Origin of the sequence: Marinobacter sp. 1_MG-2023, assembly GCF_030549045.1 — a bacterium.
In the GTDB taxonomy this organism is placed as follows: Bacteria; Pseudomonadota; Gammaproteobacteria; order Pseudomonadales; family Oleiphilaceae; genus Marinobacter.
Window position 1 is genome coordinate 461,374 of sequence record NZ_JAUOST010000002.1, and the last position, 57,671, is coordinate 519,044.

A 57,671-nucleotide genomic window follows, 5' to 3' on the forward strand; every position below is an offset into this window, starting at 1 on the left:
AATCCCCATGGTCACACGCCATAACTCATCGCGACCGTCGTACTGATCAAGCAGAACCGTGTTCCAGCTGTCCGCATCGACATAGAAACGACGCTTTTTGTAAATGTGCCGTGCATCTTTTTTCAGGTTAGCTTCAACCACATGCACCCGGTGCAGTTCCCAGCGTGTGAGATCCGGGTTTAGGTGCGCAATGCCAAGTATTTCGGAATAAGGTGTGCCTTTTTCGCCGATGCGATAGTTGTTGTAGGGGATGTAAACTTCCCGCAAGCCTTTATAAGACCAGTTATAACGATCCAAAGCACCATTAAAAATGTCCGTATCGTCCGCGGTCCGGAGATTGTCTGCTGCGGCAATCGGCGAATCGTAACCCAGATTCGGAGCACGCCGCACGCGGCGCTGCCCGGCGTTATAGCCCCAGCCATTTCTCGGGTTGATAATCTGGTTCAGGGTCTCGTGGACAAGAATGGCGCCACCTGCAAGGCGGGGCGGAGATTGAGTGAACGAGAGGTAGTAGAAAATGATGTTATCCAGCTCATCCTCACTGCCTTCGGGGTTATAAAAGTTAAAGAAGACTTCCTGCTGAGAGGTAACCAGCGAATAGTCTCCATCGCTCTGAACAGCAACTTCACTTGAGCGGCGAGTGCCCGAGACACCGCGCCAACGAGTCAGGTGGTTCCAGATCACTTGCCAGGCTTTCTGTTCGTTGTTTCCGTGAAGGATCGGGAAAGGATAGCCACCAAAAGCACCCTCCAAACCTTCGCCCTTGCCAACGATCTCCGCCTCTACGGCGTTCTTCCGGGTATTTTCAGCAACCCAGTCCGGTACAGCATGGGTTCTGCGGGATTGGTAGACAGGCACACGGAAACTGGTCGGATAAGTTTCGAGCATGGCAAGCACACCATCGCTCAGGTGCTCGGCGAACTGATCTTTATTGGAAGCATTGATGGTAAACAGAGCTTCATCCGTCGGAAACGGATCGATATGGTGCTGTCCTGCACCCTGGAAGCCAGCGGGTCCTTCGGTGAGGCCGCCGGTCCACGCAGGGATAGTACCTGCATCGTTTCCGGCCTTGACCGAACCAAACGGTGTCAGATCCTGGCCGAGCCGTGACGCTTCAGCTGAGGAAACCGCTGCCCAGGAGGAAGCTGACGCTATCGAGAGGACGAGCAAGCCCCCGAGTATCGCACTCTTTTTATAGTTCATTGTATAGCCCTGAATTCGACTGGAAGCCTCTGAAAAGGCTTTTTATTGTTGCCTGAACGAAAAGTCAGGCTTTCCGACAGGTTAACGGATCCGTCAAGCTTGTCTATCGACCGAAAGTGCGATTTTGTATCCGGCTGTAATCAAGGGCTTATAACTACAGCCGGACCTTCATTGTATACACTCAGGCTTCGAGGCTTTTATGCACCACCTCATACAGATCAGCAGACAACCCGGACTTGTCCCGGATCCGTTCCAGAGCCGAGCGCATCAGCGAGCTATATGCAGGAGCAAACTTTTGCCAGCGGGTCAGCGGAGTCACCAGGCGTGCCGCAATCTGCGGGTTGCTGTCATCCAGGCGACACACCTGATCAGCCAGAAATGAATAGCCCGACCCGTCCGGGTTATGAAAGGCTGCCAGGTTCTGGCCGGCAAATACACCAACAACGGAACGGATCTTGTTAGGATTCTTCCAGTCGAAAGCAGGATGCTTCAGCAATGCCTGAATTTGTGGCAGTTGCCCGGCACGGTCACTCGATGACTGTACTGAGAACCACTGTTCAACAACCTGAGGATCGTCCTGGAAGCGCTCATAGAAGTCAGTCAGCGCCTGGCTTCGCTCCGCAGCGTAATCAGAGTTAACCAGTGCGCGCAACGCGCCCATGCGGTCCGTCATATTATCGGCTTCCGAGAACTGCTGAACCGCCAGGTCCCTGCCCGTGTCGTCATTGATCATCAATAACCACGCCAACGCCGTATTTCTCAAGCTTCGGCGAGCAATAGACTCTGGTGTAACCTCGTAGGCGCCTGCGCCGGCATTCCGATGGAAACACGCGAGCAACTCATCACGCAAAGACGTAGCAAGGTGTCCCAACACCTTTTCACGGGCACGGTGAATAGCTGCAACGTCCGGGTTATCAGCAAGCTCGATCAGGTAAGCTTCCGATGGCAGCTGTAGCATTTTTGCCACCAATGCCTGGTCAAGCGCCGAATCTTCAAGCAACGCGCGGTAAGCACCCACCAGGCGCGGATCAATTTCCGAATCAGCGGACCCCACAAGAGACTGGATTACGTCAACAGCCAGGCGTTGGCCGGCATCCCACCGGTTGAAACCATCCGGATCGTTGCTCATCAAGAACACCAGCTGTTCACGAGTCCAGGGATAGACCACGCGCACAGGTGCCGAAAAGTGGCGAAGTAGCGAGGGCACAGGCTTCTGCGCCAACCCATGAAACTCAAAGGTATGGCTCGCTTCCGTCAATTCAAGAACGCGCTCGATTGGCGCGTTTGCTGCACCCGCGGCGCTTTCAAGACTGAGCGGTAAAGCCTCACCATCAGCACCCAACAGACCCAGGGCAAACGGAATATGCTGAGGCTTCTTGTCGGTCTGGCCCGGGGTATCCGGAACAGTTTGTTGAATCGTCAGGCGATAGATACCTTGCTTTGCGTCATATGCATCAGTTACCGCCAAAACCGGAGTGCCCGCCTGCTCATACCACAACCGGAACTGTGTCAGGTCACGGCCGGACGCGTCTTCCATCGCTTTGACAAAATCATCGGTGGTTACTGCCTGGCCATCATGGCGCTCGAAATACAGATCACTGCCCTTCCGGAACAGGTCTGGTCCGAGCAGTGTGTGAATCATACGAACGACCTCTGCACCTTTCTCATAGATGGTCAGCGTGTAGAAATTGCTAATCTCCATATAAGAAGCCGGGCGCACCGGGTGAGCCATTGGGCCGGCATCTTCAGCAAATTGCGCTGTACGAAGCAATGTTACGTCTTCAATGCGTTTCACCGTCGGCGAGCCTACGTCGGCCGAGAAGGTGGAATCCCGAAACACTGTAAACCCTTCCTTGAGGCTCAGCTGAAACCAGTCCCTACAAGTTACCCGGTTGCCCGACCAATTGTGAAAATACTCATGGGCAACAATCGCTTCAATACGCTGGAACGCGAGATCTGTCGCTGTCTCCTGGCTGGCCAGCACACAGGAAGAGTTGAAAATATTCAGGCCTTTGTTTTCCATAGCCCCCATATTGAAATCGTCCACCGCAACGATCATGAATATGTCGAGATCGTATTCGCGACCGTAGGCTTCCTCGTCCCAGCGCATGGAGCGCTTGAGAGAATCCATGGCGTGCTCGCACTTGGCGGCGTTCCGGGGTTCAACATAAATGCGTAAATCGATGTCCCGACCGGAGCAGGTTCTAAAGGTATCCTGTTTCTCCACAAGATCGCCGGCCACCAATGCAAAAAGGTAACTGGGCTTGGGAAACGGATCCTCCCAGGTAACAAAGTGTCGGCCATTCTCCAAATCGCCTCTCTCCACATCGTTGCCATTGGAGAGCAACACTGGGCAACTTCTCTTGTCTGCCTCAATTCGGGTGCGGTAACGGGCCATCACATCGGGCCGGTCCGGGAAGTAGGTAATACAACGGAAGCCTTCAGCCTCACACTGAGTACAGAACATACCAGACGATTTATACAGCCCTTCCAGGCGAGTGTTGTTTTGCGGCTCTATCCAGGTAACAACAGTCAGCTCAAATTCAGCCGGTACCTTTGCAATCACCAGTTGATCACCGGTGTCTTCATAAGCGCTCGCCGTAAGCTCTTCACCATTGAGTGCAACCCGCTCCAACTTGAGGCTGTCTCCGTCCAGGGTCAGAGGTGCTGAACCATCTGTTGATTCTGGGTTCCTGCGAACAGAAAGTGTGCTGTGTACTCTTGCCCCATCCTCAAAAAGTTCGAAACGGAGGTCGACAGAATCCACGAGGTACGAGGGTACTTTGTATTCACTCAGGTGGATGGTTTTAGGCTGATTGGTGCGCATTGATTTCTCCAGAATTCCTGGCCTTCAACCCGGCTAAAGCAGGTTGAACAGGCAGCATACGATCAGACGGGAATGGATGAATTAGTCAACCATTACCCGGAAACGGACTTCGTAACCGGTGAATTTACGGATATTGATCACTCCGGTGTCGAGGATCAGGTACTGGCCTTTAATACCCTCAAGAACCCCTTCCACTTCCGGTGTTTTATCCAGGTTGTGGGTTTTTATCTTCTCCGGCCAGATTTGCACGGGATAACTGAGATCAAGCCCCTGCTCATCTACTTCACGGATGGCATCCTGGCCATGCTCTTCCCGCAGTGCGGCAACATCATCTGCAATCAGTGCCAGTATTCTCTGTCGCTCCTCCACAAGGTCCAGCTCAGGAACATCACCTTTGAGCATGGCACGCCAGTTCGTGCGATCAGCGACATGACTTTTACAGGCTACTTCAACCAGCCCCGAAAGGTAGCGGGTTGCCACTCTCAACATAGGAATGGCATCGACCGCGCCCTGATCTATCCAGCGTGTTGGTACCTGTGAGCCACGAGTAATACCCACCTTCAGGCCGGACGAGTTGGCCAGATAGACCACATGCTCAACCATGCAATGGGTCTCTCCCCATTCCGGCTCACGACATGTGCCAAGGTGATAATGACATTTTTCCGGGCTCATAATGCAAGTATCGCAGGCAGCCAGCTTTCGAAAGCAGGGATAGCAAAAACCCTGACTGAAGCTCTTCTTGGTTTTGCGATCGCAATGGATACAGCGGATCACGCCCTCAAAATCAAAACGCACAGGTTTACCTATGAGCTCATTCATTGGCACACGAGCGTCACCCACAGCCAGATCATAAGCAACAGGGTTTCCGATGCTTACAGGCATCTTCCTGAGCCTTCCGGTTACATCAACAGGGTCGTTCAAGACTTGACCTCAACAAACTGATCGGGGTCCACGTCGTTATTACCTGCCTGATTGCGACGCACGGACGGGTCACATTCGGTGCCGGCCTTGCTGCCACGATCGAGATAACCAACCCGATCCTGCTCCGGAATATTGTGCAGATTCTCATAATAGATAACTGCTTCCAGGCTGATCGCGCGCTGCTGCGGGGTGATTTTGCGCCCATCAGGCCATTTGCCGAGTTCAATAGACTGCCGCAGGTTCTGGTAAACGTTAGGATCGAGTCGCTCGATTAGCTCTTCGTATGTCATCCGGCTCTCCTGAAAAAACCTTCACAAATAAAATGGAGGAATCGTTTGACAGGTACAAACGATAATGATTATCATTACTTCACCAAATGACAACGGTCGTTCATTTGGTCTCTCTCATCAGGAGCTGTAAAGCTTCTTTTATACCCCACCTCTGGTGGGGTTTTTTTATGCCCGCCGCTTTCTGCTGACAGGTAAAAAGGCCGCCAGCGCCAAGCCACCGACAAACCCACCCAGGTGGGCCTCGTTTGCCATACTTCCCAACCCCAGCAGCTCAGGCAAGGGTGTAAATCCGATCACCATCCAGACCACCGCAAAGGTTACCAGTGCGGGCGGAAACTGAAACCTTGGGACAGTCCGCTGGCTCAGCCAGCAATATCCGAGGATGCCATAAACAACCCCGGAGAGACCGCCGAATAAAGGCCCGGTAACAAGATATTGAAGCCCGTTCGATACCAGGCTGGTGATAATAAAAATCACAACAAGCCGACCACGGCCATCAAACCACTCAACCTGACTGCCCAAAAACCAAAGCATCACGGCATTGAAAATAATATGAGTCCAGCTGAAATGCAGAAAATCCGGTGTAAACAAACGCCATATCTGGCCGCTTGCGAGCGTGGCAGAGAGTGCGCTCAGGCGCTCGGACATGCTACCCCAATCGTAAGCCCGTGGATCAATGATCATCAGGCTGGTGGTGAGCTGATTACTCCCAAGACCGGTAACCCATGCCATCAAAACACCCAGCACAATAATGCCAATCACAAGTGGCGCGTGGCCCGGGGATGGCTGCCAGCGCCCTGCGACAAAGACTGGCGAACGATTGTGCTGCTCGACCGCCTGCCGCACTTCCGGCTCGGCAAGAAACCGATCCAGCGCCTCCAGAACAGGCTCTGCATGATCCGGGTTTTCCAGCCATAACACCTGAAAAGCTCCCTCCACACTGATCCTGTGAGGAACACCCTGGCCTTTTAACCACTGGCTGAACCCACCAAGATCTACGCTGGTATCCAACTGCTTTACTCGGTACACAATCTACCTTGCCCTGTAGGATTAATCCGGCTATTGGCCGCAAATTGCACTAGCGCGCAACACTGTCTTCGCTGATGGGATAGTCCGGAGAGTCGCGATGATCCCGAGCCACATTCACCCAAACAAACTTGTCGCGGGAAAGTACCCGCTCACCGTCCATCCGGTAACCAACCAGCCTGCCGTATTTCACTGCACTGAAATCAATGCAGGCAACGTTCGATCTCAGCGGCGCCGGTTCACTGTCCATCCAATAGTGTCCAACGAATACCGGAGGCGCATCCAGCGGATAGCTGATAAGTTGCTTGCGCTCATGATCGGTCAAAACCCTACTGGCAACTTCAGCTGGCAAAGGGTCAGGCTGAAACACGACATCTGCATATGTGTGCGGGTTATCCGCCCAGAATTTGGTACGGAAAAACTCACGAACGTAGCCATCACGCCCGGTGATTTTCATACCCTCAGGCAAGCGTAAATCTGTGCCCCGCAACAGCGTGTCCATAACCTGCCCTGCGAAAGAATCAATGGCTGCTGAGGCATGGAGAAAATCTTCGTCAATGCAGGAGCCGCCCCCCTGCACCTCTTTGAATCTCTCTATAAGCTCGCCATCCCAGCACGCATGGACAGCGCGGAAGTCATCTTCCTCAATGAACAGTGGAATCGTATAAAACCACTCCAGAAAATCATTCCATTCATGAGGGTAGGCTTCAAACTGATCAAGGGTTTCCCGAATCAGCCGGTCGTGACGGGGGTTATGTTCACGCAGCCATGTTTTACCGCTACCCGCCCGCGCCCGTGTGCAATAACCCAGGGCATTGTACTCGTGATTACCCATTACAATCCGGGCAGAGCCCCTCTCAACCATATTCCTTACGAGATGGAGCGCTTCCCGGATTCTCGGGCCGCGATCGATAATATCCCCGATAAAAACAGCCTGCCGGCGGGGGTGTTGGTACACCCCGTTAACCTTGCTGTAACCCATCTGTTCAAGCAGACGCGCAAGCGTGTTCGCGCAGCCATGTATATCGCCGATGATGTCGTACCCACGACTTGCAGTATGATTACTTTCGGCCATGATCAACTCGCTGATATTTCGCTGGCCCAGCCAAGCTTGTCGCGGCAGGTGGCGTAGAAATTATGATCTGTCGGGTGAATCAGCCGGATCTTGAATGGCTTTTTAGCGATGCGAATAATATCGCCCGGAGCGCATGCTATGTTCATCTGGCCATCAAAACTGATCTGTGGGTAAGTTTCATTCGTTTCCCCGATAACCAGCTTTATTTCGCTCTTGCCATCCACAACGATCGGACGGCTGCTAAGCATGTGAGGAAACATAGGGACCAGAACGATAGCATCAAGTTTCGGATGCATAATCGGCCCACCTGCGGAGAGCGAGTATGCGGTCGATCCGGTAGGCGTGGAAACAATCAGGCCATCTGAACGCTGGCTGTAGACAAAGTGGCCATCTATATAGAGGTCAAAGCCAATCATGCGCGTAGATTTACCCGGATGCAGAACCACATCGTTCAGGGCGGTTCCAAATCCCAAGGGCTGGCCATTGCGCTCGACGTTGCCATCAAGCAGAAACCGGGTTTCCTCAATGTACTCGCCATCAAGAACTTTACCCAAGCGATCTTCCAGATCCGTTGGCGAGATATCCGTAAGAAATCCCAGCCGCCCGCGGTTTACGCCAAGCAAAGGAATTTTGGACTTCGCCAATTCTCGGGCAGCGCCCAGCAAGCTGCCATCACCACCAACCACAATAACCAGGTCACAGATCTCCCCAAGGAGCTTCTTGCTGGCAACCTGCAGACCATGACCAGGTAACATGCTGGCCGTGTCTTCCTCGAGGATAACGTGATAATGGTTAGCGACCAGATACTGCTTAAGCTGGCGCAGTGATTCAACCACTTTTACGCTGCCCATCCGGCCGATAACGCCTATGTTCCTGAAATGATCCATGAAGCTTCCTGTGATGTCGGAATGCGACAAGAACGGACAACCCCGTTCAGGCCGATATCAATCTGACCTACAGTTTAACGAAAGTCACCCCGATACTGAAAAAAGTTATTTGGAGTCGATCAGGAGTGTCATTGTTCGGAAGGGCGGTGATTCTCGCAGCGGTCATGAATACCAGACTGGAAATCTGCGGGCTGGCTTACCCGCATCAGAGGCTCGCCACAAAGCTCTCCACCCTGGACAGTATGCTGACACACCGGATTCTCGTAGTGCTCAAGCCATTGTAGGTACGAAGGCTCGTTCATGCCGCAACGCTCTGATGCATAAGCGATGGGGTTTTGGAAGTAGGTTTCAATATCCTGGTATGGCAATGTCAGGTGCCCGACACCCGGGTGGTAGGCCACAAGGAAAACAGACTGCCCCTTGAGGTGCCCCATAATCGAATTTTCAAGCGGCTCGCGGTGCCGGAGCTCATAAACCTCCTGCTCAAGGGCAATGAATTTCTCGTCCCTGTGTTCCAGCTCGCGCCGCTTGCGCTCAAGCTGCTCCCTGAGCAATACCAGCTCAGCGTTCGCATTGGCATCATCACGGTCTTTTCCAGCACCGTCGATAGCCATCTCCTCCTGCATGGTCAGATACTGCTGATTTCTCTCAGCCAGACGACTCTTCAACTGTTCATTACTGAGACGCTGACGTTCCAACTTCTGGAGGGTTTCGGCCGTCTCGTTATGCAGGGTTTTGATTTCAAGCCGGTGTTCGCGTTGCACTTCAGCAAGCATATCCCGGTGGACGCTTTGCAGTGTTTTGATACGCAGGCGCTGCTCGCGGATCAGCTGAGCCACACGGGAGCGATCTGCTTCGGTACGGGACTCCTCGGTCGAAGCGGAATCATTCTCTCCGGCACGGAGCACAGGGATGTTTTCTTCTTCCGGTTCAATACGGCGGAATTTGAGATTGTTTGCGTTGACGGCTTTGCGGATAACCTGAAAGTGGTTATTGCCCGGCGTCATATCCGGATCCCATAACTCGGCAGCATACTGCGGGTCGGGGCACTGGCTGCGGCATACAAGGCGGATAGCTCCGCCTCCCATGTTCGGGCCTTTAGCTCCGCGAGTGGCGAGCTCTTCAATGGGCATGTTCCAGCTGCTGTCGGCCCGTCCTTCCTCATCAAACCAGATGCGGAAAAACACAAGGGCGCGCACCAGAAGGTCGCCACTCAGATCAACCAGTACTGCTCTTACATCAGTTTCAGCAAGATCCGACAACCCGACATAGCCATCAAGGAAAGCCCCGAACTCGCTGGCGCGCATCTGGCGTGCCACCTCGTTGCCTTCAATAAAGAAGACAGCCGAATAATTGTCCGTTGCCTCGCCGGCAGAAACCATTGCAGACTCCCTAAAATCAAAAAACTCTCTGGCAGACCCAAAGGTTATAGTCTAGCCAGAGAGTTTCCGGTGCAAAGAGAAAAACTGCAACGTTTTGTGATCAGATTTCAGCAGCCAACCGACTACCCTGATTAATAGCGCGCTTGGCGTCCAGTTCTGCTGCCACATCCGACCCACCAATCAGGTGCACAGGCAACCCGGCCGCTTCAAGCCCGCTTTGCAGTTCACGCAAGGGCTCCTGACCAGCACAGAGAATGATGGTATCTACCGGCAGCACCCGGTCTTCACCCTGCTCCGCCCCCTTGGGCGTTACGGTGATATGGAGACCCTCGTCATCAATTTTTCGGTATGTCACACCCGGCATCATCTGAACCTTACGATTCTTGAGTGACGTCCGATGAATCCAACCGGTGGTTTTGCCCAGGTTTTTGCCGACTTTTGAGGACTTCCGTTGCAACAGGTAAACCTCTCGTGCAGGTTCCGGAACTTCCGGCGTTACACCCTGAATACCACCACGGTGCTCGACTGTCAGGTCCACGCCCCATTCACGCATGAAGTGATTGGTGTCCAGCGCGGCAGAGGTGCCCTTATGCACGATGAATTCAGACACATCAAAACCGATACCGCCAGCACCGACTACTGCAACCTTCTGACCCACAGGTTTCCGCTCCAGCAGAGCATCGAGATAACCAATCACTTTCGGGTGATCAATACCTTCGATGTCCGGTGTGCGAGGCTCTACGCCAGTAGCCAATACAACTTCATCGAAGTTGCCGGCTTTCAGGTCGTCCACACTCACACGGGTTTCCAGCCGAACGTCAACGCCAAGCTTGTCCAGCATCACACGGTAGTAACGCAGAGTTTCGTAAAACTCCTCTTTACCCGGAATCAGCTTGGCAACATTGAACTGGCCACCAATCTCTTTGCCGGCATCAAACAAGGTCACTTTATGGCCTCGTTCAGCCGCAACCGAAGCAAATGCCATCCCGGCGGGCCCGGCACCCACTACAGCAATAGATTTGGGCGCTGCGGTTTTCACATAAGTAAGCTCAGTCTCATGACAAGCGCGCGGGTTGACCAGGCACGAAGTCAGCTTGCCGCCAAAGGTATGATCCAGGCACGCCTGGTTGCAGCCAATACAAGTGTTAATCTCTTCGGCACGATCTTCCACAGCCTTCTGCACCAGATCCGCATCTGCCAGGAACGGGCGGGCCATGGAGACCATGTCTGCATCGCCTTCCGCCAGAATTTTTTCGGCGACGTCCGGCATGTTGATCCGGTTCGTGGTGACCAGAGGGATGCTCACTTCACCTTTGAGGCGGGAAGTTACCTTGGTAAAGGCGCCACGGGGAACAGACGTAGCGATGGTGGGCACGCGAGCTTCATGCCAGCCGATACCGGTATTGATGATGGTAGCTCCGGCTTTTTCGATTTCCTTAGCCAAGTGCACCACCTCTTCCCAGGTGCTGCCATCCTCAATCAGGTCTAGCATGGAAAGGCGGTAAATCAGAATGAAGTTTTCGCCGACACGCTCGCGAACACGGCGCACAATTTCGATAGGCAAGCGGATTCGGTTCTCATAACTACCGCCCCACTGGTCCGTGCGGTGGTTTGTGTGAGACACAATAAACTGGTTAATGAAGTAACCCTCAGAACCCATGATCTCAACACCGTCGTAACCGGCCTTTTGAGCCAGTTGCGCGCACACGGCATAGTCTTCAATCTGCTTTTCAATGCCGGCTTCATCGAGTTCTTTCGGCTTGAACGGGTTGATAGGTGCCTGAATAGCAGAAGGTGCAACCAACGCCGGGGAATAGGCGTAACGACCAGCATGGAGAATCTGCATACAGATCTTGCCGTCGGCTTTGTGCACGGCATTGGTGATAACCTTGTGCTTTTCCACCTCTTCATCGTTGGTCATTTTGGCCGCGCCCTGAAAAACGCCGCCTTCCGGATTGGGACCAATACCACCTGTAACGATGAGAGCCACGCCGCCACGGGCGCGCTCAGCGTAAAACTCGGCCAAGCGTTCAAAGCCGTTCTTCGCCTCTTCCAGTCCGGTATGCATAGACCCCATCAGCGTGCGGTTGCGCAGTTTGGTGAACCCAAGGTCAAGTGGCTCAAGCAAATTCGGGTATTTGGCGACGCCTGGCATAGTATTGGCGGTCATAAATGGTCTCCTCAGACAATTATTGGCGGCAGCTCTGATGCCCCGCTTCTTTTAATGATGCCTAAATTACCGATGCTGGTTGCCTTCAACAATATCCCTGAATAACATTCTGTTATCCTCAGACAACAGACGCCAGGTTAACCACCATGGATCCATACGATCGCCGACCTCCCTCAAACCAGGACCCTCTTGGTGACATCAGTGTTCTCTATGTGAGCGTGCTTCTGCGGGCAGCTGAAGCGGAGGGCGTTAACTTAGAGGATCTGACACGTCGCTTTCAACTCAACGAGCAGACCCTCACATCGCCTGCTGCGCGAATCAGCATTCCCAGATTCATGAGGCTGGGGCACGCTGCCATTCAGGCCTGCGGTAATGCCGCGCTGGGATTACGTATGGGAGCTCTCTCGCGGCCTGTCGACGCTGGTATAGCAGGCCTTGCCGGTGAATCATCCAGCACTGCCGGCGCTGCCGCGCAAACAATAATTCGCTATTCCCTGCTAACGAGTCGTAACAGCCGGGGAACACCTAAAGCCGAGCCGGAAAACCGGAGGCTGCAGTTCTACTCCATTCGCCCTTATAACGCTTTTAATTATTTTGTTGTGGACTCGGTACTGAGCGCCTGGACGCAATTTTTACGCTCCGTTACGGGGCAATGGGATGTGCTGGAGCGGGTAACCATAGAATACCCCTCCAGAGGCCTGGACGAGATGTTCGAGGGTTGGTTTCATTGCCCGGTTCAGTTTGGTGCAGCCATGAACAGCGTAACCGTGAGACAGGAGGTGTGGAATCAGGGAACAGTGCAGGCACAACCGGCCATGCACGAGAAACTGATACAGATTTGTGATGCAGAGATACAGGAGATTCAACGGGGCTGGACAACGGGGGACAGGGTAAGGCGCCTGCTTACCCCCCTTTTCCGCGGAGAAACTCCGAGCCTTGAAACCATCGCGTCCAGACTGGGCGTTACGCCATGGACATTACAACGACAACTATCCAGCGAGAACACCGGGTTCCGGGAATTGGTAGACAGCACCCGGAAACAACTTGCGAGGGATTATATCCGTGAAACTGAAACCTCTTTATCCGAAATAGCCTGGCTGCTGGGCTTTTCAAATCCTGCCGCGCTACACAAAGCATACCGGCGCTGGTTTGGGCTCAGCCCGGGAGAGCACCGGAAGCAGTTCCGCACCAACGCCAAGTGAACGAATCCGAAACCAAAGCGTCAGCGAGCCAGATGCCCGGCATGGAAACGCAGGTGCCGCTCAATGAAGCTGGCTATAAAGTAATAGCTGTGATCAAACCCTTCGTGCCGGTTCAGTTCCAATGGATAGCCGCTGCGCTTGGCCGCAGCTTCCAGCAGTTCCGGCTTGAGCTGTTCTTCCAGGAAATCGTCAGCCTCGCCCTGATCAACCAGTGCCGGCACAAACGCGGTGGCCTCACGCATCAGAATGCTGGCGTCGTATTCGGCCCAACTGGCGGTATCCTTACCCAGGTAGGCCCCAAAAGCCTTCTTGCCCCATGGGCAGTTAACCGGATTACTGATCGGGCTGAAAGCCGACACAGAGCGATACCGCTCCGAATTACGCAACGCCAAGACCAAAGCTCCGTGCCCACCCATTGAATGACCGGAAATTGAGCGCTGGTCACTGACCGGGAACATGGATTCCGCAAGCTCTGGCAGTTCGTTCAGCACATAATCGTACATACGATAATGCCGGCTCCAAGGTGCCTGTGTTGCGTTCACGTAGAAACCTGCACCTTTGCCCAGGTCATAGTCTTCATCGTCTGCCACGTCATCACCGCGAGGGCTGGTGTCTGGCGCAATAATGGCAATGCCCAGCTCGGCTGCGATGCGATGAGCGCCCGCTTTCTGCATGAAGTTTTCATCTGTGCAGGTCAGGCCGGATAGCCAGTACAGCGCGGGCACCTTGTCGCCGCTTGATGCCTGCGGCGGCAGATAAATTGCAAAACGCATAGTGCAATTCAGCACTTCCGAATAATGGCTGTATTGTTTGTGCCAGCCACCAAAGCTCTTGTTACAGCCCAAATTCTCAACATTCATTGGAATGTCCCTCGGAATAACGGCCGACCGCGCAAGGCACGGGCGACCGATGCAATTACTTGTCGAAGTGGATAACGGAACGAATGCTCTTGCCTTCGTGCATCAGATCAAACGCTTCGTTGATCCCTTCCAGCCCCATCGTATGAGTAATGAAATCATCAAGCTTGAACTCACCCTGCATGTAACGGTCGACGATTCCTGGCAGCTCGGAACGCCCTTTGACGCCACCAAAAGCTGAGCCTCTCCAGACCCGACCGGTTACCAGCTGGAATGGACGAGTAGAGATTTCCTGGCCGGCTCCGGCGACACCAATGACTACCGATTCACCCCAGCCCTTGTGGCAGCACTCCAGAGCGGAACGCATCACGTTTACGTTGCCAATACATTCGAAGGAATAGTCCACGCCGCCATCGGTCAGCTCGACAATGACCTCCTGAATAGGCTTGTCATAATCATTCGGGTTGATGCAATCGGTAGCACCCAGCTTGCGTGCCAGCTCGAACTTGCTCTCGTTAATGTCGATGGCGATGATGCGGCTGGCCTTGGCCATGGTGGCACCGATAACGGCCGACAACCCTATGCCACCCATGCCGAAGATGGCCACTGTAGCGCCCTCTTCTACCTTGGCCGTGTTCATTACAGCCCCCATACCTGTGGTAACGCCGCAACCGAGCAGACAGACTTCTTCCAACGGCGCTTCTTTATTGACTTTGGCCAGCGCAATTTCCGGAAGTACCGTGTACTCGGAGAAGGTGGAGCATCCCATGTAATGGAAAATAGGCTGCCCGTCTTTGGAAAATCGGCTGGTGCCATCCGGCATCAGACCCTTACCCTGAGTTTCGCGGATTTTCTGGCACAGGTTGGTTTTGCCAGATGTGCAGAATTTGCACTCGCCGCATTCGGGTGTGTAAAGCGGGATTACATGATCGCCTACCTCGACGCTGGTCACGCCTTCGCCGATTGACTCCACAATACCGCCACCTTCGTGGCCAAGGATTGCCGGAAAGATGCCCTCCGGGTCGTCACCGGACAGAGTAAAGGCATCGGTGTGGCACACGCCGCTGGCAACAACGCGTATACGCACTTCGCCTGCCTGAGGTGGCATAACGTCAACCTCCTCGATAGACAGGGGCTGGCTCGGACCCCAGGCGATAGCGGCTTTGGACTTGATGGTTTGGGTCATACGGCTCTCCAGTCGTTCTAGTGCTCAGGCAGAGTGTTCCGCCATGGTGATGGAGACATTATATTCATTTCGAATTAGGCAATAATCCCATAAAATATCAATTCACCTTTACCACCAAGCAACAATGGTGAAGATGCTTTCCAGCGTAGCGCGTTTTCCCTGCGCATATTGAAGCTGCAAACAAGGGGGCAGAAAATGTTGATGTGGGAAGGGGTAAGTGAATTCGTTGCGGTGGCAGAGGCAGAGAGCTTTACCGCCGCCGCAAAAAGTCTGGGTATCTCGACAGCGCAGGTCAGCCGCCAGGTCAGCGCATTGGAGGCCCGACTATCAACCAAATTGTTTTATCGAACAACCCGCAAAGTGTCGGTGACTGAAACCGGGCAAATCTATTACCAACAATGCCGGCAAGTGCTTGATGGACTTGAAGAGGCAGAGCGCTCGATTACCAATCTTCAGCTCGCCCCCAAGGGTCAGTTGCGGCTGACTGCGCCAGTCACCTTCGGAGAAAAAACCATCGCTCCTCTGGTCAACGATTTTGTAAGGCGCTATCCGGAACTTGACGTGCAAATGAACCTGACCAATCAAAAGCTGGATCTGGTAGCAGGAAGCTATGATCTGGCGGTGCGAATGGGCAAGCTGGAGGATTCCAGCATGATGGCAAGGCGATTGTCGTCAAGAACGCAGTATGTCTGCGCTTCACCAGATTATCTATCGACCTACGGGATTCCTCACTCACTGTCGGAACTCGGGCAACACAACTGCCTGCAAGGTAACCTGGACTATTGGCGTTTTCAGGAGCAAGGCAAGCCCCGAAACATCCGGATCACTGGCAATATCCGGTGCAACAGTGGCTGGGGCCTGCTGGATGCAGCTTTGAAAGGCATCGGCATTGTCCAGTTGCCGGATTACTACGTGCAACCTTCACTGGAGTCAGGTCAGCTGATTCCACTGCTGACACATTACCAGGAGGCCGATGACGGCATCTGGGCTATCTACCCCCATAACCGCCATTTATCGCCGAAGGTGCGCATGTTGCTGGACTACCTGAGCGAGTCCCTCCAGGCGAGCAGCCAGCACGCAGTATAAGACTGGCGGCCCAATTTACCGGGATTTGAAACGAAAAAAGCCGTTAGCTATGAATAGCTAACGGCTTTTTGGAATAGTGGCGGAGCGGACGGGACTCGAACCCGCGACCCCCGGCGTGACAGGCCGGTATTCTAACCAACTGAACTACCGCTCCACAATGTCATAACCGATTGCTTTTAAAGGCTTTGCAATCGTTCATTGATTGCTCGGTGACAACGAGAGCGCATTATAAAGAGGTGCCTGATTATGTCAACGCATTTTCTGAAAAATTTCAGAAAAGCACCGTATTACATGGCATCAACCATTGCATCCTTGCCCTGCGCAGTTTTACGGTACTCGATGGGAGTCATCTCAGACCAGCGTTTAAACGCTCGGTAAAATGTGCTGGGCTCGGAAAAACCAGTCAGGTAGACAATCTCGTCGATAGACTCATCCGTTGTCGCCAGCAATTGCCGGGCGAGTCGATAGCGAAAGTCGGCGAGCACCTGGTTAAAACTGCTTTCCGCTTCAGTCAGCCGCGTACGTAATGTGCGGGGTTTGATGCCCAGCCGCGTCGCCACAGCATCCAGAGTCACTTCACCGCTATCCAGTAACTCGGCAATAATTCGTTCTACCTGGCCGACAATATCCCTCTTTTCCAGGCGAGCCACCTGTTCGCTGGCAAAGCGCTCATGCAAGTCCAGAAGTTCCGGTTCTGCGTGAGGCGAAGCATGAGAGAGCAAGCTGGCCGAAAAGTACAACCGACTTTCTTTTGCTCCGAATACCACATCACACCCCAGCACATCTCTGACATGCTCTTGCCCCTCGTTACGCTGATGCTCAAACTCGATTCGCGAGGGATGAAACCCGCCATTAGTGATAGAACGAAAAAACGTAATCAGCCCCTGCACAAAACACTCATTGAAATGCCTGAGGCGCCGAACGTCGTCGGAAGCAGCATCCAGTACCATGCAGGCATCATCGCCTTCTATGAAATAATCGGTGTTCGCAGCATCGCTGAGCAGGCGCTGGTAGTTCTTCGCGCGACGTAATCCTTCACCAAACGTCGGACTGCTCAGGAAGAGATATTCCAGAACCTGACCCTTGTAGACGGGAAGGAGCTGGCCAAGGTGTAAACCGATATCCGGGTCACCGGATACATCTTCAACGGCCTGCCAAAAGAATGTCTGCGCGCTATGAGGAGTTCGGAGCTGCTCTGTGTATACGTAATCCGCATTGATACCCAACCGGCTGAAAATGAGATCGGTATCAATACCTTTTGCTTTCATCGCCTCATAAATGAGGCGCAACATTACGCCTGCGTCACGTAGTTCTTGCATGTCGCTCCCGCATAAAATTCTGCTTTATATTTATTGGATACCACTTTGGCCCGGCAGACTCTCACCGGAACACCCCAGGCCAATGCCACGCCTGAGAAGGCCTGCCAGACTGCCAAGAGGCTGGCTACCCGGCACTGCGAGCTTTGGTTTGACGAAGTTTGCTTAAAAACTGACTTATACTATCGTCTTACATTAGAGCATATCAGGCCACAGACTCACAGTTGTACCAGAATCCGGACAGAACAGCTTCAAGAGAGGACCATCATGGCAGACACGCTCGTTTATAAAGACACTCCACCAGCGCTGCTACCGCTCTATGGCAGGGCTCTTCTGTCGAAAAAAAGCACGCCCGATGCAAACATTACACTTCCCCGACTCGCCGCCACGCTGCTTTGTGCTCACACGGCCAGTGAAGACCTGCGCCACTATAGGCGGACATGCGAATTCAGACCGAGCAGTCACGTACCTATTACCTGGCCCCATATTCTTGCGTTCCCGCTGCATCTCAAATTGCTGACCGAGAAAGCATTTCCATTACCTCTCCTGGGACTGGTACACCTGCGCAATTCCATAACCCAGCACAGACCCATCGGCGTGGGTGAGGCACTGAAACTGGATGTCTGCGTGAGTCACCAGGAACGCACCAGCCGCGGCATAGAATTCAGCATGATCACCAATGCCAGCTCTGCAGGCACAGTGGTTTGGGAAGAAACCAGCACAATGCTCTTTCGCCAACCTGAAAAACACACTGAGCAAACGACGAAAGCGACGCCTCCGACTCTGGAGCGCTACCCGAATACGAAAGAGTTTGAAGCCCCGGAGTCCATCGGACGTCAGTATGCAAAGATTTCCGGCGACCGAAATCCGATTCACATGCATGCTTTGAGCGCCAGGGCTTTTGGTTTTCCAAGGGCAATCGCACACGGTATGTGGAGCAAAGCAAAGGCACTTGCCATTCTGGAGCAGCAGAATGGATGGCAATCAGGTCCGGTAAGTGTGAGCTGCCAATTCAAGAAGCCGCTATTCTTGCCGGGCACCGCACAGTTGAACTGGCAAACAGAAAAAAACAGATGGGATTATCAGCTACTGAACGCGAGAGGCGACGCGCCACACCTCAGCGGGCGCATCGAATGGCGCTAATCGGCGCCTGACGGGCACGATGAGGTTCCTGGTGCACCCGCTACAGGTAGCGTAAAGAAGAAAAGGGCGCCTCCATCTTCGGGGCGCTCGAAACCTATATCACCCCCTTGAGCCTGAATAAGTGAGCGGCAGGTCGGCAGACCGATACCCATGCCTTCATCCTTTGTGGTGTAGAAAGGCAGAAAAAGCTTTTCCTCTGCATCTTCCGCCAGGCCCACACCCCGGTCACGGACCTCAACCCTCACGCAACCTTCACTCATCACTCTCGCGCTCACTTCCACTGGCAATGCCGACTCTGCACTGCGCGTAGCCTCAAGCGCGTTCCGTATCAGGTTCAGGGCAACCTGTTGCACCTGGATCGGATCAGCCAGGATATCCGGTAAATCGTCTGGCACAACAAGATTGATAGCCCCATCGTTATTGCGCATATCTACTTCTGCAAACTGGCGTGTATCTTCCAGCAGTGCGGATACAGACAAAACTTCCTTACCGGTCGCCGGTTTTTTCATAAATCGGCGGATTCTGCGGATGATTTCGCTGGCGCGATGGGACTGAGCCTCAATCTTATCGAGGGTTTCCTGGAGCAAACTCAGGTTCGGGGTTTCTTTGGCCATAACCCGTTTGGCCACGCGGGCGTAGTTCGCAATAGCCGTCAGCGGCTGGTTAACTTCATGCGCCACACCTGCAGCCATCTCACCCATGGTTGTCAGACGAGACGTATGTGCCAGCTGGTCACGTTGTTCCTGAACCAGCTCTCGTGCCTCATCAAGCTCTCGCTCGCTCTCAAGTTCAGCAGTAATATCACGAAAAACAACAACCGCTCCGTGCAGTTCGTTACCTTCGTGCTTGGGTGTGGAACGATATTCAGCCGGAAAGGCCGTGTTGTCCGTGCGCAGCATTCGGATATCGCGTTGATTCTCTGCAACACCCTGGCTACAGGTAGCATGCACCGGAAGACTGGTCGGGCATTCGGCTGCGGTTGAAAAGTGCACTTCGAAAAAATTACGACCAATCAGATCTTCTACCGGGCAGCGCATTATGAGGCCGGCTGCGGGATTGGCAAACTCAATTGTACCTTGCTCATCGAGGCCGTAAATCCCTTCACTAATGGAGTTCAGGATGCGGGTCTGATCGCCTTGAAGCTCTCGGTTGCGAGCCTGCAACTCGCGCTCGAGCCGGATAACACGGGCGTGGGTTTTAACCCGGGCAATGACTTCCTGAGACTGGAACGGCTTGGCAATGTAGTCTGCGCCGCCAAGAGAAAAACCTTTTACTTTCGCACTCAGGTCGTCCAGAGCTGAGAGAAACACCACCGCACAATCGGCTGTTTCAGGATCGGCTTTAAGGCGCTGGCACACCTCATAACCATCCATTTCAGGCATCATGATATCAAGCAGAATGACTTCGGGCTGATGGCGCTGAGCAAGATCCAGTGCTTTTTCGCCTTCATTGGCAATCAGAAGCCGGTAGCCTTTATCTTTCAGTGTCTCATAGAGTACTTTCAGGTTCTGTGGATTGTCATCCACGAGCAGAACCGTAACCTCTGAGTTTTCGCTGACAACTTCAGTCATATAGTAAAAGGCCGGTCAATAAGATAACCGCATAATGCCGGCGGTATTACCGCGCGTCGATAAGGTTCTTTACGGACAACACCATCCGAACCAGGTGTGCCAGCGAATGAGTGCCCATCTTGTGCATGACTCGGGAGCGATGTATTTCCACTGTGCGCTGACTGATCTCCAGCTCGATCGCGATAACCTTGTTGGCCTGGCCTTCTATCATTCGATCCATGATTTCATGTTCGCGAGGGGTCAGACTCTTGATACGGCGGATAATCTCCTGCTTCTCGCCAAGTGTTTTCCGTTGCTCCAGATCCTGCTGCAGCGCGGCTTCGATTTTTTCCAGCAGCGCTTCTTCACGGTAAGGCTTCTGGATGAAATCAACGGCGCCCTCTTTCATGGCATCAACAGCCATGGGCACATCGCCGTGCCCGGTAACAAAAATGATCGGCAGAATGGAGTGCTTATCGTTGAGCTTCTTCTGCAACTCCATACCGTCCATTCCCGGCATGCGGATATCCAGTACAATGCATCCGGCCATCTTCTCGGAGTAATCCTTCAAGAACATCGCCGCATTCTCATAGGTTTTGACCGGCTTATCATCAGATCTAAGTAACAGCTCAAGCGAGTCACGAACTGCTTCGTCATCCTCTACCACGTACACAGTTTGCTGAATATCAGTCATGGGGGAGTTCTCTCCTGTCTGTTTTATTGTGACGCCGGTTAATGGATTGACGGATCTTTCTGATCATCCCGGGCGTGCTCCTGGCGTTCGTGCTCGCGCATTTTCTCAAGCCGCTGCTGGATAATGCCAAAAACGCTCTGTTTCGGATAGTTTCCTTTGCTATCAGGTTTGCCTGCGGGCTTACCCAAAAGCAGCGCAATGGCGTCCTCAACATGCGATGCTGCGTAAACTGAAAAATGCCCTTCGCGAACCGCCTTGACCACTTCGCTGTCCAGCATAAGATTCTGTACGTTGTTTTCCGGTACTATGACGCCCTGAGTGCCCGTTAACCCGCCCTTAAGCTGACAGGTAGCAAAGAAACCTTCAACTTTCTCATTGACGCCACCGATAGGCTGAACCTCACCAAACTGGTTTACAGAGCCAGTAATCGCCAAGTCCTGTCGCACCGGAATTCCCGAAAGTGAAGAAATCAGCGCACAGAGCTCCGCCAGCGACGCACTATCCCCATCTACTTCGCCATAATTCTGTTCAAACGTAATGCTTGCAGAAAGGTGCATCGGATCAGTCACAGCAAAACGGGAGGAAAGCAATGAGCTAAGAATCATGACGCCTTTAGAGTGAATATTGCCACCCAGCTTTACATCACGCTCAATATCCATAATTTCACCACTTCCATAATAGCAGGTAGCAGTGACACGATTAGACAGGCCAAATTCAAACCCGCCTGAAGATAGAACAGACAGCGCATTCACCTGCCCGACAACCGAACCCTGAGTTGAGACGAGAGTAGAGCCGTCGCGAATTGAATCGTAGAACTGGTCACGAATCCGGCTACTTCGGTATTTGGCACTCTCCAGGGCCCGCTCTACATGAACGTCCTGAATCAGTTTTGCATTCGCTTGCCTGGCCCAGAAATCCGACTCCCGAAGCAGATTGGCAATATTGGCTGCGTGCAGAGACAACCTGTCCTGGTGCTCGGCAATACGAGCGCTGTATTCGATGACCCTCGCCACTGCCTTGTTCGTGCAATGCAGGAGATTCTTTTCCTTTACCACACTGGCAATAAACTTCGCATACATCACCTGACTGTCTTCCGAACGGTACATCTCATTTTCAAAGTCTGCGGTTACCCGGAAAAGCTCCGAAAATTCGGGATCATAATCCTGTAACAGCATCCAGGTTTCACGGTCACCGAAAAGCACCAGTTTTACATCGAGCGGTACCCCTTGGGGTTCAATCGAGATGGTGCCCGAAAGGGTGAGTTCACGCTCGAGGGAATTGATCTGAAGGGATTTGGCTCGAAGAGCCCTTTTCAATCCATCCCAGACAAAAGGCTGCTCCAGCATCTTGATGGCATCCATCAACAGATACCCGCCATTGGCCCGATGCAAGCTGCCAGCACGAATCAGTGAAAAATCCGTGAATACGGTGCCCTTGTAGGTCACATTCTCAACATACCCGAACAGATTGTGATACGTCGGGTTGTCCTCCACCACCATAGGCACTTCATTGGTTTTCTGGTGAACCAGCACGTTAACCAGATAACGACGCGGCATCTTTTTATCCAGAGACGCATAGGCAATGGCAGCCTGCTCCTCGTTGTCGTCGAGGAAAATATCCAGGTTCTCTACCAGGTCTGCCCGCACAGCTTCAAGGTAGGCGACTACATCCGGGAGGCTTTTGTAGCTCTCAATCAACTCATCAATCTGATGGCCGGATATACCTTCCAGGGTTTCCTTGTTAAGCGCTTGCTGTTTGTCAGCGTATTCCTGCTCCCAGTCCGCCAGCTTGCGAAGCGCCTGACGAAGTTTTTTCTCAAGCTTGTTGATGGAATCCTCAAACTTGTCGCGCTGCACATCCGTCAACGCCTTGAACGTCTCTGCGGTGTGCGGTTTATCACCTTGCATCGCCACCAGGCGATATCCGCCCGGCGTTGTAATCGTGAGGCTGACTTTTTTTCGGCGTGCCTGGGCCGCTACTTTCTCAAGCTCATCTTCCTGCTTCTTGCCATACTCATCCTTGAGCTGCTCTGAGCGCTCCAGAAAGCTGTCGCTGTCAAAGGTCTGCGGAATAACCTTGACCAGCCGGCTCATGAGCTTTTCCATATCCTGTTTCAGCCGCGCGCCCTTTCCTGCGGGAAGCTGAAGCAGCCGGGGAACCCTAGGCTCTTCAAAATCTGCGACGTAACACCAGTCGTGGGATTGTTGCTCGGTATCCAGATGATGTTCAAGGTAACGCAGCATCATCGTGCGCTTACCCAGACCATTGCGACCAACGGCATATACGTTATAACCGCTGTGCGGCATTGCCAGAGCAAAGCGCACCGCTTCCTGGGCCCGATTCTGGCCTACAATTTCAGCCAGGGGCACCAGTTGTCTGGTGGACTTGAACGGTAGATCTTTCAGAACGCAGGCTTTGTATAGCTGATGCAGAGACAGTGACTTCAAGGTTGGGTCCTGTAACAGTTGACTCATTGGCCGACCATTGTAGGTTTTGCAGACCGGTCTGTCGCGCTCAGAGGAAAAGAATTGTCGTTAACGCTTCGCCAGCCCAAAGCCTTCAGAAAAGCCCGGCATCCAGGCTAGCCGCAACATACATCCCCAGCTCACGACACTGACCTTCAAACTCACCACGATATTCGCCACGGCAAATCAGTGGTTCCTGAACGAGTTTCCATCGCAGACCGGTGGTAATGCTTTCGATAGCACGTTGCGTTCCGGTGCCATCATGGCCGGCACGAATGTAGTAAGCGAACGGCAGGCCCTGGGTTTTCTCCAGGCAAGGGTAGTAGCTGCGATCAAAGAAATCCTTGAGCGCGCCACTCATATAACCGAGGTTTTCAGTGGTGCCGAGGATAATGGCATCACAGGCAAGGATATCGTCCGGGCCGGCATCCAGTGGCGCCAACACGGTTACTTCTACATTTTCAATATCTTCATCGCCTGCACCCTGCGCAACTGCATTGCGCAGGGTGAGGGTATTCGGAGAAGGTGCATGGGCAACAACAAGTAATTTCTTTTTGCTATCCACAATACACCTCCGGGACTCTCTTAGAGCAGTTCACCATCCGCTTCTGCAGGCGCTTCAGCGTCCGCATCTTTTTTGGAAACCGGCTTCGGCATCAACCTGTCGCGCACCTTGGCCTCAATTTCCCTGGCCACGTCCATATTCTCTTCCAGGAACTTGCAGGCGTTGGCTTTACCCTGGCCAATTTTATCACCGTTATAGGCATACCAGGCGCCGGACTTATCCACAAAGCCTTCTTTAACGCCCATATCGAGCACTTCCGCCATGTGATAAATACCTTTGCCGTAAAGAATCTGGAACTCGGCCTGGCGGAAAGGTGGTGACACCTTGTTCTTGACGACTTTAACCCGGGTTTCGTTACCTACAACCTCATCGCCATCTTTCACGGCGCCAATGCGGCGGATATCAAGGCGAACAGAAGAGTAAAACTTCAGTGCGTTACCACCGGTGGTGGTTTCGGGGCTGCCGAACATTACACCGATTTTCATACGAATCTGGTTAATGAACACCATCAAGCAGTTTGCGTGTTTCACATTACCTGTGAGCTTACGCAGGGCCTGGGACATAAGACGGGCCTGAAGGCCAACGTGGCTGTCGCCCATCTCGCCTTCAATTTCTGCTTTCGGGGTCAATGCCGCAACCGAGTCAACAATGATGACGTCTACAGCGTTGGAGCGCACCAACATGTCGGCAATTTCCAGCGCCTGCTCCCCAGTGTCCGGCTGGGAAACCAGAAGCTCGTCCACATTAACGCCCAGTTTTTCTGCGTAGATCGGGTCCAGGGCGTGCTCAGCATCAATAAACGCGCAGGTTTTACCGGCTTTCTGGGCTTCGCCGATAACCTGAAGGGTCAGAGTTGTTTTACCGGAGCTTTCAGGGCCGTAAATCTCAACAATGCGCCCGAAAGGCAAACCACCTATCCCCAAAGCAACATCCAATCCCAGGGAACCAGTAGAGACCGCAGGAATGGCTTCGCGGGGCTGGTCGCCCATCTTCATTACTGCACCCTTACCAAACTGGCGCTCAATCTGACCCAGAGCTGCGCTCAGTGCTTTTTTGCGGTTGTCTTCCATCAGTGCAAACCCTCTGTTGCCGTGGCCGCCAGCAGAACCTGGCAAGCCGGTGGAGGTGTGGTTAAACGGGAACCTGTACAACGTTAACAGTGAATTCCCTGTATATTTGAACAGTATTAAAACATACCGCGAGAGCGAGACCAACCCCTGTTATTGTGAAAGTCTTCACGCTCGCATCAAAAGCCCGCTAACACCCTGCAGCGCAACAAGAACGGCCTGGCGTCGCACCTGATCACGATCGCCGCTGAAATGCCGGACTACAGCCTCTGTATTTTCAGCGCCGGTACCCCAGGCGAACCAGACAGTTCCAACAGGCTTCTCTTCGCTGCCACCTCCAGGGCCGGCTATGCCACTGACAGCTACCGCAACATTCGCTCCGGTTGTTGCCAATGCACCGGCAACCATCTCCCGGACCACCGGTTCACTGACGGCACCGTGATTAGCTAAAGAAACATCGGTAACCCCGAGCAGTTTCTGTTTGGCGTCGTTGCTGTAGGTAACCAGGCCGCCGACGACATAGGCGGAAGAGCCTGCCTTGTCGGTTAAAACCTTTGCAACCCAGCCACCTGTGCAACTTTCAGCCGTTACCAGGTTAAGGCCGGCGGCCAACAACTGATCGGCCAGTTGGCTCCCTGCTTGTTCGAGTTCGTGGTCACTGGCAGGCATAATGCTCTCCTTCGTTTCATCGCGGGCTTTATTTTCTTACAATCCGTGGCTTCACCCAAAGCAAGATTAGCCGGACTCGTCCATGTCAGCAGCTCAGAACGATTTACCCAAGCACACACCCATGATGCAGCAGTACTTGAAAATCAAGGGCCAGCACCCGGATGAACTGGTGTTCTATCGCATGGGTGATTTTTATGAACTCTTCTATGACGACGCCAAAAAAGCTGCGGAGCTGATGGACATAACCCTTACGGCCAGGGGGCAGTCCGGGGGCAACCCGATCCCCATGGCGGGTATCCCGTTTCACGCATCCGAAGGATACATTGCACGGCTGGTCAGAGCGGGTCAATCCATCGCCATTTGTGAGCAAATTGGTGACCCGGCAACCAGCAAGGGGCCTGTTGATCGCCAGGTAGTCAGAATCGTGACTCCTGGCACCCTCAGCGATGATGCCTACCTGGAAGATCGCCGCGACAACCTGCTGGCCGCCATATTTCATCATCGCGAGCAGTTCGGTTTTGCGTCACTGGACATTTCCAGTGGTCGCTTTGTGGTTTCAGAGCTGGAAAACCTGGAAGCCCTGCAAGGAGAGCTCCAGCGTTTACGGCCGGCAGAGATACTGATCAGCGAGGACTTTCCGTTTGAGGAAATACTTACCGGGCTTACTGGCGTTCGTCGCCAGGGCCCTTGGCTGTTCGAATCCGATACCGCTCGCCGAGTGATTACCCAGCAATTGCAGGTTCGTGATCTAACGGGCTTTGGCTGCGAAGACCTAAGCCTGGCTATCTGTGCAGCCGGCTGCCTCCTGCAGTATGCAAAAGAGACCCAGCGGACCGCCCTGCCCCACATTCGCAAACTGACCCGTGAGCGCCGCGACGAAGCCGTTATTCTCGACGCCACCAGCCGCCGCAATCTGGAAATCGATATCAACCTCATGGGAGGCCACCTGCACACCCTCGCCTGGGTGATGGACAGAACCGCAACCTCCATGGGAGGCCGCGAGCTCAGGCGCTGGCTAAATCGTCCGCTTCGGGACGTGGATGCAGTACAACAGCGTCAACACGCGGTATCCGCTCTGCTTGATGGTTTCCACTACGAACCCGTGCACAACCTGCTGAAGGCCGTGGGCGATATTGAGCGAGTGCTGGCCCGTGTGGCGCTGCGATCGGCCAGGCCCAGAGATCTCGCTCGCCTGCGGGATGCCTTTCTGGCGCTGCCAGACCTGCAGGAAGCGCTTAAGCCGGTCAACTCTCACCAGATCGTGAAGCTGGCCACTGTGATTGGTGAATATCCCGAGTTGGCCGATATTCTGGAGCGGGCCGTTATCGACAACCCTCCGGTTGTCATTCGGGAAGGCGGCGTGATCCGTGAGGGCTTCGACGCGGAGCTGGATGAGCTACGCAACATCAGTGAGAACGCCGGCCAATATCTACTGGACGTGGAAACCCGGGAAAAAGAGCGCACCGGTATAAGCACATTGAAGGTGGGCTACAACCGTGTGCACGGCTACTACATTGAAATCAGCCGGGCCCAGTCTGCTCAGGCACCGGTGGATTACATTCGTCGCCAGACCCTGAAGAACGCAGAACGCTTTATTACACCGGAATTAAAAGAGTTCGAAGACAAAGCCCTGAGTGCCAAAAGCCGGGCGTTGGCCAGAGAGAAAGCGCTTTACGATGAGGTGCTGGAAACTGTGGCAGAACAACTCGCGCCGTTACAGGATGCCGCACAGGCGTTGGCAGAGCTGGACGTCATCAGTAATTTTGCCGAGCGAGCCACCACGCTGCGTTTTGCCGCGCCAGAGTTCCGCGACTCTCCCGGGCTTGAAATTGAAGAGGGCCGACATCCAGTTGTCGAACAGCTTCTTGATGAACCTTTCGTACCCAACAACCTGTTAATGGATTCCCAGCGCCGAATGCTGGTTATCACCGGCCCGAACATGGGTGGTAAGTCCACCTACATGCGCCAGGCGGCTCTGATTACACTGCTGGCCTACACGGGAAGTTTTGTGCCGGCCAACCGCGCCGTGCTGGGCCCAGTGGACCGGATTTTCACTCGCATGGGTTCGTCAGATGACATCGCCGGCGGGCGCTCTACTTTCATGGTAGAAATGACAGAAACCGCCAACATTCTGCACAACGCCACGGATTTCAGCCTGGTTCTGATGGACGAAGTCGGCCGAGGTACCAGCACATTCGATGGTTTATCTCTGGCCTGGGCCACAGCAGAACATCTGGCAAAAGAAATTCGCTGCTATACCCTGTTCGCCACGCATTACTTTGAACTCACGCAACTGGCGGATGATCTTGAGCTTGCGGTCAACGTGCATCTGACGGCAACGGAGCACGATGACAGCATTGTGTTTCTACACAATGTGCACGAAGGCCCGGCCAGCCAAAGCTACGGCCTGCAGGTAGCGAAACTGGCCGGCGTGCCACAGAGCGTTATTGGCAACGCGAAGGCTCAGCTAAAGCTGCTGGAAGGCAGTGCAGCCCCCGCGGCTACTAAAACACCTGCCCCCATACATGAGACCGGCCCCGAGCATTCTCCGGCGACCAGCCAGAGCTCAGCCTACCAGGGTGATATGTTTGCCATAGCGGAGCCCAGTGCTGTGGAGGAAGCTCTGCAGAGTCTTGATCTGGACGGCTTATCGCCCCGAGATGCGATAAACCGGCTTTACGAATTGAAAGAATTGCTGAAAAACTGACAGGGAGTTGATCTGAGTAATAAGGTTATCGCTGCCAAACGCTTGCGGCTGTGCGGGCTGCTCCCTACAATATCGCCCATTAAAATATAACCACGGAGCCGTAACCAGACTCCGGATGAGATTGACCACTGGACCAGGGATCAAATTATGGCGTTTATCGTTACCGATAACTGCATCAAGTGCAAATACACAGACTGCGTGGAAGTATGCCCCGTAGACTGTTTTTACGAAGGGCCAAACTTTCTGGTCATCGATCCGGACGAGTGTATCGACTGCGCTCTGTGTGAGCCGGAATGCCCTGCCGAAGCGATTTTCTCCGAAGACGAGCTACCAGCAGATCAGGTTCAGTTTGTTGAGCTCAACGCCGACCTGGCGGGTAAGTGGCCCAACATCACCGAAAAGAAAGACCCGCTGCCGGACGCCGAAGAGTGGGATGGCAAGACAGACAAACTTCAATACCTGGAAAAGTAATTCCAGCAAGTTTGAAGCAGTCGCCTGAATAAAAAAGGGAAGCCCGAACCGGCTTCCCTTTTTGTTTACACGTACACTAAATCTCCGGTCAGTTCACCGCAAGCCTGGCCCCCATTGCGACAAAAAACCCTCCTGTCAGCCCGTTAAGCAGGCGTTTAACGCCTACTCCGACACCCATACCCCGGAAACGCACAACCATCCAGGCCAGCCCACACTGCCACAACATCGCCAGCAAAAAGTGCACCCCCGCCAGCATGAGCGACTGTTGAAACGCACTTCCTGAAGCATCTACGAACTGGGGTAGCAGAGCCATATAAAACAGGGCGGTTTTCGGATTAAGCACATTGGAGAGCAGGCCTTCACGGAACGACACTGCCAGAGAGACACGGCGGCGCATAACCATAGGCAACTCCTCGCTGGTATCGCCCTCACGCTTCATGGCCTGCCTCAACGACCCCAGCCCCAGCCAGACCAGATAACAGGCTCCGGCCCATTTCAGCACCGAGAATGCCCAAGCGGTTTCCAGAAGAAGAAGAGAGATACCCAGTGCCGAGAGAGTGGCGTGGAAAAACAGCCCACTGCAAATACCAACGCTCGTGACGCAGCCATCCCGGAAGCCCCCGCGCCCCGCGTTGCGCATAACCAGAAGCGTATCCACGCCAGGCGTCACCGTCAGCAAACTTATGGCAATCAGATAAGCCCAGAACAACTCAGAAAACACTCAGACCTCCACACCTTTCAACGCAGAAGACCATGAATACTAAGACTTCTGCTCAAAAATATTCCGTGCCGCTGCGGAGTTGTAGAAAGCTGACAACCGCCTACGCACAAGCGCCTCAACATAACCCTCTTCCCGAAGCACGTCTACAACCGGAATGGCCCAGGCATCTACCTCTGCCATAACCACCTCACGAGTAACCCCGACGTCGCCAAGCAGGTCTGTAAGCGGACGATCACCATATTTTGCAAAAAGATGTGCAACCACAGCCCGGGTACAACCTTCAAAGTAAGCCGTTTTCCGGAATTGCAACCAGAACTCATAGCCCAGCACGACAAACTCCTGAAGCTGAACATCGCCCAACCCCTCTTGTAAGTCAGCCATTGTTCGGTCCTCCATGGCAGCCCAGGCCGCCATAACCGTATCCCGCACTTCCTCATCACTGAGTGCCCGTTGCAGGAACTGCTCACTGCGACTGATCAGCCCCGGCAAACTGTCAGAAAGCCATGCCTTTAGCCGACGTTCAAAGGTTTCGTCCAGCCCGGGTACCGCCTTGTTGGCCATACGTTTTCCGAACTTCATCATGGACCCGACACCGGGCACCGACTTGGTAATCAGATTGTCTTCATAGAGGTAATTGACCACCCCTTGATACACGACGTTCGAAACCAGCTCCTGATAAACCGGGTGTGCCATTATTTCGCTGATCATCCGCTCACGTTGCTGCCTGAGCTCAAGCATTTCTTCCACGAAACCTGTGGCCTGTTCCCGGGTAACAATATCTCCCAGAGCCGTACTGGCCTGAACCGGCGCATTCAACACCTCGGTCGCCATTTCACCTGCCAACTCCGGAATGCCCGCGTCCAGCTCCATATTCACAACCACACGCTGAATGGTCTCCATGACCTGGTTTTCCGAGGCGAGACGACTCAGCGTGACACCGCTCGCAAGATCAAGAACCTCACCGACCTCCTGCTTGAGAAACTTGCGGAGTTTCGCTCCCTTCAGGGATGCAACCTCATGCTTGATATGCAGCTCAAGCATTTGGCTGGCTGGATCGGTTTTATCCTTGGTCATGGTATTGATGGCCCTGCCGAGATTAAAAATAAGGTTTGTTTCAATTGGAGGCTACTAGGTTGCAGCATCCAGCTCACGGAGATTTTTTTCTAACAGTGCCCTGTTGTCATACTGCCATGGATGAAAATCCTTTCGGAAATACGCCAGAAACTCAGGCAAACACTGGCGCAAAATGCCAGGCTTTCCCCAAAGGAAATTGAGCCCGCCCATCCAGGTACGAAGGCTCCAGAGCTTGCCGTCAGTTTTCAGTAGGCTACAAGTATTCAGAAAGGTGTACTTGAAGAAATTCCAGGTTACAAACAGAAAGATAATCCGGCGCAACCGCTCGCTCCCTACGCATTCCCGGTAGACATCGAACGCTACTGATTTGTGCTCGGTTTCTTCTATCGCATGCCAGCGCCAGAGGCGGGCCATTGCGGGCGTTGCGCCACCCAGCCATTCGGGGTCGCTTAGAATAGCATTTGCCAGTACTGCCGTGTAATGCTCTGCGCCGCAGGTGCCTGCCAATTGCCGGCTGGGCGACAGATTTCCAACCATTCCCATATGCTTGCGAAAACGGCCATCCAGCCCATCAATGTCATAACCCCGGGCTTTCAATGCCTCGTTGTAGTCCTTGTGCTCACGACTGTGCAAGGCTTCCTGGCCAATAAAACCACGAATCTCGGCCTTCAGCTTCGGGTCATCAATTCTGTCCCGGTATAACCGCACCGCATTGATAAACTGTTGCTCACCATCCGGAAACTGAAGCGATAGTGCGTTGAAGAAGGCCGTCCGGAAAGCATCATCTCCATGCCAAAAGGTTTTTAGATCTTCACTGACATCGAATCGGACATGGCGAGGCTGAACAGCTACGCCCTCGGGGGTTGAGCTGATTGTCATGACGAGCTCCTGTGTTCTTTGTACTTTTATTATGGTTATCGAACGGCGGACAAAAATTCACCAACGGAATCAGTTTAGTCCTGAAAACAAGCTGGAAGGAAGAGAAATCCCGGCGAAACAGACATGTTGTCACAAAATGACATACCGTCAACGGGCATTCACAAACAAAAAAGGGGAGGCTTTTAGCCTCCCCAAAGACACACAGGGTTTGAACTGCTCCCGGCCTGGACCGGAAGCAACCAATTCAGGGGTTGTCGTCTGATACGGAACCAGGGGCTTCAGGGTCTGAGGTAAAGCCAAGCAGCTTGGTCCGTTCAATCAACAGATAAAGAACCACACCGGTGCCAAGACCCCAGCCTGCTCCATACACCGCCAGCACGACGCCCATGGTGCCGGCAATGCCGCGCTCGGTATTGTTTTCCAGCTGTTCGAGGCCAACCATCAGGCAAATATAGCCGGTCAACAGAAGCGTCAGGGACAAGGCAATGGGTAGTACCGGCTGGAAGAAGCTCACCAGCGGCAGGATAAACAGGGCAATAAAGCCGGTAATCCAGAAGGTGCCACCACCGCTATAAATAGAGTCCATAGCGTTGCGGCCGTACTTGTACCGCTCCGCCATGGTTGCCGTAACGGCAGTCCAGATTGGGCCAGCAAGACCGGGGTAAGGAGCAAAAAACGCATGCCCGCCGTTCCGGATAGCTGTCACCAGGTGCACGCGGTCGATACTGTTATCGATATCTTCGTCCTTGCGAAGATGGTCCACACGATTCATCAGGGATTGACCCACTACGATATCCCCAAAGGCAATAATATAAGCGATAACCGCCGTTGGAATGGCGTAAAGGAACACCTCCGGGTTGGGGAAGCCAACTGTAAACGGCAGATAGTTCCACAGCTCATCAAAGGCCGGCTTTGTAATGCCCCACTCAACCGTTGGCACCTCATATTCACCAGTTGCAAACCCCACCAGGATGGCGACAACCATGCCAGGCACCATGCCGTAGTTGGCCACTTTCCGGGCAATGGAATTGCTCTCTACGAAACCTTTAAACGACACGGAGAACATCAGGTACAGGCACACCAGGCCACCAACAATCAGCGATATGGGCGTATTGGCGAGGCGTCCACCCGCCTCAATCTCACCCATTAGCGCAGCGATACCGGCACCAATAATAATGCCACCCTTCATGGAACGGGGTATCAGGTCTACCAGCTTGCTCCCCAAACGGGTAACACCGAGGAAAAGGAAAATAATAAACACCAGGAACTGCAGAGCAAACATTGCCTGAATGGCCTCGGGGCCGGGTTCAAAGTCGCTCAGAAAAAGCAGAACCACCGGAATACCCGGCGTTATCCAGCCAGGAACAAGAGGAACGCCCAACAACGCAGGCAGCATAAACCCAATGCCACAAATGACCGCATACGCAAGCGCTACGTCATAGGGAACGCCCAGGTATTTTTGCAATAAAGGAATCATAGCCAGGCTGACCACGAACATGATCAGGGCTTGCACCATCTCCGCAAATTCCCAGCGGTAATGAACAAAAGGAAGGCGGATTTTAAAAGGACCAGCAGGCCAAAACGGCTGCTCTTCGCCATTCTTACGGTGAAACATTTGCATAACAGGGTCTCCGGGCATACGCATAGCGCGTGCCTGATTATGTTGTTTTTGTAGCGGTATCCGGCAGCACCAGGCTGGTGCTGCCGTTCAGAGCGTCAATCCAGTTGTTTGGCCTCGTCTCTGAGCACAAACTTCTGGATTTTACCCGTGGAGGTTTTAGGCAACTCCGAGAACACAATAGTCTTGGGCACTTTGAAGCGGGCAAGGTGCTCACGACAGAAGTTGATAATGTCTTCTTCGCTTACATCTCCGGCTTCAGGCTTCAAGGTTACAAACGCACAGGGCGTTTCCCCCCACTTCTCATCCGGCCTCGCCACAACGGCAGCTTCCAATATGGAAGGGTGTCGATACAGCGTGTCCTCCACTTCGATGGTCGAAATGTTCTCGCCACCAGAGATAATGATGTCCTTCAGACGATCCTTGATCTCCATATAGCCGTCTTCGTGCCACACAGCCAGGTCTCCGGTATGGAACCATCCGCCGCGGAAAGCCTCATCAGTCGCCTTCGGGTTTTTCAGGTAACCCTTCATCACAGTGTTGCCGCGAAGGAAGATCTCACCAATGGTTTTGCCATCTTTGGGCACAGCTTCCATGGTATTCGGATCCCCGACCATTGTGCCGGCCAGAGTATGGTAGCGAACACCCTGACGGGCTTTAATCTGAGCTCGCTCACCCAGGGGCAATTCTTCCCACTTGGACTTCCAGGCGCAGACAGTAACCGGGCCATAAACTTCGGTCAGGCCATACACGTGAGTTATCTTGATGCCTATTTCTTCTACAGCACCAATTACCTGAGCCGGCGGAGCAGCCCCTGCGATCATGGAGCGCACTTCGTGAGTAATGCCTGCCTTGGATTCAGGTGGCACATTCAACAATGCGTTCAGCACTATAGGTGCGCCGCACATGTGCGTGACCTTGTGTTCCTTGATCAAACTCAGAATCTTTTCCGGATCTACGCGACGCAAGCAAACGTGAGTGCCCGCCATTGCCGTAACAGTCCAGGGGAAGCACCAGCCATTGCAATGGAACATTGGCAGCGTCCACAGGTACACCGGGTGCATACCCATCGACCAAACCGTCTGATTACCCAGCGAGTTGATATAGGCACCACGGTGGTGATAAACCACACCTTTGGGGTTGCCGGTGGTTCCTGAGGTATAGTTCAGTGAAATAGCATCCCATTCATTTTCCGGAAAGCTCCACTGAAACTGCGGGTCGCCCTCTTTCAGAAAGGCTTCGTAGTCCAGGTCACTTACCTGAACACCCTCACCGTATTCCGGATCGTCAACATCGATGACCAGCGGCTTGTCTTCCATACGGCTGACTGCATCACGTACCACCTCGCCAAATTCACGGTCTGCAATCACAACCTTGGCTTCGCCGTGTTCAAGCATAAAAGCAATGGCTTCAGCATCGAGACGCACATTCAGCGTATTCAGTACTGCACCGATCATGGGTACACCGAAATGGCACTCCACCATCGCCGGAATATTGGGCAGCATGGCAGCAACTGTATCGCCTCGGCCAATTCCACGACCTTTCAGGGCTGACGCCAACCGCAGGGAACGCTCATACGTCTCCGACCAGTTGTAACGGATAGCACCATGAATAATGGACGGATAATCGGGATAAACACTGGCAGTGCGTTCAATAAAATCAATGGGAGATTGAACTGCGTAGTTGGCACCGACGGGCGCAAGGTCCTGATCAAAAATCGAGGTCATTGTGTGGTCCTCTGTGTGTAAGACTATTGTTCTTGTGTTGGGTTTAGCAAAATCGCGGGAGTCGCTATACTTTCACGGGCGACAATAGTATTTAATAGATCAATTTCTAGGAATTACACTAACGTATTATAGTAATAACACCATACTCCATCCTAATTGAGCGATTCCTTTCCTACTATGGGTTTTAGTTTGTCAGATGCAGACCCGCAACCCGGCCTGATATTAAGCGCCGATGCCACTCTTTTGCACAGCAATCGGGCTGCAGAGGCTTTGCAGGTTGCAAACCGTTTGTCGTCTCCCGTGGACCTGCTCCCTACAAACACACAAGCGCTGGTAAAAGCCACAATGGCGCAGGTCCGGGCAATTGAGAATGTGGAAGCACGGATCAACAACACCATACTCATGTGGACATTTATCCCCTCCCCCGATTCGGGGGAAGTACTCGCCCGCGGCAGGGATGCCACAGACGATGTCCGGACTCACGATGAAGCCATCCGATCAAACCGCCTTTACCGGCTGATTACCGAAAACACCACCGACCTCATTTCGCGTCATGCTCCAGACGGGCGATTTATCGATGCAACTCCGGCTTCATGGCGCCTGCTCGGTTATTCACCTGAGGAACTCAGAGGCAAGCCGCTGGAGGATATTTTTCACAGCGACAACACCGCTCGCCAACTGATGGAAAGCCATGTATCCCTGAGGGACGATGGCTACGCCACCATGACTCTGGACATAACCCATGTTGATGGCAGCAAACGTTGGTTCGAGATTGCAAGCCGCGCAATACGAGAAACCTATACTGGCGCAGTTGTTGAGGTGGTTAGCGTATCGAGAGACATAACCGCAAGAGTAGAGTCGGAAGAAAGCCGCCGCAAACTTGCAGATGAGCTTGCGCGTACAGCACGGTTAGCCGCTCTTGGTGAACTCGCCTCGAGTATCGCCCATGAAATGAACCAGCCCCTGGCGACCATCGTCAATTTTGCCAGCGCCAGCCAGCGTTACCTAAAAAGCGCTGAGACGAACCCTGAACACTTCGAACGAGTCAGCGATGGCCTGAAAAAAACCATCCATCATGCCAATCGGGCGTCAGAGGTAATCAAGCGGCTGCGCGCTTTTCTTCGCAAGGGCCAGAAGCGCACTGCAACGGTTGCACTGAACCAGACCCTCGCCAATGTCGCCCGGCTTTGTCAGTGGGAAGCTGACAAAAACTATGTGGACATTGTCTGTGCTCCCGACGCTTGTGGGCCATCTATCATTGCAGATCCAGTATTGCTGGAGCAGGTACTGATTAACCTGATCCGTAACGGCATCGAAGCAAACGAGGAGGCCCGCGGCAGACTTATGAGCAACTCAGGCTCTTCCCTGGTGCTTTCAACCTCGGTGAACGAAGCTGGTGAAACGTTGATTGAAGTTACAGATGAAGGCCCGGGCCTTGATGATCAGGGTATCCGCCAGATGTTCCAACCCTTTTATACCAGCAAACCCCATGGCCTGGGGTTGGGGTTATCCATGAGCCGCTCCATCGTCGAAGGCTTTGGCGGGTTTCTGGATGCGAAACCAGCCTCAACCGGCGGCCTCACCCTGACCTGCCGATTCCCACCAACATCCGTAAAACTGAGCACAATAAACTCGGAGACCTCAACCGATGAGTGAAAAAACCGCCCCGGATACACCCACCGTTTACGTTGTCGACGATGACGCCGGCATGCTGGAATCAACCCAGTGGCTTCTGGAATCGGTCGGTCTGCATGTTCAGGCATACGGCGATGGCCGCAAGTTTCTGGATGCCCTGGAAGAACACCAGGGGGGGTGCGTGGTGCTCGATGTAAGAATGCCGGGGCTGGGTGGACTTAACGTGCAGGAAGAACTGCAAAAACGGGGAATCAAGCTTCCGATCATTTTTGTTTCCGGCCATGCGGACGTACCTATTGTAGTGCGCGCATTCAAATCCGGTGCCTTTGATTTCATTGAGAAACCATTCAACGAGCAACTGCTTCTCGACAGCGTCCAGCAGGCACTGGAAGCCCACCAGCAATCCAGTCATCTGCAACTAGGTGACGAGCAGACGGGCGAGCTGATTACCGCACTTACCCGTCGGGAACGGGATGTTTTTCTGCCGATGGCACAAGGTTACACCAGCCGGGAAATTGCCAGCCAGCTGGGTGTCAGCGTAAAGACTATCGACCTGTACAGGGCTCGTGTGATGAAACGCCTGGGGGGGGAGCGGTTGCCCGACGTTACGGGTATTGCAATCACCGCCGGGCTACTTGATCCGTTGCACCTTCGCGCTGAACCCTGAAGAACTTAAGGCACTTCTCTTCAGCAGCTCAGCGACTGCTCCTCATGAGCCAGAGCACCAAGCCGGGCGATGGCCTGGTCAATACACTCGCTCCAGGGATTAGCTCCATTCAGCCTGATGCAGGACTCGAATTTGCCTGAGATCGAAAACATCAGGCCAGGTGCCACATTGATATTTTCCTCCCGGGCACGTTGATAGACCCGTGTTCCCGACACACCCGCAGGCAATTGCACCCAGAGCGCAAAGCCGCCCTTGGGCCGGCTCACCGCGGTACCGACAGGAAACGACCTCGCCACGGCAGCCCTCATGCGCTCCGTGGCCTCCCGGTAATTCTGCCGGGCAGAACGCAGATATCGATCATAACCACCCTGCTCCAGAAAGCGCGCCACGGCCAGTTGCGGAATGGAAGACGTAGCCAGATTGGAAAAGTACTTTTGCTGTCTGGCACTGGCCATATAACGCCCTGGCAGCATCCAGCCAAGCCTCAAGCCCGGGGAAACGGTTTTCGAAAAGGAGTTGCAATAGATAACGTTACCCGTGCGATCAAAGGCCTTCGCAGGCCTCGGCCTTTCACCCGTGTGGTAAAGATCGCCATAAATATCATCCTCAATCAACGGCACTCCGGCGGCGTCCAGCATCGACACCAGCTGTTTCTTGCGCTCATCCGGCATTCGGGCGCCCATAGGGTTGCTGTGATTGGTTACTACGACACATGCCCTTAATGGCCACTGCTCCAGAGCCAACTGCAGGCCTTCGAGGCTGAAACCTTCCGATGGATGAGTCGGTATTTCCATCGCACGCAACCCAACCACCTCCAACGCCTGCAAGATACCCGGGAAGGATGGCGACTCTATCGCAACTATATCCCCAGGTTGAGTAACCGCGCGCAGCCCAAGAATAATCGCTTCCTGCGCGCCGTTGGTAACAAGCACATCATCCGGCGGAACCGCGACCCCCACAGACGCCATGCGTTGCGCAATCTGCCTACGAAACGACTCTTTGCCGGGAAAGGCATAATCAAGTGTTTCAAGGCCACGGCGCGCCGCCCATAGGGTGCATTGCTGAATCTGTCGTAACGGCAGGTAATCAGGATGGGGAATAGCAGTAGCCAGCGGCACCATACGCTTTTGTTCGTCAGCACATAACTCCAGTGTCATCTCCCTGGCCGAGACGGGAACCGGGCGATTTCTGTGCTTGTGCATCACCGGCTCGGGAGCATCAACTGTCGGTAAACGTACAAAATAACCACTGCGCGCCCGGGCCTGGAGATAGCCTCGGCCCTCGAGTGTCTGGTGTGCCTGCAGAACCGTCGAAATGCTCACGCCGAACTGTTTGCTCAGCACTCGCACTCCCGGCAACCTGTCCCCGTCTCTATATACGCCATCGAGAATCAGAGCCTGAAGCCTGTCTGCTACCTGGTGGTATAAGACACCCATGCCGCGCGCTCTCCTGTCACCAAAAATTCACATCAGACCGGAACCACACAGATACCGGAAAAACCCAAAGTACAGTTGATGAATTTATCACACTGTACCGGTTCAAAGTCGGTCAATCTGAATCTGTTATGATCGCTTACACCGGTTGATAATAGCTCCACCCTAAGCATAAGAAACCCGGAGGACAGCGCATGAGTTACCCCATCTATCAGGTAGACGCATTTACCAGCGAAATATTCAAAGGCAATCCGGCCGCCGTCATGCCTCTGGAAGCATGGCTTCCAGACGAAACCTTACAGGCACTCGCCGCCGAGAATAACTTGTCGGAGACGGCATTCTTTGTGCGTAAAAACGGGGCTAACGACGCAGACTTTCACATCCGCTGGTTTACACCAGGTGTTGAGGTGCCTCTCTGCGGCCACGCCACACTCGCCAGCGCCTGGGTTATTTTCAACAAACTTGGCTGGCCCGAAAAAAAGATTCGATTCCACTCAAAAAGTGGACCTCTGGGCGTCCATCGGAGCGCAGACGGCTGGCTAACGCTGGACTTCCCCAACCTTCAGATTGAGGAACAAAAAATACCAACAACCATCAGCGAGGCCTTTGAGAGTGCACCAGAAACAGCCTTCTACGTGCCGAACGACGCCAACTACATGGTTGTTCTGGAAAATGAGGCTGCAGTGAAAGCCGCACAGCCGGACATGCGAAAACTCAAACAACTCGGCAATCAAGGGGTGATTATCACCGCACCCGGTGAGACCGCCGACTTTGTAAGCCGGTACTTTGCACCCGGCTCGGGCATTGATGAGGACCCGGTTACCGGCTCTATCCACAGTGTTCTGGTGCCCTACTGGGCCGAAAAACTCGGCAAAACCAGGCTGGAAGCGCGGCAACTATCTGCCCGTGGCGGCGTATTACGCTGCGAATTAAAAGGCGATCGTGTCGCTATTGCGGGGCAGGCTGCATTCTACATGGAGGGAGCTGTCCATCTGGAATGAACCATACTGCTGCCTCTAGGCTGGTATACTGCGCGCAACATTAACCAACCGGCGGACAGCAACTAGCAATGACGGCAAGTTCCAGTAACCAGTACGATGTGATTATTATCGGCGCCGGCGCCGCTGGCCTTATGTGTGCGGCAACGGCCGGATACCGTGGGCGCAAAGTACTGGTAATTGATCACGCCAACAAGCCGGGCAAGAAAATCCTCATGTCCGGTGGCGGGCGCTGCAACTTTACCAACCTGAATAGCACGCCTGCCAATTTTCTATCAGACAATCCGCGCTTCTGTATCTCCGCCCTCAAACGCTATACCCCACAGAATTTTCTCGACCTTGTTGAACGACACGGCATTGAACACGAAGAAAAAGCCGCCGGCCAGCTGTTCTGCAAAGACAGTGCAAAAGACATAGTTAACATGCTGCTAACGGAATGCGACTGGGCGGGCGCAGAAGTCAGAATGAAGGCAGCTGTCGATAGCATTTCCGAAACCGACGCGGGATACCGTTTGCGCGTCGGCTCCGGCGACCTCACCTGCGGATCTCTGGTAATAGCCACCGGCGGTTTGTCGATCCCCACCATGGGTGCCACCGCGTTTGGTTACCGGACTGCTGAACAGTTCGGCCTGAATACGCTGCCCACCCGTGCAGGCCTGGTGCCCTTTACCCTGCAGCCGGAGCTGAAAGAACAGCTCGCACCTCTTTCAGGCATCAGTTGCCCGGTTGATGTGCAATGTCACAACCAGCATTTCCGGGAACCCATGTTGGTCACTCATCGCGGACTCAGCGGCCCGGCCATGCTCCAGATCTCCAGCTTCTGGGCACCAGGTGACCGACTGGCCATCAACCTGCTGCCAGCTTGCCGTGTTAAGGAAGACCTGCTGAACCTGCGGAAAGCCCGTCCACAGTCCACCATTGCAAACTACCTGATCCAGCACCTGCCAAAACGGTTCGCCCAGGCGTTCAATGAATTGCAGGGTTGGACAGGCCCACTGCAGAGTTACAAGAACAACGATATTGAGCAGGTAGCCGGTGTTCTGGGCCAGTGGTCAATCAAACCCGCTGGCACCGAGGGCTATCGAACGGCGGAAGTAACACTCGGTGGCGTCGACACCCGCCAGCTATCCTCCAAAACTATGTCGGCACTGGAGCGACCTAACCTGTATTTTATTGGCGAAGTAGTCGATGTGACCGGTCACCTTGGCGGCCATAACTTCCAGTGGGCATGGGCCTCAGGTGTGGCGGCAGGAATGGACGTTTGACACTGGGCACTCTGTGCCCACCGAACACGTCTACTTTTGATCAAGCCAGATAATCAATCAGCCCCCTTGTCTCTAACGGCTTACTAAAATAGTAGCCCTGTATAACATCGCATCCATTTTGTTGCAGAAATTCCAGCTGAATTTTCTCTTCCACACCTTCTGCAACCACCCTCTGATTAAGACTGTGGGCAAGAGTAATGATCGCCTGCACGATAGAGCGATCGTCATCCTCAGTCGAAATGCCTAACAAAAACGATCGATCAATCTTGAGCTCACTGATTGGAAAACGTTTGAGGTAGCTAAGAGAAGAGTACCCCGTACCGAAGTCATCAACTGAAAAAGAGACCCCCAATTCAATAACCTCTTCCATCAGATCTACGATCCGGTCAACGTCACCCATCAAAGTGCTTTCGGTAATTTCGAGAATCAGGCTTTCGGGGTTAAGCCCGCTTTGATCCAGTGCCGATACGATCGAAGCTTTGAATCCTTCGTCTTCGAATTGCAAGGCGGCAACATTGACCGAAACCGTCAGGTCGTCATAGCCGAGTCCGTGCAGATGGCTCATTTGGGAACAGGCCTCCTTCAAAACCCAGTTCCCAATCGAAACGATCAAGCCCGTGCTTTCAGCTACTGATATAAATTCAAATGGAGCTACCCTGCCTCTTTGCGGGTGGTTCCAACGAATCAGGCTCTCGACTCCAACGGTTCTTCCCGTCGAACCATCGACTTTGGGTTGATATACGAGTTCGAATTCATTGTTCTTGAGCGCATTCTTGAGTTCAGCCTCCATATTGATGACCGTCAGTGCTTGGGCATTCATTTCTCCAGAATAAAAGAGATATTTTCCGGCGCCCTGCACTTTGGCATGCTCTCTCGCCGCACTGGCGTACTTAACCAGGGACTCGACGTCCTCGCCGTCGTCCGGGTAGACTGACATCCCAACCCCTGCACTCAAGTAATATTCTCGACCTTTGAATTCGAGCGGCTTCTCAACTTCTTCAATAATCCGCTTACAAATCATCGAAGTCCTATCCAGCTGCGACACACCAGACAGGACAACGGAGAATTCCTCGCCCGAAATCCTCGCCACATTTTCCTGGCTTCCTCGCCCCTGACCATGACTTATGAGGTCACTGGTACGGATTACCTTTTGCAGCCGCAGAGCCACATCTTGCAACATAGAGTCGCCAGCAGACATGCCCAGTGTCTCGTAGATCTTCCTGAAGCGGTCTAAACCTATATCCAGCAAAACCAATTGGGTGCCCGTTCGTTTGGCGTTTTCCATCGACCAGAACAAACGGTCAAGGAACAGATTGCGGTTTGGCAAGCCAGTAAGGCTGTCATAATAAGCAAGCTGATCCCGATAGGCTTTTGCAGATAAGGTATTGCGCACCCTCAGCCCCAGTTCGCTGGGATCAACAGGCTTGGAAAGAAAGTCAGTTGCGCCGAGCTCAAGAGCCTTGAGCTTGCTTGCTGCGTCTTCTGCACTGGTAAGAATAATGACCGGCAGGTGAGAGAACTTTTTGTGGTTTCGTACCTGCTCAAGAACCTGAAACCCATCTAACTCCGGCATATCGAGATCCAGCAGCATGATATCCGGGTTCGATGCCTCCATTTTCGACATCGCATCGGTGGAATTTTCAACCGCCACGAAGTGTTGGTATCCGGACTCTTCCAGGAGCGCCTGCACGATATCTAGCATGACGGGTTCGTCGTCTACCAACATGATCGTAGATTCCATTACCTCACCCAATCTCTGTTTTGCAAAGTTAAACTTCTCATCTGCCATGAAGCTCAAATCGAATTATTCTTTGTCGATGTCAATGCGGGAACTCAAGGTTTTAATGACCCCGATCGTATACCTAATGTCGTCTAATTCCTCTTCCTGGCAATGATTGGCCAGATCTTTCGCAGGTTCAGTGAATGCATCGAACCCTACTGACCCACCCGAGGCTTTAAGCCATTGCGCGAACTTATGGATGTGCTCACAGTCTTCTCTTTCCAACTCGGCATCGATTTGACCAAGCCAGTCGTCAAGTTGCTCAAGAAATCGCTCAATGATCGGACGAAGACGCGGACTGGTCACCGGTAGTCGACACAATACCTTATCCGGAATGGCATAGTCTTTCTGTATGCTCTGTACTTTCGCTGATTGCCTTTGCCTGGTTTCGGTCCCGGGAGCCACCTCCATCTGACCTACAAACGCACCAATCTGTTCAATGGTTGACTCAAGCTTTTCATCATTGCGATCGATCGCGTACTGCTCCAAGTCGCTTCCTGCCCGCATCAGTTGTTGAAACCCTACCGAGCCCGATGAGCCTTTCAACCAATGCCCGAGCTTCTTCAGGCGATCATAATCCCTGTCTCGCCATGCACTACCTATCACCTCAACCTGTCCATGCATGCGCTCAATGAACTTTTCGACAATACGACGGAACTGCTCTTTATGAACCGGCAGCGAAGAGTGAATCTTTTCTTCTTGTGCAGCATCTGCTACCCAGCCCACATTGTCCTGCAGCTTGTCGTCAATCATTTGCCCAGCATCTACCCGGCTACCAGTCAGGTAGTTGCCAAGCCGCTCCATTAACAGATCTATATCGACAGGCTTACTCAGATAGTCACTGTATCCGGCGGACAGGCACTGCTGCTGGACCCCACTCATGGCATCAGCCGTCAATGCAATCACAGGAAGGTGAGGATAACGTTCTCTCATAATCCCGGCCGCCGTTAAACCATCCATGACAGGCATCTGCACATCCATCAAGACCACGTCGACGGTTTGCTGCGCCAGAAAGTCCAGGGCCTGCTGACCATTCTCCGCGGTAAAGACTTGAACGCCCGCATCCGACATAACGACCTTGAGAAGATCACGGTTCTCTTCGCCATCATCAACGACCAGCGCAGTCGCTTCTGTAAACTTCCAACGCACAGCCGCGTCAGTTTGTTCGGCCCAATCCATCGACATAATCTCTTCCACCGACAGCAGTCCAACACTGCCGATGTTCCCGGCAGGAACCGTGACCTGGAAATCCGAGCCTTCTCCCTCTTTACTGACGACCCGTATATCACCCCCCATTGCTTCAGCGAAACTCTTACTGATGGTTAGCCCCAGGCCTGTTCCGCCAAACCTGCGCGTGATAGAGCTGTCTGCCTGAGTGAAAGGATTGAACACCGCGAGGGCCTGCTGTTCGGTCATGCCGATCCCTGAATCACGAACCGAAATGTGCACCATGGGACCAGTTACTGCAGACTCAAATCGCGAAGTAACAACAATACCGCCGCGATCTGTGAATTTAATAGCGTTGCCGACCAGGTTGGTGATGATCTGACGAAGTTTGGCGGCATCGGTTTCGATAGTTGCCGGTAACGGGCCATCTGCCTGGTATTCAAGAGAAATCTGTTTCTCATCCGCCTTAACCCGCATAATCTGGATCACTTCCTGAATGATCGTATGTACAGGCGTATGAACTTTTTCGATTTCAATGCGACCGGCTTCGACCTTGGAAAGGTCCAGGATATCGTTGATCAGTCCCAACAGGTGGTTTCCACTGGAGGATATGGTGTTCAGGTAACGAATACTGTCCTTGCTGTTACGATCGTACCCTCGTTTCAGAACCTCAGCGAAGCCGAGTATGGCGTTCATGGGCGTGCGGATCTCATGGCTCATGTTCGCCAAAAACTCACTCTTGAATCGATTCGCCTGTTCAGCTTCATCCCGGGATAGCCGCAGCTCGATTTCCTTTTTCTCAAGCTCGGTAATGTCATCAAAACTGATCAGCGCACCTGCCGGTTTGCCGCTACCAGTCAGCACGGGTGAGCAGTTCAACATAAATGTTCGTGTCTCGTTTTCTCCAATGGCCAGCCGGACGACCTCTGCCGTCCGAACGACGGCATCGTCCAGTGTCCTGGTCCAGGGCGCTTGCTCTTTATCAAGCTTTTCATTTTCCTGATTCAGCCAACCGAACCGCGAAACCTGTAAGCCGATGAGTTTATCCGGGTTGACCGATGGAATGTTGGAGAACGCTTGGTTGGCGAGCACAATATTCTGCTTGGCATCAATCACCAGCAAACCTTCCGCCATAGTGTCCAGTGCAGATCGCACCCGGTCAGGGATGGCCTGTGACGGGTCCAGTTGCTTGAGCATTTTGCCCATGTAGAGATAGTACAGAATAAACCCTGCAATAGAGAGAAACGCCATCAGCATCACGACCGGATGATAGATCCATCCGTACCACTGGTTTGGTAACAGTGGTTCAAATGAAAGCTCGACCTGCCCCCACTGTTGCTGCCCTTCGTATATGGGCACGACAATCTGTCCGTCCCGCGAGGTATTTTCGCCGCTGTCTTGCCACAGACGTTGATGCTCGCCAATCACAGTCATAAGGCGTCCATCGGCATGCCGAACGGCTGCTGAAAGCAGATCCTCGTTCCGGTCAACGAGCACCTGAAGTATCGTGTCCATGCGCCGGATATCCGAGGTGGTTATAAAAATAGAACTATTAACCGCGACAGATTCCGCAAACAGAGCGCGGCCATCGCGGATAGCGGCATTCCGGTCAGGAACCAACCCCAACAATGCTGCGAATAAAACAAGGCTCACCAGCATGCTGGAAAGCCCCAGTGAGATCCGGAAGCGGGTGCTGACTTTTTTAAATATGTTTAGAGCCATAATGCTTGGTTTAACCAACTTTAGGGTCGCAGCGCGAGCTAACCGGGTTCATTCTGGTCCGAACCCGAGCTTTTGCTCTGGTTCGCTTCCGTTACCATAGACTCAAGGGACTCTCGATCTTCTTCAGCCGCTGGTGCACTGAGAGTTGCCAATACCGGTAAGGGGTCGATAAGACGCCAGGCGGGCAAAGAGGACAGAACACTGCTCATAATAATGCCGCTCCTAGCCAGCCAAATCACATAACCCACGGATAAACCGGCAGACACCGAAACGCTCGCGCCAATAAGTTTTTCGACTTGGCTTTGTTCTTCCACCAGCTCTTGACGCATGTCGTCCAATTGCCGGATAAAATTATCCCGATCGAGCAACTCGAACGGCTCATTCAACTGGGTGATCTGACTTCGGAGAAACTGAACCACTTTTTCACTTTCGCTGACAGATGCTGCCGATTGCTCGTTGTTTGACGCGACGTTGGCCATCGATACTTCGAATGCCCCCTGCGTCTGATCCAGTTCATCAAATGGCGAGACGAATTCGCTGGTTTCGTCACGACTGGCTTCCAGTGGTCCAAACGAGCCGCCGCCAGTGACTACCGTGCCTTCACTTGACTCCGCAGATTGCTCTTCTGGTGATTCCTCTGGTGTCTCTTCCTGAATCTCCTCCTGTGATTCAGAAACCGGATCACCGGCATCTTCTCCAGGAGAATCATTTATGTCCCCAATAAGGTCATCAGATACCTCAGGTGGCACATCAACAAATACCTTCAGTGTCCCTAACAGCGGACCACTGCCATCTTCGTTCCCGTCGTCGATGTTAATAGCAACTGTCGAATCCAGGTCATTATCGGGCCGCGGAATGAAGGTGAGGTTAGCCAGTGCAGTATTCACATCTGCGACGGTGCCAGTGATCGACCAGACACCCGTGGTTTGGTTATAGACAGCACCGTTATTGTCACTCAGCTGACCCACATCAGGGTTCAGCAGCGTCAAGGTGGCTGTGACGGTCTCTGCCCCGTCAACATCAGAAATGACAATGTCGTTGAGAGGTACCATGCCTGAACCACCACTGTAAGAAGTGCTCTCCTGCAGGCCAGATACCGTTGGTGCATCGTTGGTGCCGGTGATGGTGATGGTAACCGTCTCATTAGCCGTTGCGCCCTGGCTGTCCTCAGCACGCAGGGTGTACGTCAATTCCAAGGTCTCACCGGCAGCCAGGTAGTCAAAGGCTTCTGACGCCGAATCGAAGCTCCAGCTCAGCGTCGCGCTGTTGCTGGCACCGCCCACTGTTGCGGTCGGACTCACCGTCAGCATCGCTTCCAGGTCCGCGTCACTTGGGGCCGCCGGATCCGTCCGGTCAGAGGTGCCACCCACAACCAGACCGTTGACGCTGGCCGTTACTGAGTCGCTGGTATCTAGGTCAGAAACCGTGAAATCACCATTGCTAGCCAGGCCCGAATCGGTTTCATTCAGGGCCACACTGTCCGGACCGCCAATGATCACAGGTGCGTCATTGCTGCCAGTGATGGTGATCGTCAGCGAAGCTGTATCGGTATTACCGTCCTGATCGCTCATCGTGTAGCTGAAAGTGTCCGTCAGTGTCTCACCAGCGGCCAGCGCCTGAACGGCCACCGAGGTGTTATCCAGGTTATAGGTGTAGCCACCATCCGGATCAATCGTCACCGAGCCGTAGCTACCCGCTACCGTCGTGCCCACATCGCCGACGTTGCCGTCCACTTCGGAAACCACCAGCTGGCTGACCGGACCGTCTGGATCGCTGTCAACACCATCGCCATCGTCATCCGTAATAACATTGCCACTGGCGTTTGCGGGGCCATCTTCGGTCACCGAACCGGCGTTGTCCGTTGCAGTCAGGACCGGGGTCGTCACCTTCCACAGGAAGGTATCTGTCCGCGTAGCATTGCCTGCACCACTGCCATCGTCCGCGGTGATCGTTACATTAAAAGGGCCGCTCTGCGACGCCGAACCGTCGATCGTGCCACTGATCACACCGGTATTGCTATCGATCGACAGGCCCGTCGGCAGGTTGCTGGCGCTGAAGGTCAGCGCGTCACTGGTATCAACATCGGAGAAATTACCCGACATGTCCAGTGGCGTGATTGTCTCGCCATCTTCACTCGTTTGATCCGGCTGCGCGGTGCCCAGCACCGGCTGGTCGTTGGTGCCACTGATGGTGATGGTTAGCGTGGCCGTGTCGGTGCCACCCTGACCGTCACTCACTGTGTAGCTGAAAGTGTCCGTCAGCGCCTCGCCAGCGGCCAGCGCCTGAACGGCCGCAGCGGTGTTATCCAGGTTGTAGGTATAGTTGCCGTCCGAGCCAATCGTCACCGTGCCATAGCTACCCGCTACCGCGGTGCCCACATCGCCGGCGCTACCGTCCACTTCGGAAACCACCAGCTGGCTGACCGGGTCGTCAGGATCGCTGTCAATACCATCGCCATCGTCATCCGTAATAACATTGCCACTGGCGCTTGAGGGGCCGTCCTCGGTCACCGAACCGGTGTTGTCCGTCGCCGTCGGGCCCGGGTTGGTCACGGTCCACAGGAAGGTGTCCGTCCGCGTGGCGCTGCCATCGTCCGCGGTGATCGTCACATTAAAAGGGCCGCTCTGCGACGCCGAACCGTCGATCGTGCCACTGATCACACCGGTATTGGTATCGATCGACAGGCCCGTCGGCAGGTTGCTGGCGCTGAAGGTCAGCACGTCGCTGGTATCAACATCGGAGAAATTAACCGACACATCCAGTGGCGTGATTGTCTCGCCATCCGTACTCGTTTGATCCGGCTGTGCGGTGCCAAGGACCGGCTGGTCATTGCTGCCATTGATGGTAATTGTCAGTGTGGCGGTATCAGTCCCACCCTGGCCGTCGCTGACGGTGTAAGTGTAGACCTCGGTCAGGCTCTGGCCCACACCGAGTGCCTGCACGGCCGGATTGCTGTTGTCGATAGCGTAGGTGTAGGAGCCATCTGCATCATTCAGGGTCAGGGTGCCGTACTGGTCAGCGCCGCTGGTGTCGATAGCGCTGACGCTCAGGGTGTCACCATCGATATCGCTGTCCACACCTGCACCGTCATCGTCAGTCAGCATATTGCCGCTGACACTCACCGCATCTTCGGTAATCTGGTTGCCGTTCGCGGTCGCAACAGGCACATCGTTGGTGCCGGTGATAGTGATCGTCAGCGTGGCCGTGTCACTGCCACCGAGACCGTCACTGGCGGTGTAGGTGTAGACCTCGGTCAGGCTCTGGCCCACACCGAGTGCCTGCACGGCCGGATTGCTGTTGTCGATAGCGTAGGTGTAGGAGCCATCTGCGTCATTCAGGGTCAGGGTGCCGTATTGATCAGCACCGGTGGCATCGATGGCGCTGACGCTCAGGGTGTCGTCATCGATATCAGTGTCCACACCTGCGCCGTCATCGTCAGCCAGCATGTTACCGCTGACACTGGCCTCACCCTCGGCAATCGCGTTGCTGTTCGCGGTCGCGACCGGCACACTATTGGTCCCTCGGATGGTGATCGTCAGCGTGGCCGTGTCGCTCCCGCCCTGACCGTCACTGACGGTGTATTCGTAGGTCTCCGTCAAGGTTTGACCAAAGCCCAGTGCCTGCAAAAGAAAGAGTACCGTGGCGTTGCCGGTATCGAGAGCATAGGTGTAGGAGCCATCTGCGTCATTCAGGGTCAGGGTGCCGTATTGATCCCCGCCGGCGGCGTCGATAGCGCTGACACTCAGGGTGTCACCATCGATATCGCTGTCCACACCCGCACCATTATCGTCAGTCAGCATGTTACCGCTGACACTGGTCGCACCCCCAGCAAGCAGATTGCTGTTCGCGGTCGCGACCGGGGCATCGTTGGTGCCATTGATTGTGATTGTCAGCGCGGCTGTACTGGTATCACTGCCCTGGTCGCTCAGCGTATAGCTGAAAATCTCCGTCAGCGTCTCGCCGACGGCCAGAGCCTGGACGTCCTCGGAGGTATTATCCAGGGTGTAGGTATAGCTGCCGTCCGAGCCAATCGTCACCGAGCCGTAGCTGCCCGCCACCACCGAGGCCACGTTACCGGCGCTACCGTTCACTTCGGAAACCACCAGTTGGCTGACCGGGCCGTCAGAATCGCTGTCAACGCCGGCGCCATCGTCATCCGCAATGACGTTGCCACTGGCGCTGGCCGGCCCGTCCTCAGTCACCTCTCCCGCATTATCTGTGGCTGTCAACGAATTATCGTAGATGACCTCCAGGCGCGGCGAATTACCAGACTCGCTGCTGTAATACTGGACTTGTTCACTCCCGCTTTCAGAAGTACCCAGCATTACGCCATAATTGCCTGCTGTCCCATCAACCCAGTCTTGTACAAACGATGTAATGTCCCACTCGTGGTCACCGGTTTGTCCGGCCCAAGCGTTAACACTCGGCGGCGTCGAATCACTTTCGTAGTCTGGCCGGGTGTCGTAAGTAACCGTATTTCCCTCCCACGCCTCGGTTACCTGAAATGCTTTGACCGTCAATGAGCCCGTAACATCGACCACAGTATAGTAAAGCGTCGCTGAAGTGATCGTGGATCCCGCAGGAATGGTGCTGAGATCAAACTGGACAAAAATTGTCTGATCACCAGGTTCGTCACCGGATTTATCGACGACCAGATACTGCGAAGCGCCATAGTTTGTCGTATCGGAACCTTTATTGACGTAGGTATCCTGCGAGGGATTCAGAGTCTCCGTTGCCAGAGCACCCGCCCACAGGTCCTGCAGATCGGCATCAGCAATAATGCTGGTGTCTATGTCACCACTGGCGAACTCCAGGTCCCAGTCCCCGCCCAGTGACGCATGCCCGGTCAAGTCGTCACTGGCCGCAATATCGGCGCCGGTCAACCGGGCCAGGTCATTCAGCAGCCGCTCACCGGCCGGGTCGGAGGCCAGGTTGCAGCCATAGATCAGAATATCGGCATTCTGGCTCAACGACTGATCCCAATTTGAGAAATCATTACTGAACTTATCCAACGAAGAAATACCAACCCAGTCGCGTCCCAACTGGAAGCCGGTGTCATCACCATGACTCAAGAGATGGATGGCATCAACATCCTGGTATTCCGCCAGAATGCTGCTGATTTGAGCGGTTCCACCTGTATCCGCCTCGAGCACAAAGACCTTGGTTTCAACGCCAGGCCTGTCGCCTATACCCTGCAGTAGTTGCTGGTAGTCCGGGGCATTTGCATCGATGAATACCAGTTCCAGCCGGTCAGAAAGTTCTCCCGGGGACAACAGCGAAGCGCCAAGTTCATCGAGCGAGGGGGCGTCATCTGGGGAGGCCGCAAGCGCCTGTTCATCGCCTGCCAGGTCTTCAAACAGCTCAACGCTGTCTTGCATGGTTAAAGGAGCGCTGTGTTCGTCTGAGGAGGGGGACGTAGGCAACAGGCCCGACAAGGCATCCGCCGAGAGCAGAATTTTGGGCTCCATGGGTTCAAAAAACAGCTTAGAACCACCGGAATTTTCCGCTGGACGATCGCCTCTAGCTGCCCACTGCACGAATCTGCGAATCATGACATCCCCGCGCTATCACGGTAAGACCAGTATGGCCGAGTATCTTTTGTAGCACCGAAATACTCGATTACGTTCAAAATGTCGCCTGATCCCTCGGCGCCCTTGTTTCGGTCAAACGCCTTTCGTTATGGAAACTTTGAACCCCTGGTCTTCAAGGGTTTTTCTCCGCACTTCCGCATCTTCAAGTGAATTGAAAAGGCCCAGCAAAATCATTCCGCTGTGTGGTCCCTGATCCATAGTGAGCGGATCAGTGACACCTGCAGCCCGAAGGCGGCTGGTCAATTCACTGGTTTTCTGGTGCGAGTCAGCCTGCTTCGTGGTTAACAGGTAATAAATGGTTTGCGGATCGCCTTGTTCGACACCCTGCCGTTGCTCTGATTCCTGCCCAGGTTCCGTGTCTGACGCCATGTTCTGCAAAAATTTGACCGTGCATTTCAACCCGGCCGGAATCCGGTAATGCGGGTTTTGCAGCTCTAACCGAACGCCAAATGTATTACTGGCCGTGTCGCCGATTCGATCTATGATGGACACCATTGCGTGCAGCTGCTCATTGACCAGTGTTTCGGGCACTACCTTCGCCAGCATATTCAGCTCGATGTCACGGAAGTACTCCATGGGTACAATGGCCTCAACCACCAGGGGATTCAGCTGCGCCATGCGAAGAATTGCATCTTCCTCCACATGCTCGCCAGACTGTTTCAACGTATCAATGACAAAACCGTCAAAAGGCGCCCTGATGGTTTTCTGCCCGAGCTGCTCCCTGGCGCGCTGCAATTCCAGCTCGCGCACCCTCGCTAGCTCCCGTGCCTGCACCAACCGCTGCTGAGAAAGACTAAATTCCCGCTCGACCTCATCAACATCTTCAACCGCGATCACCTGTTTCTGCGAAAGCGACCGGGACCGCTTTATCCGGCTGGTATCAAAAGCCAAATTGATTTTGCTCAGCTCAATCTCGGAGAGGATGTCTGCCCGATACTGCGCCAGCTCGAAATTGGCACGCTCTACATCTGCATTCATCTGCGCAACAGCCTGCCCCTTTCGAACCTGCTCGCTGCGTTGAACCAGCACTTGTTCAACCACTCCAGAAACGGGACTTGAAACATCGGCAACCTGACTCGGATTAATGACACAATCGACTGCGGGGACTGGACTGTGGACAGCGTTATCCGCGTAAACCGCGCTGGGTTGCAGCAGGCAAATAATGGCAAAGAGAGCTGAGTTTGTGTTCCAAGAATGGGGCTTTAAACTACTAGCCATGTTGGAAGTTCCGGTTTCGCAAAGGGTCGAAGGAATGAGTCTAGATGAAGGGACTTCTCTCAGCTATAGACATGCAACAAAACGCTACATTTAGACTGGCTCATGTAACCAAAGGTGCTGCAGATAACGGACCAACTGACGACCCAGGGATTCTTCGCCATGAACAAAACGCGCGTGTACTCGCTGTCCTGGAAATATACCCTGTTGTCGCTGGGGCAATTCCAGTTCAACCTGATAGACACTGGTTAACGCCTGCAGGCCTGATTCATCTCTCGCGTCGACTGCCGTCGCACCGCCGGCGCTACTGCCCAAGTACTTGCTGGGAAGACGATTGCTCAGCAGGGGTATCTCCCGGGACATGCTAGCGGGCAGTACATCTCGCGGCTGTCCTATCAGACGAATACTGATGTCCTGACTATCCCGCCTGATCTGTTCAATTTTCGTTTGAGGAATCACAAGTCGGGCAGTCAAGCGATCACGATCCAGACTGTATCCCACCAAGTCTCCGCGCTTGATGAAGCGTCCCGGCAAATCCTGTGATTTTGGTAGTACCAACAGGCCTGCCTGATGACTGACAATGGAGAGACCGGAAATCTGATCGTCAATATCTCTTAGCTCTTCTTCCAGACTGACAATCCGTTTTTTTAGAATCTCTGACTGCGACCGATCCCGGGAGAGAGCTCCGTTTAGCTTGCCACGCAATTCGTCAATCTGAGACTGAACCACCACGCGCCGGGATTCCAACTCTATATTGGACAACGTGAGGATTTCATCACCGGCTTGAACGGCACTTCCATCTTCCCGGTGCATCTTTTGCACGATGCCCGAACTTGCAGCCCGGATCGCGGCATCTTCCGGTATATTAACGAGCCCTTGCGCATAAGTGGAATCTGGCACAGGTACGGACATCACTATGCCAACGATCGCTACCAGAACCATGCTGACCAGGGCAAAGCGTAATTGACGGCCCGCTCGCTGCGCCGCTTTATACAACCCAACCGTATTTTTGATTGCCGGGTAAACGATTTGCGAGAGAACCGCCCAAAGCGCCAGCGCCATACCCAGTACAAAAAACTTGCCAGATACCCAGAGCGCGATGAATAGTGAAATAAAAACCCGGTAGACCGCGGACGCGATTCCGTAAACGAATAGCCACTTTGCCTCACCGACTGCTGTGACCGGCGACCTGACATCAGGGATACCGACCACAAAACGCTTAAACAAGTAACCCACATACTGCTGACTGCGGCTCGCAAGGTTCGGTATCTGAATCCACTCACTGAAGACGTAATAACCATCAAAGCGCAACAGCGGATTGGCATTGAATAACAGGGTCGAAACGCCACCGATGATCATGATGCCGAACGCAATATCACGGCCAATGCCGGCAGCACCATGCAACCACCAGATAAGCGCAACCGAGGCAAGAAAGGTCTCCACCAAAATGCCCGCAGCACTGACAAGTATTCGCTTCCGCCGACTGGCGAAGCGGTTAGACGCGGAGCTATCTACATAGGGGACAGGAAAAAACACCAGCAACATGATGCCCATGTCATGGACGACTCCACCCCAGCGCTTGGTGGCCAGTGCATGCGCCAATTCGTGCAGCGCTTTCACAACTGGATAGAGCAGCCAGAAATAGAGGAGATAAACCGGATCATTGAAACGCGCTGCGCCATAGTCAACCAGCTCCCCCCAATGCATCCAGCTTGTCACCAGCGCGTACAGCACAACAAACAGCCATAGCCATATGAACACGCGACTCCGAATCCAGCCGAGGTAAGGCATCACTCTGGAAAGAAAGCGATCAGGGTCGATCAGGCGAACACGAATGGCAAAAGGCCGGGAGAGCCCCTTTATAAACTGTCCGACTTTTCCGATGACGTTCTTTTGTGCCAAACCGGCAGTCCTGTCGTCATCCTGTAACAAATGAGAGGACTTGAGATTGGCTATCAGCAGAATGATATCGCTTTGGCTCAATGCCGGTGACTGTAATTTTTGCAGGTTGTTATAGATCTCTTCTACGGTAGATTGGCCGTCGAGTCTGCGAATAAAAGCGTCTGCGTCAGAGCTGCTTCGAAAGTATCGCTCCGAGTTCTGATCAGCCAGTATGAGCCAGGGTTGCCCCCGATATTCATGGCAATAGCTGACGACGCCATCATGCAGTTGCAGGCGCAGGCTTGCCACCTTGTCCCAGGTTTCACCGATAGAGTAGCTGACCCGGTTTTGCTCTAAGGAAGCCATTTCCACAGCCAAAGCACCACTGCATTATACAGTTCGTGAAAGTAGATCCAGGCAAGCGACCGCTCGCCAACTTCAATTTTGGCCACTCCCTGCATACCCGGGCGCAACGCCGGATACTGCTGGTCCAGAATGGCCTCCACTCGGTAGACAATCGAGTTCGCTCTGTCCTCGAATACGGGCGACACTTTGCTAACCGCAAAGCCGAGTTCCTTCCCAGGTAACGCCTGAAGATTGACGTGACCAACCGCCCCCGACCTTACCTCGGCAATGTTTTGCTCTTCCACATATATAACCAATCGATAGGAATCCAGTGGCGCCACTTCGAACAACACATCGCCGAGCTCGACCGGCGCGCCCAGTGACCGACTCAAATCACCGGCAATAATATAGCCATCCATGGAGGCGCGGATTGCAGACCTTTCCAGTTTGCGCTCGACCAGGTTCAATTCGGCGTTTACCTGGCTGATCTGAGATTTGTATATATAGGCCTGGGCCATATCGCGCTGCCCCAAAGCCTGTCGGTATTGTCGATTGTATTCATCTTTTTTGGATTCAAACTGCAGGCGAGACAACTGGAGTTCATGGTCATCCATTTTCGCCAGAATTTCGCCAGCAGCCACCGTCTCTCCTGCTCTTTTGGGTGCCGAGTTTACGTACCCATCAAACGGCGCAACCACTGCACGCTGCACACTTCCCTCAAGGGTTGCCTGTGCACTGATCCGATAATCCCCTTTAAGAAATGACACCGCCAATATTGCAAGCAGAGCGCACATCAACGCGATTGTTGCTGGTGCAACCAGGCGGCGCTTCCGTTTGCCCTCCCCTCTCGTATCACCCATCAGTAACTGATCGGAGGTGTCTGCGTCTTCAGGCTCATGCCGGAGTAGCAACTCGAGCCACTTTTCTCCCCACTTTAATAGCTGGAGGACCACCCGCTGCTGCTCGGGCTTTATTCTGACCTGGACAGCAACAGCAACACTTCTCCCTGCAGCTACTCTCAGAGGCGTCGCGAGAATGTGATCAAGTCCGTTCGAATCCAGCTTTTTTACGATCAAACGATTTTGCAAACTGGCCTGGCGGGCTAGCCTCACGAGCTCTTCCGGCGCTGCCTCCTCACTCGGCCACTGCACTGACTGGGGAATTTCCTGCTCGACATCAACAAGCAGCACCGCCCGCTTCGCGCCCCGCATCATTTTGCAGGTCAGATCAAGCCAGGCGGACAGAATTTCCTTCTCAAGCATGCTTTACCGCAACTCTTGGTGTATCGAGGCACTTCATTTTCGGGTTCTTTTCCACTTTTGACAGTACGCAGAGCCTGACAGCATTTCGTCTTCTCATTTAATCTCGACGTTTTAAATGGTCCGACAAATCCTGATCCAGAACGGCAACTCTACGTTGCATCGTGAGATTAAGAAACAAATCACTGACGTGGCACATTTTGGCAGTGTACTACTGTTACCGCCACAGAAACTCACTTTCACTCCGGACACAGCATGCTGCTAATAGCAATACCTTCGAAAAATCTCCGAAGTCATGCTGGGCACACAGCTTTTCTTTGGCGGGGGCTCCTTCACCCCAATTCCGATGCTGTTGAGCGGTCCGGAACGGAACGTTATCATTGCTGAATAACCTTAAGCGAGACACGGTCTTATGAGCACACCTTCCCCCTACGACAACCTACCCGATGCACAGGGCTTTTTTGGTAAATTCGGCGGGCAGTTTGTGCCGCCGGAAATGAAGCAGGTAATGGATGAAATCAGCGCCGCCTATCAGGAAATCCGCCAACGCAAGGATTTTCAGGATGAGCTGGACTACTTGCTGGCAGACTATGTGGGTCGCCCAAGCCCGATCTTTTACGCACGGCGGTTATCCGAAAAACTTGGCGGTGCACGCATCTATCTGAAGCGTGAAGATCTGAATCACACAGGCGCTCACAAGATCAACCACTGCCTAGGCGAAGCCTTGCTGGCGAAGTTTATGGGTAAAACCAAGGTGATTGCCGAGACTGGCGCGGGCCAGCACGGTGTTGCTCTGGCAACTGCTTGCGCACTGGTAGGCATTCCCTGCGAAATTCATATGGGCACGGTGGATATTGCCAAAGAGCACCCGAACGTGACCAAAATGAAGATTCTGGGTGCTACTTTGATACCGGTGACTCGCGGGACAGCGACCCTGAAGGACGCCGTCGACAGTGCCTTTGATGAGTACCTGAAAGATCCCCAGAATTTTATTTACGCCATTGGCTCCGTTGTGGGCCCACACCCATTCCCGGGTATGGTTCGCGATTTCCAGTCGGTTGTTGGTCGTGAAGCTCGCGCGCAATTCATGGAACGCTACAAAAAATTGCCGGATTACGTTGCAGCCTGCGTGGGTGGCGGCTCCAACGCCATGGGCATTTTTACAGCGTTCCTGAATGATGAAAGCGTCAAGCTCGTGGGTGTCGAGCCTGCGGGTGAGGGTCTGGACACTGAGCGGCATGCGGCAACCATGACCAAGGGAAAACCCGGCCAGATACACGGTATGGCCTGTTACGTGCTCGAAGACGATGAAGGCAACCCCATGCCGGTTCACTCCATCGCATCTGGCCTGGACTATCCGGGGAGCGGCCCGCAACACAGTTATCTGAAAGACTTGGGACGGGTGGAGTATGCCAGTGCCAATGACACCGAGTGTCTGGATGCATTCATGATGCTGTCGCGGGTGGAAGGCATCATTCCTGCGCTGGAAAGTGCTCATGCTGTGGCCTGGGCCATACGTGAGGCACCCAAGCTGTCAAAAGAACAGTCTATCCTGGTCAACCTTTCAGGCCGCGGGGATAAAGACGCCGACTACGTGGCGGAAAAACTGGGCCTGTAACCATCTGTTGCAGAAATAAAAAAGGCGAAGCTGGAGCCCGGCTTCGCCTTTTTTATGACTTTTGGCTGGCTAGCGCAGAATCACCAGTGGTTTCTTCGCGGTCGTCAGCATGCTGGTGGTCGTACTGCCCAGTAAAAAGCGGCGAATTTTAGAGTGGCCGTATGCGCCCATCACCAGAATGTCGATATCGAACTCATCCTGATAACTGTGCAATACAGGTTCTACTTCACCACTACGGATAGCCAGCGTAATTTCTGACTCAAGAGGAGCCAGCATAGCCTCGGCTTTGCGCAACTGGGCCATGGCTTCCGAGGTTT

Annotated in this window: 41 protein-coding genes and 1 tRNA gene (2 of these 42 only partly in view); 10 read left to right on the top strand and 32 right to left on the bottom strand. The window is 53.7% G+C overall.

The window, feature by feature from the left end:
* From Q4606_RS08245 to Q4606_RS08285, 9 genes are all read right to left on the bottom strand, one after another.
* Positions 1–1,203, bottom strand: partial view of a DUF1329 domain-containing protein gene (locus Q4606_RS08245; RefSeq protein ID WP_303593738.1) — the 5' portion only. 186 nt of this gene lie to the left of the window's left edge; only the first 1,203 of its 1,389 coding nucleotides appear in the window; its start codon is at positions 1,201–1,203; the stop codon falls past the left edge of the window.
* Positions 1,204–1,384: 181 nt separating this feature from the next.
* Positions 1,385–4,030, bottom strand: coding sequence for an aminopeptidase N (pepN, locus tag Q4606_RS08250; protein WP_303607224.1), 2,646 nt, complete (start codon positions 4,028–4,030; stop codon positions 1,385–1,387).
* A gap of 81 nt (positions 4,031–4,111) precedes the next feature.
* The gene (locus tag Q4606_RS08255) at positions 4,112–4,951 is read right to left on the bottom strand and encodes a DUF2797 domain-containing protein (protein ID WP_303607225.1); all 840 of its coding nucleotides are present in this window, start codon (positions 4,949–4,951) and stop codon (positions 4,112–4,114) included.
* Positions 4,948–5,241, bottom strand: a complete 294-nt coding sequence (locus tag Q4606_RS08260) for a YeaC family protein (protein WP_303593744.1) — start codon at positions 5,239–5,241, stop codon at positions 4,948–4,950. The genes Q4606_RS08255 and Q4606_RS08260 overlap by 4 nt, the downstream gene beginning before the upstream one ends.
* 165 nt (positions 5,242–5,406) lie before the next feature.
* Positions 5,407–6,270, bottom strand: coding sequence for a rhomboid family intramembrane serine protease (locus Q4606_RS08265; RefSeq protein WP_303607226.1), 864 nt, complete (start codon positions 6,268–6,270; stop codon positions 5,407–5,409).
* 49 nt (positions 6,271–6,319) lie between these two features.
* On the bottom strand, positions 6,320–7,342 hold the full coding sequence (locus Q4606_RS08270; protein ID WP_303607227.1) for a metallophosphoesterase: 1,023 nt from the start codon (positions 7,340–7,342) through the stop codon (positions 6,320–6,322).
* A 2-nt stretch (positions 7,343–7,344) separates the two neighbouring features.
* The gene (locus Q4606_RS08275; RefSeq protein ID WP_303593749.1) at positions 7,345–8,229 is read right to left on the bottom strand and encodes an NAD(+) kinase; all 885 of its coding nucleotides are present in this window, start codon (positions 8,227–8,229) and stop codon (positions 7,345–7,347) included.
* 128 nt (positions 8,230–8,357) lie between these two features.
* Positions 8,358–9,611, bottom strand: coding sequence for a DNA repair protein (locus tag Q4606_RS08280; RefSeq protein WP_303593751.1), 1,254 nt, complete (start codon positions 9,609–9,611; stop codon positions 8,358–8,360).
* A gap of 100 nt (positions 9,612–9,711) precedes the next feature.
* Positions 9,712–11,781: an NADPH-dependent 2,4-dienoyl-CoA reductase gene (locus tag Q4606_RS08285; protein WP_303607228.1), complete on the bottom strand. Its 2,070-nt coding sequence runs from the start codon at positions 11,779–11,781 to the stop codon at positions 9,712–9,714.
* A 146-nt stretch (positions 11,782–11,927) separates the two neighbouring features.
* Between Q4606_RS08285 and Q4606_RS08290 the strand changes: the two genes are divergently transcribed.
* On the top strand, positions 11,928–12,983 hold the full coding sequence (locus Q4606_RS08290; protein ID WP_303607229.1) for an AraC family transcriptional regulator: 1,056 nt from the start codon (positions 11,928–11,930) through the stop codon (positions 12,981–12,983).
* A 20-nt stretch (positions 12,984–13,003) separates the two neighbouring features.
* Here the strand turns inward: Q4606_RS08290 and fghA are convergent, their stop codons facing one another.
* Positions 13,004–13,843, bottom strand: a complete 840-nt coding sequence (fghA, locus tag Q4606_RS08295; protein WP_303607230.1) for an S-formylglutathione hydrolase — start codon at positions 13,841–13,843, stop codon at positions 13,004–13,006.
* Between the two features lie 55 nt (positions 13,844–13,898).
* Complete coding sequence (locus tag Q4606_RS08300) at positions 13,899–15,026, bottom strand: S-(hydroxymethyl)glutathione dehydrogenase/class III alcohol dehydrogenase (RefSeq protein ID WP_303607231.1); 1,128 nt, start codon at positions 15,024–15,026, stop codon at positions 13,899–13,901.
* 195 nt (positions 15,027–15,221) lie between these two features.
* Here Q4606_RS08300 and Q4606_RS08305 point away from each other — a divergent pair, with 195 nt between their 5' ends.
* Complete coding sequence (locus Q4606_RS08305) at positions 15,222–16,112, top strand: LysR substrate-binding domain-containing protein (RefSeq protein ID WP_303607232.1); 891 nt, start codon at positions 15,222–15,224, stop codon at positions 16,110–16,112.
* A gap of 77 nt (positions 16,113–16,189) precedes the next feature.
* On the opposite strand, the gene Q4606_RS08310 is transcribed toward Q4606_RS08305, so the two are convergent.
* A tRNA-Asp gene (locus Q4606_RS08310) sits at positions 16,190–16,266 on the bottom strand.
* A 133-nt stretch (positions 16,267–16,399) separates the two neighbouring features.
* Positions 16,400–17,431: an AraC family transcriptional regulator gene (locus tag Q4606_RS08315; protein ID WP_303593757.1), complete on the bottom strand. Its 1,032-nt coding sequence runs from the start codon at positions 17,429–17,431 to the stop codon at positions 16,400–16,402.
* A gap of 264 nt (positions 17,432–17,695) precedes the next feature.
* Between Q4606_RS08315 and Q4606_RS08320 the strand changes: the two genes are divergently transcribed.
* Positions 17,696–18,571, top strand: coding sequence for a MaoC/PaaZ C-terminal domain-containing protein (locus Q4606_RS08320; protein ID WP_303607233.1), 876 nt, complete (start codon positions 17,696–17,698; stop codon positions 18,569–18,571).
* Here the strand turns inward: Q4606_RS08320 and Q4606_RS08325 are convergent.
* From Q4606_RS08325 to Q4606_RS08350, 6 genes are all read right to left on the bottom strand, one after another.
* Complete coding sequence (locus tag Q4606_RS08325) at positions 18,568–20,142, bottom strand: response regulator (RefSeq protein ID WP_303607234.1); 1,575 nt, start codon at positions 20,140–20,142, stop codon at positions 18,568–18,570. The genes Q4606_RS08320 and Q4606_RS08325 overlap by 4 nt on opposite strands.
* A gap of 46 nt (positions 20,143–20,188) precedes the next feature.
* Positions 20,189–20,815 (bottom strand): response regulator FixJ, encoded by a 627-nt coding sequence (gene fixJ, locus Q4606_RS08330; protein WP_303593762.1) that lies wholly within the window; start codon positions 20,813–20,815, stop codon positions 20,189–20,191.
* Positions 20,816–20,853: 38 nt separating this feature from the next.
* Positions 20,854–23,262: a Lon protease family protein gene (locus tag Q4606_RS08335; RefSeq protein WP_303594347.1), complete on the bottom strand. Its 2,409-nt coding sequence runs from the start codon at positions 23,260–23,262 to the stop codon at positions 20,854–20,856.
* A 112-nt stretch (positions 23,263–23,374) separates the two neighbouring features.
* On the bottom strand, positions 23,375–23,845 hold the full coding sequence (locus tag Q4606_RS08340) for a flavodoxin family protein (protein ID WP_303607235.1): 471 nt from the start codon (positions 23,843–23,845) through the stop codon (positions 23,375–23,377).
* A 20-nt stretch (positions 23,846–23,865) separates the two neighbouring features.
* The gene (gene recA / locus Q4606_RS08345; RefSeq protein WP_303593766.1) at positions 23,866–24,915 is read right to left on the bottom strand and encodes a recombinase RecA; all 1,050 of its coding nucleotides are present in this window, start codon (positions 24,913–24,915) and stop codon (positions 23,866–23,868) included.
* Positions 24,916–25,080: 165 nt separating this feature from the next.
* Complete coding sequence (locus Q4606_RS08350; protein ID WP_303593767.1) at positions 25,081–25,581, bottom strand: nicotinamide-nucleotide amidohydrolase family protein; 501 nt, start codon at positions 25,579–25,581, stop codon at positions 25,081–25,083.
* Positions 25,582–25,663: 82 nt separating this feature from the next.
* Here Q4606_RS08350 and mutS point away from each other — a divergent pair, with 82 nt between their 5' ends.
* Both mutS and fdxA read left to right on the top strand, forming a co-directional pair.
* On the top strand, positions 25,664–28,288 hold the full coding sequence (gene mutS, locus Q4606_RS08355; RefSeq protein ID WP_303607236.1) for a DNA mismatch repair protein MutS: 2,625 nt from the start codon (positions 25,664–25,666) through the stop codon (positions 28,286–28,288).
* Between the two features lie 147 nt (positions 28,289–28,435).
* A complete protein-coding gene (fdxA, locus tag Q4606_RS08360; protein ID WP_303593769.1) occupies positions 28,436–28,759 on the top strand; it encodes a ferredoxin FdxA in 324 nt (107 codons plus the stop codon).
* Positions 28,760–28,847: 88 nt separating this feature from the next.
* On the opposite strand, the gene Q4606_RS08365 is transcribed toward fdxA, so the two are convergent.
* The 5 genes from Q4606_RS08365 to Q4606_RS08385 all read right to left on the bottom strand — a co-directional run bounded on the left by Q4606_RS08365 (position 28,848) and on the right by Q4606_RS08385 (position 34,778).
* Complete coding sequence (locus Q4606_RS08365; protein ID WP_303607237.1) at positions 28,848–29,480, bottom strand: LysE family translocator; 633 nt, start codon at positions 29,478–29,480, stop codon at positions 28,848–28,850.
* A 39-nt stretch (positions 29,481–29,519) separates the two neighbouring features.
* Entirely contained in the window at positions 29,520–30,554 is a 1,035-nt protein-coding gene (locus tag Q4606_RS08370; RefSeq protein ID WP_303607238.1) for a hypothetical protein, read from the bottom strand.
* Positions 30,555–30,608: 54 nt separating this feature from the next.
* Positions 30,609–31,433: a metal-dependent hydrolase gene (locus Q4606_RS08375; protein ID WP_303607239.1), complete on the bottom strand. Its 825-nt coding sequence runs from the start codon at positions 31,431–31,433 to the stop codon at positions 30,609–30,611.
* Positions 31,434–31,677: 244 nt separating this feature from the next.
* Complete coding sequence (locus Q4606_RS08380) at positions 31,678–33,054, bottom strand: solute carrier family 23 protein (protein WP_303593774.1); 1,377 nt, start codon at positions 33,052–33,054, stop codon at positions 31,678–31,680.
* 95 nt (positions 33,055–33,149) lie between these two features.
* Positions 33,150–34,778, bottom strand: a complete 1,629-nt coding sequence (locus Q4606_RS08385; protein WP_303593775.1) for an acyl-CoA synthetase — start codon at positions 34,776–34,778, stop codon at positions 33,150–33,152.
* Between the two features lie 177 nt (positions 34,779–34,955).
* Here Q4606_RS08385 and Q4606_RS08390 point away from each other — a divergent pair, with 177 nt between their 5' ends.
* Together Q4606_RS08390 and Q4606_RS08395 are read left to right on the top strand one after the other, a co-directional pair.
* Entirely contained in the window at positions 34,956–36,434 is a 1,479-nt protein-coding gene (locus Q4606_RS08390) for a PAS domain S-box protein (RefSeq protein ID WP_303607240.1), read from the top strand.
* Positions 36,427–37,080: a response regulator transcription factor gene (locus Q4606_RS08395; protein WP_303593779.1), complete on the top strand. Its 654-nt coding sequence runs from the start codon at positions 36,427–36,429 to the stop codon at positions 37,078–37,080. Before Q4606_RS08390 ends, Q4606_RS08395 begins: the two co-directional genes overlap by 8 nt.
* A 20-nt stretch (positions 37,081–37,100) precedes the next feature.
* Here Q4606_RS08395 and Q4606_RS08400 read toward each other — a convergent pair whose 3' ends face one another.
* A complete protein-coding gene (locus Q4606_RS08400; RefSeq protein ID WP_303607241.1) occupies positions 37,101–38,516 on the bottom strand; it encodes a PLP-dependent aminotransferase family protein in 1,416 nt (471 codons plus the stop codon).
* Between the two features lie 191 nt (positions 38,517–38,707).
* Between Q4606_RS08400 and Q4606_RS08405 the strand changes: the two genes are divergently transcribed.
* Positions 38,708–39,514 (top strand): PhzF family phenazine biosynthesis protein, encoded by an 807-nt coding sequence (locus tag Q4606_RS08405; protein WP_303607242.1) that lies wholly within the window; start codon positions 38,708–38,710, stop codon positions 39,512–39,514.
* A 68-nt stretch (positions 39,515–39,582) separates the two neighbouring features.
* Complete coding sequence (locus Q4606_RS08410) at positions 39,583–40,776, top strand: NAD(P)/FAD-dependent oxidoreductase (RefSeq protein WP_303607243.1); 1,194 nt, start codon at positions 39,583–39,585, stop codon at positions 40,774–40,776.
* Positions 40,777–40,816: 40 nt separating this feature from the next.
* On the opposite strand, the gene Q4606_RS08415 is transcribed toward Q4606_RS08410, so the two are convergent.
* The 6 genes from Q4606_RS08415 to Q4606_RS08440 form a co-directional block, all read right to left on the bottom strand.
* The gene (locus Q4606_RS08415; protein WP_303607244.1) at positions 40,817–42,565 is read right to left on the bottom strand and encodes an EAL domain-containing response regulator; all 1,749 of its coding nucleotides are present in this window, start codon (positions 42,563–42,565) and stop codon (positions 40,817–40,819) included.
* A 15-nt stretch (positions 42,566–42,580) separates the two neighbouring features.
* Entirely contained in the window at positions 42,581–45,445 is a 2,865-nt protein-coding gene (locus tag Q4606_RS08420; RefSeq protein ID WP_303607245.1) for a response regulator, read from the bottom strand.
* Between the two features lie 38 nt (positions 45,446–45,483).
* Entirely contained in the window at positions 45,484–50,997 is a 5,514-nt protein-coding gene (locus Q4606_RS08425; RefSeq protein WP_303607246.1) for a VCBS domain-containing protein, read from the bottom strand.
* A gap of 111 nt (positions 50,998–51,108) precedes the next feature.
* The gene (locus tag Q4606_RS08430; protein ID WP_303607247.1) at positions 51,109–52,254 is read right to left on the bottom strand and encodes an efflux RND transporter periplasmic adaptor subunit; all 1,146 of its coding nucleotides are present in this window, start codon (positions 52,252–52,254) and stop codon (positions 51,109–51,111) included.
* A 90-nt stretch (positions 52,255–52,344) separates the two neighbouring features.
* Positions 52,345–54,498: a hypothetical protein gene (locus tag Q4606_RS08435; RefSeq protein WP_303607248.1), complete on the bottom strand. Its 2,154-nt coding sequence runs from the start codon at positions 54,496–54,498 to the stop codon at positions 52,345–52,347.
* Complete coding sequence (locus tag Q4606_RS08440) at positions 54,486–55,739, bottom strand: efflux RND transporter periplasmic adaptor subunit (protein WP_303607249.1); 1,254 nt, start codon at positions 55,737–55,739, stop codon at positions 54,486–54,488. Before Q4606_RS08440 ends, Q4606_RS08435 begins: the two co-directional genes overlap by 13 nt.
* Positions 55,740–56,148: 409 nt before the next feature.
* On the opposite strand from Q4606_RS08440, the gene trpB reads away from it, so the two are divergent.
* Positions 56,149–57,354, top strand: a complete 1,206-nt coding sequence (gene trpB, locus Q4606_RS08445) for a tryptophan synthase subunit beta (protein ID WP_303593796.1) — start codon at positions 56,149–56,151, stop codon at positions 57,352–57,354.
* Between the two features lie 69 nt (positions 57,355–57,423).
* On the opposite strand, the gene Q4606_RS08450 is transcribed toward trpB, so the two are convergent.
* Positions 57,424–57,671 carry the 3' portion of a universal stress protein gene (locus tag Q4606_RS08450; protein WP_303607250.1) on the bottom strand. The gene runs 646 nt beyond the window's last position, so the window shows 248 of its 894 coding nt (coding positions 647–894); its start codon lies beyond the right edge, outside the window; the stop codon is at positions 57,424–57,426.

Bases quoted from the DNA above. Each gene is read 5' to 3' on its own strand.
- fixJ (WP_303593762.1), bottom strand. From the start codon at position 20,815: ATGACTGATATTCAGCAAACTGTGTACGTGGTAGAGGATGACGAAGCA.
- Q4606_RS08260 (WP_303593744.1), bottom strand. From the start codon at position 5,241: ATGACATACGAAGAGCTAATCGAGCGACTCGATCCTAACGTTTACCAG.
- Q4606_RS08425 (WP_303607246.1), bottom strand. From the start codon at position 50,997: ATGATTCGCAGATTCGTGCAGTGGGCAGCTAGAGGCGATCGTCCAGCG.
- Q4606_RS08415 (WP_303607244.1), bottom strand. From the start codon at position 42,565: ATGGCAGATGAGAAGTTTAACTTTGCAAAACAGAGATTGGGTGAGGTA.
- Q4606_RS08275 (WP_303593749.1), bottom strand. From the start codon at position 8,229: ATGGATCATTTCAGGAACATAGGCGTTATCGGCCGGATGGGCAGCGTA.
- Q4606_RS08270 (WP_303607227.1), bottom strand. From the start codon at position 7,342: ATGGCCGAAAGTAATCATACTGCAAGTCGTGGGTACGACATCATCGGC.
- Q4606_RS08430 (WP_303607247.1), bottom strand. From the start codon at position 52,254: ATGGCTAGTAGTTTAAAGCCCCATTCTTGGAACACAAACTCAGCTCTC.
- Q4606_RS08350 (WP_303593767.1), bottom strand. From the start codon at position 25,581: ATGCCTGCCAGTGACCACGAACTCGAACAAGCAGGGAGCCAACTGGCC.
- mutS (WP_303607236.1), top strand. From the start codon at position 25,664: ATGTCAGCAGCTCAGAACGATTTACCCAAGCACACACCCATGATGCAG.
- trpB (WP_303593796.1), top strand. From the start codon at position 56,149: ATGAGCACACCTTCCCCCTACGACAACCTACCCGATGCACAGGGCTTT.
- Q4606_RS08375 (WP_303607239.1), bottom strand. From the start codon at position 31,433: ATGACAATCAGCTCAACCCCCGAGGGCGTAGCTGTTCAGCCTCGCCAT.
- Q4606_RS08385 (WP_303593775.1), bottom strand. From the start codon at position 34,778: ATGACCTCGATTTTTGATCAGGACCTTGCGCCCGTCGGTGCCAACTAC.
- fghA (WP_303607230.1), bottom strand. From the start codon at position 13,843: ATGAATGTTGAGAATTTGGGCTGTAACAAGAGCTTTGGTGGCTGGCAC.
- Q4606_RS08305 (WP_303607232.1), top strand. From the start codon at position 15,222: ATGTTGATGTGGGAAGGGGTAAGTGAATTCGTTGCGGTGGCAGAGGCA.
- Q4606_RS08410 (WP_303607243.1), top strand. From the start codon at position 39,583: ATGACGGCAAGTTCCAGTAACCAGTACGATGTGATTATTATCGGCGCC.
- fdxA (WP_303593769.1), top strand. From the start codon at position 28,436: ATGGCGTTTATCGTTACCGATAACTGCATCAAGTGCAAATACACAGAC.
- recA (WP_303593766.1), bottom strand. From the start codon at position 24,915: ATGGAAGACAACCGCAAAAAAGCACTGAGCGCAGCTCTGGGTCAGATT.
- Q4606_RS08280 (WP_303593751.1), bottom strand. From the start codon at position 9,611: ATGGTTTCTGCCGGCGAGGCAACGGACAATTATTCGGCTGTCTTCTTT.
- Q4606_RS08405 (WP_303607242.1), top strand. From the start codon at position 38,708: ATGAGTTACCCCATCTATCAGGTAGACGCATTTACCAGCGAAATATTC.
- Q4606_RS08395 (WP_303593779.1), top strand. From the start codon at position 36,427: ATGAGTGAAAAAACCGCCCCGGATACACCCACCGTTTACGTTGTCGAC.
- Q4606_RS08325 (WP_303607234.1), bottom strand. From the start codon at position 20,142: ATGACTGAAGTTGTCAGCGAAAACTCAGAGGTTACGGTTCTGCTCGTG.
- Q4606_RS08380 (WP_303593774.1), bottom strand. From the start codon at position 33,054: ATGCAAATGTTTCACCGTAAGAATGGCGAAGAGCAGCCGTTTTGGCCT.
- Q4606_RS08300 (WP_303607231.1), bottom strand. From the start codon at position 15,026: ATGACCCAAACCATCAAGTCCAAAGCCGCTATCGCCTGGGGTCCGAGC.
- Q4606_RS08320 (WP_303607233.1), top strand. From the start codon at position 17,696: ATGGCAGACACGCTCGTTTATAAAGACACTCCACCAGCGCTGCTACCG.
- Q4606_RS08285 (WP_303607228.1), bottom strand. From the start codon at position 11,781: ATGACCGCCAATACTATGCCAGGCGTCGCCAAATACCCGAATTTGCTT.
- Q4606_RS08390 (WP_303607240.1), top strand. From the start codon at position 34,956: ATGGGTTTTAGTTTGTCAGATGCAGACCCGCAACCCGGCCTGATATTA.
- Q4606_RS08400 (WP_303607241.1), bottom strand. From the start codon at position 38,516: ATGGGTGTCTTATACCACCAGGTAGCAGACAGGCTTCAGGCTCTGATT.
- Q4606_RS08435 (WP_303607248.1), bottom strand. From the start codon at position 54,498: ATGGCTTCCTTAGAGCAAAACCGGGTCAGCTACTCTATCGGTGAAACC.
- Q4606_RS08420 (WP_303607245.1), bottom strand. From the start codon at position 45,445: ATGGCTCTAAACATATTTAAAAAAGTCAGCACCCGCTTCCGGATCTCA.
- pepN (WP_303607224.1), bottom strand. From the start codon at position 4,030: ATGCGCACCAATCAGCCTAAAACCATCCACCTGAGTGAATACAAAGTA.
- Q4606_RS08290 (WP_303607229.1), top strand. From the start codon at position 11,928: ATGGATCCATACGATCGCCGACCTCCCTCAAACCAGGACCCTCTTGGT.
- Q4606_RS08370 (WP_303607238.1), bottom strand. From the start codon at position 30,554: ATGACCAAGGATAAAACCGATCCAGCCAGCCAAATGCTTGAGCTGCAT.
- Q4606_RS08440 (WP_303607249.1), bottom strand. From the start codon at position 55,739: ATGCTTGAGAAGGAAATTCTGTCCGCCTGGCTTGATCTGACCTGCAAA.
- Q4606_RS08315 (WP_303593757.1), bottom strand. From the start codon at position 17,431: ATGCAAGAACTACGTGACGCAGGCGTAATGTTGCGCCTCATTTATGAG.